Here is a 56440-nt window from a genome sequence, read left to right as displayed (position 1 = left end):
ACTGGTCCGCCCGGATGTGGCTGGACGGCCGCTGGATCTGACCCACCCCGTCCACCGTTGCGCGTCTGCCCCGGACCCGCCCGACCCGACCGGTCGAGGCGGGTCCGGCGCGTTCCGGGACGGTCGTCACCAGGCACCACAGTGGACGAGGGCAGACGGAAGGGTGCCGGCCGACACCGCAGGCACCACGGGTCGGGATCAGACACCTGGCGGGCCGGGGAGACGACGGGCCGGCAGCGGGGCGGAAGACCGGAGGCGGATCGCGTCGGCCGGGATCTCCGGGGGGAACCGTCGGCGGCACCGGGAGCGGTGGCGCGGGAGGGGTGTCCCACGAGTGTGCCGCAACGAAAGGGCGCGCCCCGATCGCCTGCCACGGGGGAAGCGGGCGATTGGGGCGCGCATGGAGAGCTTAACCACGTTATGCCACCGGCACAACGGGTCGACTTGGGTCAGATTTCCGACCGATGCGTCGCGCGGCAAATGCTTTACATCTAGCATCTAACGGACGGTCGACGGTCATCGATCTCACACCGGGCCGCCGACGCACCGTGCCGGGCCGACGATCCCGTGGTCGAGACTCGCCCGGGTGCACCCCAACGAATCTCCACAGTGGATCTCACTACACTTCGCCCGGTGATCAACACGAGACGACGATCAACGACCGTCCTGATCGGAGTGTTGGCGGCGACCGCGCTGACCGGCCCCGTGCCGGCCCTCGCCGACAACGAGGAGCCCGCCGAGCCACCCAAGGTCGAGCTGGTCCTCGACGTCAGCGGCTCGATGCGGGCCAACGACATCGACGGACGCAGCCGGATCTCGGTCGCCCAGCAGGCGTTCAACGAGGTGGTCGACGCGCTGCCCGAGGAGACCCAGCTCGGCATCCGGGTGCTCGGCGCGACCTACCGGGGCAAGGACAAGAAGCAGGGCTGCCTGGACACCCAGCAGATCGTGCCGGTCGGCCCGGTGGACCGGACCGCCGCCAAGGCCGCGGTGGCGACGCTGCGCCCGACGGGCTTCACCCCGGTCGGGCTGGCCCTGCGCTCCGCCGCCCGGGACCTCGGCACCGGCACGACCGCCCGCCGGATCGTGCTGATCACCGACGGCGAGGACACCTGCGCCCCGCCCGACCCGTGCGAGGTGGCCCGGGAGTTGGCCGCCCAGGGCACCAAACTGGTGGTCGACACGCTCGGCCTCGCCCCGGACGAGAAGGTCCGCAAGCAGCTGCTCTGCATCGCCACCGCCACCGGCGGCACCTACACGGCGGCCCAGAGCGCCGACGAGCTGACCGGTCGGATCAAGCAGCTCGTCGAGCGCGCGAAGGACACCTACACCGCCGCACCGACGGTGGTCACCGGCCGGGCCGGGTGCGCCGACGCCCCGTTGCTCGCCCCCGGCGTCTACGCCGACCGGGAGGCGTTCTCCGAGCACCGCTGGTACCGGGTGCCCGTCCGACCGGGGCAGGAGCTGCGCGCCTCGGTCAGCGTGGCGCTGGACCGGCCGGTGAACCCCGACCACGCGGTGCTGCTGCGGGCGACCACCGCCGACGGCCGGGAACTGGTCCGGGGCGTCGACGCGGGCAGCGGTCGTACCGACGTGGTGTCGGCGGGGTTGCGCTGGTCGGGGGCGGAGGACGGGGCGTCGCCGAGCCCGTCGGCCAGCGACGCGCCGGTCCCGGCCACCACGGTCTGCCTGGTGGTCAGCAACGCGTTCGCACCCCGCCCGGGCACCCGGGCCGAGCCGGGCATGCCGGTCGAGCTGACCATCGACGTGGTCGCCTCGTCACCCGCCCCGACCGCGCCGGACCTGGGGCGCGGCTGGGTGCTGCTGCTCCTGCTCACCCTGGCCGGCCTACTCACCGGCCTGGTCGTCGGGCTGCTCACCCGCTGGTGGGTGGCGACGTGGAGGACGAACTGACGATGCGTACCCCGATCATGCGGACCGGCGCGGCACTGGCCGCGGCCGGACTCACCCTGCTCGCCGCCCCGGCCCCCGCCTCGGCCGCGCCCACCCCCTCCCCCGGCGCCACCCCGGTCACCCGGGCCGGCACGTCCTTCCTGACCGCCACCGGCATCGCGGCCGGCCAACCGGTCCGGGTGGACGCCTCCACCGGCGACTTCCTGTACTGGTCGTTCCCGGCCTCGGCGGGACAGCGGCACGACATCACCGCCACGGTGTCCCTGCCCAAGGCCCGCACCGGCGCGTCCACCTGGACGGTGGAGGTGTTCGACGGGCTGCGCCGCCGGCAGGCGTGCACGGCCGGGGCGCAGACCCCGACGGTGGCCGCCTCCGCCGGCAGCGTGGCGCTCGGCTGCACGTTGCGTCAGGTGCGGTCCTGGGCGGAGCCGTGGTCGGCCGACCCGCTGCCCGGCACCTACTACGTCCGGCTGTCGGTCACCGACCTGCCCGAACCCGACCTGGGGCTCCCCGTCGACGTGGAGCTGCTGGTCTCCGCCGAGGGCGAGGGCTCGCGCGACGACGGCGAGTTGAAGGCGCCGCTGGTGCCGAACACCAAGGCCGGCGCGGTGCTGACCGGCGAACCGGCGGCGGCACCCGCCGACGCCGACGACGACTGGTTCGACGGCGACTGGCTGCCCGCGCTCGGCTCCCGCTGGGCGTGGAGCGCGGTCGGCGGCGTGCTCGCCGCCGTGGCCGGGGTGTTCGGCTTCGCGCTGACCCGCCGCCCCCGCCGCCGCTGACCCGTCGTGGTGGCCGACCCCGGGTGCCGGGGCCGGCCACCACGACGGGACCCTCCGGTGTCGCCCGGTTGCGGTACGTTCACCAACCATGGCCGATGGTCCGCACACCGGGCGGACCCGGCGGTGGTCGTACCGGAGAGGGGTGGGTTATGCGTGACCTGCTGCCGGCGGCGGTCTCGGTGGCGGTGGCCGAGGGCGCCGACTGGGTCGGTGAACTGCTCCCGGAGGAGCGGGCCGGGCTGGGCGAACGGGCCGTGGAGAGCCGGCGACGGGACTTCACCGCCGGTCGGGTCTGCGCCCGACGCGCGATGACCGCCCTCGGCCTGCCGGCCACGCCGGTCCCCGCCGCACCGAACCGCGCACCGGTCTGGCCGACCGGGCTGATCGGCACCATCACCCACACCCGGGGCTACTGCGCCGCCGCGGTCGCCCGCCGCGCCGACCTGCGTGCGGTCGGCATGGACGCCGAGCGGCACCGGGAACTCGACCCGGGGGTACGCCGGATGATCCTGCGCCCCGAGGAGGCCGACCGGCTGGCCCGGTTGCCGGCCGGGGTGAGCTGGCCGGTGGTGGTGTTCAGCGCCAAGGAGACCGTCTACAAGGTCTGGCACCCGGTGGTGGGCTCCTGGTTGGACTTCCTGGACGCCACCGTCGACCTGGACCCGGACACCGGCGTCTTCACCGCCCGGATCGACCCGGCGCGGGTGTCGGCGGCCACCGTGGCGGATCCACCCTCGGTGGTCACCGGCCGGTTCGTGATCGAGGGCGATCTGGTCCGCACGGCGGCGGTGCTGCCACTACGCTGACCCCTTCGTCAGCACCACCAGCTTTCCCGAGTGACGACCGTGTGCGAGGAGTACGGTGAGCCAGCCCCAACCCCCTTCCGGGCCGCAGGACCCCAACCAGCCGCCCCCGGTCGATCCGACCGCCCCGCCGCCCCCGGTCCCCGAACCGCCGCAATCGACCTACTCCACCGACCCGTACGCTCCGCCGTCGCCGTACGCGCCGCAGCCGCCGGTCTCCGCAGCACCACAGCCGACGTACCCGCCGCCGCCCACGTCGGGACAGCCGTACCCGTCGTACGAGCCGGGGACGGCACCGCCGGTGTCCGGCGCGGGCTACCCGCCGGTCTCTGGCGCGGGCTACCCGCCGGTCTCTGGCGCGGGCTACCCGCCGGTGTCCGGTGCGGGCTACCCGCCTCACGGGGCGGGCTATCCGCCGCCCGGTGGGGGTTACCCGCCGCCGGGTGGGGGCTATCCGCCGCCGCCCGGTGCTCCGGCTCCGCCCGGCTATCCGTTGGGTCCGCCGCCGGGAGGCTCGTCGGGCAAGAAGGTCTGGATCATCATCGGCATCGTGGTCGCCGTGCTGGTGCTGCTCTGCTGCGGTGGCATCGTGGTCGCCGCGGTCGTCGGGGGCAACCGGGCCAACGAGGCGGCCGATGACTGGGAACGCTCGTTGCCCACCCCCGGTGCCACCGCCGCGCCGACGCTGCCGGGCGGGAGGCCGTCGGCGGCACCGTCGTCCACCGACGACGAGACGTTCAACCTGAAGGCCGGCGAGACGCTGGTGATCAGCGACGACGACGGCACCATCGAGATCACCGTCCGCAGCTTCAGCACCTCGACCAAAGGGTGCCGCTCGTTCGCCCCGCCGCCGGACAAGGGCATGTACCTGATCGCCGACGTCACCGCCACGGTGACCAAGGGCACCGCGTCGATCAACCCGTTCTACTTCCAGTGGGTGGCCGACAACGGCACCACGGTCAACGGGCTGGCCGGCGCGCTCTCCGGCTGCGGTGGCGACATGCTCGACTCGGGCAGCAACATCCGGGCCGGCAGCAAGCGCTCCGGTGCGGTGGTGTTCGACGTCGCCGACAAGAAGGGCGTGGTCGAATACCAGCACCGGTTCGAGGCGGCGGGTTCCTGGAAGCCCTGATCTCCCGGGTCCCGTGCCGGGCCGGCTCCCTCGACGGGGGCCGGCCCGTTGCGTTGCCGAGCCCCGGCAGCACCGCGGGCGGGCCGGAATCGCTGCCGTCGCTTGAATCGGCCCCGGCATCGGCGGATGCTCAACGAATCGAACTCCACCGATCCAGAGGGAGGTGGGAGATGCGTCGTCTCTCGCTCGTCGCCCTGGCCCTGGCCGTCGTCGTGCTGCCGGCGACCCCGGCCAGCGCGTACGCAGGCGGCATCGACCCGGCCGCCGTCCACCCCGGTGCCGCCGGACCGGCCGCCGCATCTCCCGGGGCCGTCGGGCCGACCGTGCAGGACGTGCGGACCGTCGGCACCGCCTGGGGACCCGACCCGGTCACCGGTCGCCTGACGCTCACCGTCGACGACACCGTCGCACCCGAGCAGGTACGCGCGCTGCGCGCCACCGCCGCGCGGGCCGGCGCGGACCTGCGCCGGGAGCCCGGCCGGCTGCGCCTGCTCATCGCCGGGGGGCAGGCCGTCTACGGCGGGGGCGCCCGCTGCTCGCTCGGCGCGAACGTGCACAGCGGCAGCACCTACTACTTCCTCACCGCCGGGCACTGCACCGCCGCCGCGACGACCTGGTACGCCGACAGCGGCGGGACGACCGTGCTGGGCAGCCGGGTCGGCAGCAGCTTCCCCGGCAACGACTTCGGTCTGGTTCGCTACACCGGGAGGGTCAGCCACCCGAGCGCCGTCTACACCTATCCCGGCCTGCTCACCATCAACGGCGTCGGCACCCCGTACGTGGGTCAGGCGGTCTGCCGCAGCGGCACCACCACCGGCGTGCGGTGCGGCACGGTGACCGGCCTCAACCAGACGGTCAACTATGCCGAGGGCAGCGTGTCCGGGCTGATCCGCACCAACATCTGCGCCGAACCCGGCGACAGCGGCGGGCCCCTCTACGTCGCCGGGACCGGGCTGATCCTCGGCATCCTCTCCGGCGGCAGCGGCAACTGCACCAGCGGCGGCACCACCTTCTACCAGCCGATCGCCGAGGCGCTCGCCGTCTACGGCGTGACCATCCCCTGAGCGCCCCGGCCGGCGTCGACCGACCCCGGCCCACGACGATCAAGGGCGGGCCCCGAGTGGGGCCCGCCCTTGATCGAATGTTGCTGGTGGAGCTGTGGGGATTCGAACCCCAGACCCCCTCGATGCGAACGAGGTGCGCTACCAGACTGCGCCACAGCCCCTCCGCCGGATGGAACCGGCTTCGGTCCCACCCGGCTTTCACCGGGCGGGCCGGCAGCAAGACTAACAGCCCACCCGCCCCCCGGGCGAATCACCCCTCCCGCCGCGCGAACCGGCTGGTCCGCCGCACCGGTGAGCCGACGTCGGGGTATCCGAGCGCCCCGGTAGCGCCCACTTCGGCCCACGTGAGAGTCGATCAGGAGACCCGACCAGCCGAGCAGGGCGAGCAGGTGGGGCGGGCGGGGCGGGCACGTAGGGCGGGCGGGGCGAGCAAGCGGGGCGGCAGGGCCGGCCCTGGGGCCAGCGGGGATCAGCGGGGGTCGCGGCCGGACTGGTAGGGGCGGCCACGCAGGCCGCCGGAGCGGCGGTAGGACACCGAACCACCCCCGCTGGCCGCCGCCGGCAGGTCGGTCGGCCGGTCCAGGCCCATCGCCGTGCGGCGTACCGCCTCGCGTTGGGCGGCCAGGCGGCGCTGCGCCTCCCGGCGGGCCGCCGCCCGACGGGCCTGTTCGCGGCGCACCTCGGCCTGCCGGGCGGCGAGCCACGCCGCCTCCCGGGCCCGTAGCCGCCGCCGACGGCGTTCGGCCAGCGCCCGCCGCCGCAGGTGTACGACGTACACGACGAGCAGGCCGGCGGTGACCGAGAAACTGATCCAGAAGCCGGGGCTGACCACGATCACGCCGACCAGCTCGACGAGGTTGAGCAGCAGCAGCGCGGCGAGCACCCGACGCCGCCGGTACACGGCCGGGGTGTGCGGCCGGGGCGGACGCCGACGGGCCTGCCGGGGGGCGGGCGGCACGGCGCGCAGCCGGCCGGAGCGGCGGGCGGACGCCGACAGGGCGGCACGGCGGCCGGGGGCCGGGGGCGCGGAGACCGGGGCGGCCAGGTTCCCGGTGGTGGCGTCCTCGGCGAGGGTGACGACGAGCGCCCGGGGCTGGTTGACCGGTCGCCGACCGGGGACGGTACGACGCCGCCGGCGGCGCTGGAGCACCCGCGCCGTCGACTGCGCCCGCTCCGCCACCAGCCGCTCGGTGGCGTCGTACCGACGGACCAGCGCCGGCGCGAGGGCGAGCAGGCCGGCGGCGGCGAGGACGGCGAGGAGCACCGAGGTCGGCACCCTCACCCCTCCCGTCACCGAATTTCGGGGCAACCACCGAAATCAGCAAGATCTTCCCCGAAAGATCACTCTCGACGCAGATCCTGCGGTCGGGCGGTGCTTGCCGCAGCTTGCAGTTACTTGAGGTTACGGGCCGCCGACCGGGATGCCGACGCGCCGCGCCGGATCCCGTCCGTGGGACGACTCACCCGGCCTCGTGACGCATCCGGTGCCAGCGGGCCAGCAGACCACCCTCGGCGGCCACCTCCTCGCTGGTCAGCGCGTATCCGATGTGGTCCCGCCAGACCCCGTCGATGTGCATGTAGCGCACGTGGTACGCCTCCTCGCGGAAGCCCAGCTTCTCCACCACCCGCCGGGACGGCTTGTTCTCCGGCCGGATGTTCACCTCGACCCGGTGCAGTCCACCCGGGCCGAACGCGTGGTCGACGGCGAGCGCCATCGCCGTGGGGATCACCCCACGCCCGGCCACCCGGGAGTCCACCCAGTAGCCGACGTAGCCGGAGCAGAACGCCCGCCGGACGATGTTGCCCACGTTCAGGTGCCCGACCAGCCGTTCCTGCCCGTCCTCGCGCAGGCAGACCGCGAACGGCATCCCCTCACCGCTACGCGCCGAACGCCGCTGGTCGGCGTGCACGTAACGGAACGCGGCCGGCGAGTTCGTCTCGTCCCAACTGCCCGGCAGGTGCGACTCCCAGGGCGCCAACCAGGCCCGGTTCGCCCGACGAACCGCCGACCAGGCGGTGGCGTCGGACCGCCGGTACGGTCGCAGCACCACCGGACCGTCCATCAGCATCACCGGCCACCCCGGCACCCGCCCGAACCAGCTCACCGCGCCGACCTCCCGTCCACGCCCGGGGCGACGGCCGACCCGCGCCGGCTCACCGCCGTCGGTCCAGCAACAACACGTCCACCGTGGAGCCGGCCGCCGCAGTGGTCACCCGCTCACCGAGCACCATCAGGCCGTTCGCCTCGGCCAACCCGGAGAGGGTGTACGGCCCACCGCTGAGCGGCTGCACGGTGTAGCCCCCGCCGCGCCGCTCGGCCACGTGCGCCGGCCGGAACTCGCGCAGCCCACCGGGCGACGAGATGGTCTCCAACAGGTGCGCCCGTACGCTCGGCCGGAACACCGGCTCCGCACCGGCCAGCAGCTGGATCGCCGGCCGGGCCAGCACCTCGAAGCCGATCAACGCCGCACCGGGCTCACCGGGAAGACAGACCACCGGCACCTCCTCGGCCCCGACGGTACCGAACCCGAGGGCCGTGCCGGGGTACAGCGCCACATCGGTGAACGTCACCGGCCCGGCCCGGCCGCCCTCCCGTCGGGACAGGATCCGCCGGACCATGTCACCGGGGCCGGTGCCGGTGCCGCCGGTGGTGATGATCAGATCGGCCCGCAGGGTCTGGTCCTCCAGGAGGCCACGCAGCCCCTCCGGGTCGTCGTCGCAGATCCCCACCCGGTACGCCAACGCGCCCACCTCGGCGGCGGCGGCGGTCAACGCGTGCGAGTTGGCGTCCACCACCTGACCGGGCTGGCTGCCCCGGCCCACGTCGACGAGTTCGTCGCCGGTGGCCACGATCACCACCCGGGGGCTGGGCCGGACCACCACGTGTCCGATGCCGGTGGCGGCGAACACGGCCACCAACGCCGGGGCGACGTACGTGCCGGCGCGGGCGAGGACGGTACCGGCGGGCAACTCCTCACCGGCACGACGGACACCGTACCCCCGCTTGGGGGTACGGAAGATCTCCACCGCCGCCATGCCCTGGTCGGTCCACTCCACCGGCACCACCACGTCGGCGGCGATCGGCATCGGCGCACCGGCCGCCACCGAGAAACACGAGCCGGGGGTCAGCCGGACCGGCCGCCAACTCGCCGCGCCCAGGTCGCCGACCACGTTGAGCCGCACCGCCCGGCCCGGTCCCTGCGTGGGGATCGGGCCGTAACCGACGAGGTCCTCCCAGCGCGCGGCGTACCCGTCCACCGCCGCCTGGTCGAAGGCGGGGAACGAGTGCGGGGCGACGACGTCCGAGGCGAGGACGTTGCCGTACGCCTGGGTGAGGTCGAGGTCGAGCGGGGGCAGCGCGCGCAACCTGCGCAGCACGCTGCCCAGGTAGTCGGCGAGCGGCGTCAACTCGTTCGCGGCCGCCTCGGCGTCGGCCGTCGAGGTCATGTACCGGAGCCGCCCGCCGTGTCGCGTACCCCGTTGATGATCGCCGCGGTGACCGTCTCGTCGCCGTTGTTGACGAACCCGGTCAGCCAGGCGCGGAACTCGGCGCCGAGGTCCTCCCGCTCGACGGCGATCTGCACGACTGTCTGGAGGTAGCCCAGCGGCATGCCGGTGTCGTAGCGGGTGCCCCGGTAGACGATCGCGTGCACCGGCACCCCCTCGCTGCGCAGCAGTTCCATCGCGTCGGTCAGCTGGATCTCCCCGCCGCTGCCCGGTTCGGTACGCCGGATCGCGTCGAAGATCCGCCCCGGCAGGACGTACCGGCCGAGGACGGCCAGGTTGCTCGGGGCGTCCTCCGGCTGGGGCTTCTCCACCATGCCGGTGACCCGGACGACCTCGCCGATGTCGGTCAGCTCCGCCTCGGCCGGTTCGACCGAGGCGATGCCGTACCGCTTGGTCTCGGCCGGGTCGACCTCGAAGAACGCCAGCACCACCCCGCCGGTACGGGCCTGGAGCTCCAACATGGCCGGCAGCAGCGGCTCCGACGGCTTGACGAACTCGTCGCCGAGGAGCACCGCGAAGGGCTGGTCGCCGACGTGCGACTCGGCGTACCCGACGGCGTGGCCGAGGCCGAGCTGCTCCGGCTGCCGGCAGGTGTAGATCTCGGCCAGCTCGCTGGGGCGCTTGACCGCGGCGAGCCGCTCGGCGTCGCCCTTGGCCTCCAGCCGGGCCTCCAGGTCGGGGCGACGGTCGAAGTGGTCCACCATCGACGTCTTGCCGCGGCCGGTGATCAGCAGCACGTCACCGATGCCGGCCTGGGCGGCTTCCTCGACGATGTACTGGAGCACCGGTCGGTCGATCACCGGTAGCAGCTCCTTGGGCACCGCCTTCGTGGCCGGCAGGAACCGGGTGGCCAGGCCGGCGGCCGGGATCACGGCCTTGACCGCGCGGGCGCGACCGGTCGCGGCGGTCGTTGAGGGGTTCGCTGAGTGCTCCGACATGCCGCGAGACTATCGGCCACGGCTCTGCCGCGGCGGGTGAGGACCGGAAGACGCGCCGCCCGGCTGCGTCACACCGGGAGCACCGACGGCGTGCCGACCGGCCGGCCCACCGGTCGACCCGTCGGCAGGTAGGTCGATCGACCCGTCGGTCGGCAGGTCGTCGCCGGCTACCCGGTCGGTGGGCGGCCGGTGGGCGGGTGGCCGGGTGGCGCTGGTCGGCCCGACGGGTGGACCGGCCCGGGGCAGGCCGTCGTCCGGGCTGGTCGCCCCCGCCGGTACGGCGATCTCCTCGACCGCACCGTCGGCTGCCGGCGTCGGTCGGGGCCGCGCCGTCGCCACCCGGTAGCCGTCACGGCCGGCGCCCTTGGCCGCGTACAACGCCTCGTCGGCGGCGTCCAGCACCTCCGCGCCGGTGCAGGCGTGGTCGGGATAGACGGCGATGCCGATCGAGACCGACACCGCGATCGTGGTCGGGACACCCGCGTGGCCGGCGACCACGACCGGGGCCTCCCGCACCGCCGCACCCAACCGCTCGGCGACGGTCGCCGCGCCCCGGGCGTCGGTCTCCGGCAGCAGCACCACGAACTCCTCACCGCCCTGCCGGAAGGCCAGGTCCACCTCGCGGATCTCGCCCCGGACCCGGCGGGCGAACTCGGCGAGCACGGCGTCCCCGGCGGCGTGCCCGTAACTGTCGTTGACGGTCTTGAACCGGTCCAGGTCGAGGACGAGGATGCTGAGCATCCGGCCGAACCGGCTGGCCCGTTCCACCTCACGGCGCAGCGACTCACGCAGGTACCGGTAGTTCCACAGCCCGGTCAGCGGGTCGGTCAACGACAACCGCTGCGCCTCCTCGTGCACCCGGACGTTCTCCACCGCCACCGCCGCGTGCCCGGCGAAGGTCCGCAGGGTCGCCAGGTCGTCGTCGTCGAACTCGCCGACGCCCAACCGGTCGTAGAGGACCAGCACCCCGACCGCCGGGTCCCGGCCGGCGGCGTCCCCACCGGGTGCGGTGAACGGCACCGCCACGTACGTCTCGCACCACGGTTCGCCGGTCGGCGTCGGGCCCGGCGGGACCCGGCCCCGCTGCGGTTCACCCGTGGCGGCGACCGCACCGACCACCCCCGTGCCCACCGGCACCCGCAACTCCTCCGGCTCGGTGCCCGGCGGGCAACGCCCGGCCAGCCCTTCCGCGCACTGCCCGACGAGCACCCCGGCGTCGTCGACCAGCAGCACCGCCCCGGCCCGCGCCCCGGTCGCCGCGATCGCGCTGTGCAGGATCACCCGCAGGATGCGTTGCAGGTCGTGGGTGCTGGCCAGGGTGTCCCCGAGCACCCTCAGGTGCCCCCGCAACTGGTCCCGGCTGCTGGTCAGCGCAGCCACGTACCCGGCGGTCTCCCGGATCATCCGGTTGAACGCGGCAGCGAGCCCGCCGATCTCGTCCCGGCTGCGCACCGGCACCCGGGCGGTCAGGTCACCCCGGGCGACCCGGTCCACCGCACCGGCCAACTCCACCAACGGCCGGGTGGTGACCCGGGCCAGCCGCCACGCCGTCAGCACCGCCACCACCACGGCGAGCAGCACCGCCCCGACCAGTGCCGCCGGCAGGCCCGACGGTCGCTCCCCGGCCACGGAAAGGACCAGCGGCAACGGCTGCCCCGGGGCCGGCCCGAGCCGCCGCACGTACCGGCCGTCCCGGGTCGCGGTGACCCGGTCACCGTCGAGGGTGCCGGCGGCGGCGAGCACCGCGTCGCGTACCCGACGGGTCTCGGTGGTGTGGGTGATCCGGTCGGGGCCGGCGGTGTCGTCGAGGAGGGTGACCGCGACGCCGGTCGCGGCGGCCAGCCGGGCCACGAACGCCGGGTCGACCACCTCGGCGGCGGCCACCGCGCCGAGCGGCGTGCCCGCCGGGTCACGCAGGTCCACCCGGGCGCTCAGCGCCCGGACCGGTCCGCCGGTGCGGACGCCCGCGCAGTCCTGCCACGGGGTCGCCGGCCCACCCGGGGTGGCGTACGTGGTGCCGCCGGTCACGTCGGTGACCAGCACGGCGGTGGCCAACCCCCGGCTGACCACCTGACCGGCCGCGCCCGCCCGGGTCGCCGGGTCGGGGCGCAGGGCCACCGCGTCGGCGGCGGCCCGCAACTGCTGGCACAACGCGTCGATCGAGGTACGCACGGCGGACGCGGCCAGGCCGAGCCGTTCGGTGGACCGGGTGCGGTCCACCGTCGACAGGGTGGTGCCGACCAAGACCGCGCCGAGCAGCACCGGACCGAGCACCACCGTGAGGAAGGCCGCCGTCAACCGCCCGCGTAGCGTCAACGCTGTCCCCCCGGAAGTTCCAGGCCCGTTCCTGCGATGCTGACACAGAGCGACCACATTGACAGCGTTGCGTCAGGAGTGTTGCGTGCCCGATTTTTCTGATGAAGCGGAAGCCCTCCACGCGGCCAAACGCGAGACACGCGCCGCGCTGCTCGCCCGCCGCCGGGCGCTCACCGCAGCCCACCGGGCCGCCGCCGCGACGCGCGTCCAGGCCGAACTGACCGCGCTGGTACGCCGCCTGCGGCCGGCCACGATGACCGGGTACGTGCCGGTCGGCTCCGAGCCGGGCGGCCCCGACCTGCCCGAGGTGCTCCGGGCCGCGCTGCCGGCCGGGGCGGAGCTGCTGCTGCCGGTGCTGTGCGACGACCTCGACCTGGACTGGGGCCCGTACGCCGGACCGGGCACCCTGGTCGCCGCCGGCCGGGGGATGCGCGAGCCGGACGGACCCCGGCGGGGCCGGACGGCGATCGTCGGAGCATCCCTGGTGGTGGTGCCCGCCCTGGCGGTGGACCGGCACGGCATACGGCTGGGCCGGGGCGGCGGCTCCTACGACCGGGCGCTGGCCCGGGTACCGGCGGCCACCATGACCGTGGCGCTGCTGCACGACGGTGAACTGCTCCCGGCGCTGCCCGCCCAGCCGCACGACCGGCCGGTGCGGGCGGCCCTCACCCCGTCGGAAGGTCTGCGCCTGCTCACCCTGGACGGGATTCCGCTGACGGCGTCGGGCCCAGCTGATGCTGCGGTCGGCTGACGGCGTCGGGCCCCGCTTCGGCTGACGGCGTCGGGCTCTGCCGGCGGCTGACGACGTCGGACTCTGCCGGCGGCTGACGGCGTCGGGCTCTGCCGGCGGCTGACGGCGTCGGGCTCAGTGGTGGCGCGGTGCAGTGACGACGTCGGACTTCGCCGGTGGTGGGGTGCGGAACCGGCTCGCCGAGGTCCGGTTCGCGCCTGCTCCCCGCTGGTCCGGACCTCCCGGCGGGTGGGTGACGATCACGTCCGCTGGACGAACCCGGGTCCGATGACGCACCATTGGCACTCGAATACGTCGAGTGCCAATCGGCTGAACCAGATCCGGAGGAGAACGTGCCCACGTACCAGTACGCCTGCACCGCGTGCGGCCACCAGCTCGAGGCGGTGCAGTCGTTCTCCGACGAGCCGCTGACCGAGTGCCCCGCGTGCGAGGGGCGGCTGCGCAAGGTCTTCAACTCGGTCGGTGTCGTGTTCAAGGGCTCCGGCTTCTACCGCACCGACTCCCGGGCGGCGGGCACCGAGGGCAAGGGCGGCACGACGAAGCCGGCGAAGTCGGAGGGCACCTCTTCCGGTGGCGACTCCTCGGGCTCCGGCTCGTCGTCGACCTCGGGCGGTTCCTCGACCCCCAACTCGTCCTCCTCGTCCACCACCTCCGGCCCCTCGGGCTCGACCAGTTCCACCAAGCCCGCCCCCACCACCACGACCTCCTGACCCCCTCCCCCACCGCCCCTCCCCAACCGCTCCCCCTCCCCACTGCCCCCTCCCACCCCCGTGATCAAGAGGTTTGCGTCACGCCGCCCCCGTGATCAAGAGCTTTGCGTCAAGTTGATCGCGGTATTTGACGCAAACCTCTTGATCACGCCACTTGTGGGTGGGTGGGCGGGGACGGGGTGGGGGTGGGGGTGGGGACGGGGTAGGGGTGGGGGTTTTCCACAGGTGGGGTGTTGTCCACAGGGTGTGGGTGAGGGGGCGTGGGGTTTGGGTGGGTGGGACATAGCCTGCTGGGCCGGGGGGTGCCGCCAGGGCATCCGGTGAGCGGCAGAGGGTGTTGCATGGTGGCCGGTGGGGTCGATGGAGAAGGCTCGCTGCGAGCATTCCGCTGGCCGCGTCGCCCCGGTGGGGGGACCATGTTGCGGGCGGCCTTGGTGGCGGTCCTGCTGGGGCTGGCGGTGATCGTCATGGACACCCCGGCTGGCTGTTCCACCGGTGCCCCGCCACCTGCCGTCGCCCTCGGCCCGGCGGGACCTTCCATGGGGAGGCCCCGTGCCACAGATCCCGCCACCGGCAGGCCCAGCGCGGCCAGACCTCCCGCCGGCACATTCGACGCGGCGGGATGTCCGGACCCACCGACCGTGGCCGGTCCCGCCGTCGGCGGCCAGTCCGGCCAGCCGCACCATCGGACGGTACGACCGGGCGTCAGCGGAGCCGGCGTCACCGACGGGGTGGGCGACCCCCGGTCCGGTACGCAGGAGACCGGAAGGCCCGCCGAGGGAGGCACCCCGGCTGCCGTACCACTGCCGAGCGGCTTCGTGGGAGTGCCCGTCCGCCTGGCCGAACCGGCCGCCCTCGCGGTCCTGCGCCCCGGTGCACGGGTCGACCTGCTCGTGCTGCCGGCCGGACGCAGCGCTGGAGCACCTGTTCTGCTGGCGGCCGACGCCCTGGTCCTCGACGTGGTGGGTGCCGGGGCCGGGGACGGCTCGTCTGCGCTCTACCTGGCCGTACGCCCCGATCAGGCGCAACGGTCCGTCGGTCAGCCGGAAGGGAGCCGCTTCAGCGTCGTCATCCGAGGATGATCCACTCCTGCGGCGAGGTCTTCGGCAAGGTCGTCGTCGACCACACCGCCTGACCGCCAGACTGCGGGCCGAGACAGTGCTGTCGCGCCCATCCGGAACCGCATTGTCGCCACCCTGGAGTGGATGTTGCGGCCTACCGGCGGCCGACGATGGTCAACTCCAGTGTGGGGGGCGCTCGGCGAGCAACCAGTCGTCGTTGCCGCCCCGGCGCTCACCCCACCCGAAGTCGGTGTCGTCGGCGGTCTGCTCAGGCAGCACCACGAAGTCGTCGCTGAGGTCGACCGCGCGGTCGTCATCGCCGGGCACACCGCCGCCGGCCAGATCCTCGGTGCTCACGAGCGGCAAGGTTACTCCTCAGACCGCCCACTTCCCGCACACCACCACGGCGGCCAACTGCCGGGTCTCCCCGGCAAGGGTCCGCCGCGTCCGGCCCTCACGTTGGTAGCGTCGGATGGCGTGACGACCCCCAGCGGTGCCAGCCCCGACGACGAATACTGGCGACGCCCACCCGCACAGCCGCCCACCCCCGCACCCGCCGGGCCGACATCCCCCACACCCCCGGCACGCCCCGCCAGCCCGACGGACACCACCAGCCCAGCGGACACCACCGAGCCGACACCCTCGACCCGCCAGCCTCACCCGAGCACCATCCCCGGCGGAACGGGTGCCCCGCACCACCTTGACGGATCTCCCACCACCGGGGTTGACGCGGCCCCTGAGGCCGGGACCGAGACCAGAGCCGAGACCAGAACCAGTGCCGGAACCGAGCAAAGGGCCGAGACCGCACAATGGGGCGCGATCGAACAAGAGGCCGAGACCGAGCAAAGGACCGAGACCGAACACGGGGCCGGAACCGAACGCAGGGCCGGAACCGAACACGGGGCCGAGACCGGACAAAGGGGCGGGACCGAACAAGAGGCCGGGACGGGAGGAGGTGCCGGGACCGGAACTCGTGCCGGAGAGGAAGCCGGAGCAGAGAGCGGGGTCGCGACCGGCGCGGGTGCCGGGGGTGCCGCGGAAGCGGAAGGTGGGGCGACGCACCAGCCTTCGCCCTGGGCCAGCCCGGTCGACGCGCCGGCACCCGGCCTGCCGTCCGGTCGACCCGCCAGCCCACAGGCCGGCCCACCGTCCGGTGAGCCGGCCGCGCCGCCGAGGGTGGGTACGTCGATCCCGGGACCGGTCCCGACCACTCCCTGGACGGGCAGTACCGCACCGGGGACGAGTTCGGCCGGGCCGGGGCGGGGTGGTTACCACGGGCCGCCGCCCACCACGCCACCGCCGCCGGGCTGGCGTCCGCCGGTGCACCTGGAAGCGACTCCCGCCCGCACCCTGCCGGTGCAGGACATGGAGGCGATGGACGCGGCAGAGCAACGGGCGCAGCGGGTCACCTGGAGCGTCGGCGCGGTCATCGGCACCGTGTTGCTACTGCTGCTCTGTCTGCTCTGCTCCCGGGCACTGTTCTGAACACCCGCCGAACACTCCCGCACGCCATCCGGCGCACACGCCGAAGGCGCTGCCCGGCCCACGCGCCCCAAGGCGCTGCCCGACCCACGCGCCGACCGACCAGTTCGATCGACCAGGCCGACCGGTCAGCACGAACAAGACCACTCAGCACCCGGACAACCGGTCAGCACCCGGACAACCGACCGGGCCCGACCGGGCAGCCAGGCCGACCGGTCAGCACCCGGGCGACTGGTCAGAACGTGTTGCTCCACACCGAGGCGGCACCGCTGTCCCCGGTGAGATAGACGTAGACGAGCGCGAAAACCGACAGCACCACGACGATCGCGGTGAGGACCCAGGGCGCCCAGCCGGGCAGGTTCGGGGTACGCACCCGACTGCTGGTCACCGCCAGCAGCAGCAGCGCCGCCACGGCCAGCCCGATGGTGAACCACTGCAGCGTCTCGCCGTACTCGGAATGTTCGTGGATCTTGGCGAGTAGCTCGGGCGAGTAGCCCTTCGCCCGCAGCGCCTCCTCGAACGCCTCCCCCGATTCGGTCGCCACCCAGGCGAGGACCGGGGTGATCACGGCCAGGATGGCCACCGCCCAGTCAAGGCGGGGCCGCCAGCGCGGCATCAGCCCGTAGGCGCTGGCCAGCAGCGCGAGCAGTGGGACGAAGACGACCACGGCATGGACCACCAGGACGTGACCTGGCAGACCGTTGATCTCCTTGAACACCGACACCTCCGAGCGTGGAATGCGGGTTGCGGCAGACAGCGTACGTCGAGCCTGGTATCGCAGCGTCTCGCCGTACGCGTACACGTGGTGGCGGAGGTTCCGGTTCACCGCGTCCCGGCCTGTCCCCGGCCCGTCCCGCACCCGCTGGTTCCGGGCGAGGGTCACGATGACGGACGGCGGTACCTCGTCGAGCGTGGCACTGTTGACGGGTGGACACCGACGATCTCGGCCTCTTCGGTCCCGGTTCGGTCACCTGGAAGGTGCACGACGAACCGATCATGATCGTCGCCGGCCTGCGTTCCCTCTATCTTCAGACCCTGCACCCCCGGGCGATGGCCGGGGTGGCCCAGAACAGCAACTACCGGTCGGACGCCTGGGGGCGGCTGGTCCGCACCGGCACGTACATCGACACGGTGAACTACGGCACCACCGCCGAGGCCGAGACGGCCGGTCGGCGGTTGCGGGCCCTGCACGCCCGGCTGCGCGCCACCGACCCGTTCACCGGGGAGCGGTTCCGGATCGACGAGCCGGACCTGCTGCGCTGGGTGCACGTCACCGGGGCCGAGTCGTTCGTCGGCACCGCCCGCCGGGCCGGCCTGTCGCTGACCGACGCCGAGGTGGACGGATATTACGCCGAGCAGCGGCGGGCCGCCGCACTCGTCGGGCTCGACCCGGCCGGGGTGCCCGGCAGCGCCGCCGAGGTGGCCGACTACTACCGGACGGTCCGGCCCGAGCTGCGGATGACCAGGGAGGCGGCGGAGACCGCCCTGTTCCTGACCGCCCCGCCGATCCCGTGGAAGCTCAGCCGGCCGGCCCGGCTCGGGTTGAACCTGGGGCCACCGCGCTGGGCGTACTTCGGGGTGGCCGGCACGGCGCTCGGGCTGCTGCCACCGTGGGCGCTGCGACTCTACGGCGGGCTGGGGCTGCCCACCACCGCGCTGTCGGCCGACCTGAGCGTCCGCACGCTGCGACTGGCCCTGACGGCGTTGCCGCGCACCTGGCGGGAGAGCCCGATCCGGCAGACCGCGAAGGACCGTGCCGTCCGCCTCACCGCCGCCTGATCGACCACGTGGCGGCGGTCGTGCCGGACCGGACGCGTCGACCTCGACGGAGCCGGCCGGTCAGTCGGCCAGCGGGGCGGCGGGGCGGTCGGCCTGCGGAGCGGTGGGGCGGTCGATCGCCGACCACGGCTCCCGGCCGGGGGTCTGCGCGCCGACCGGGCAGGTACGCCGGTAGTCGCACCAGCCGCAGCGGGGCCCGGCGACGGCAGGGAACGCCTCGTCCGGGTCGGTTCCGTCGGCCACCGACCGCTCGGCGGCCATGATGTCCCGGGCGGTGTCCTCGGCGCGGCTGAGCTGCCGGGTCAGCGACTCGACGGTGTGATCGTGTCCGGCGACGGTGCCGGTCGGCAGATGGTGCAGCTCCACCCGGCGGCAGGGTCGGCGGAACGTCCGCTCGGCGGCGTACGCGTAGAGGGCCAGTGCCTGCGAGCCGCGCGCGTCGTCGGCGTCCAGCCCGGTGCGGCCGGTCTTGTAGTCGACGATGACCAGTTCGGGACCGTCCGGGCCGGGGCGGGAGTCGATCCGGTCGGCCCGCCCGTTGAAGGCCAGCACGGCGGTCTTGACGGCGACCACGCGTTCCACACCCAGCGGGTCGTCGCCGGGGTCGAGGGTGGCGACGTACCCCTCCAGCCAGCCCAGCGCCCGCTGGTAGGCCGCCCGCTCCTGCTCGTCGTCGCGGTAGCCCTCGCGGACCCAGGTGCCCTTGAGCAGGGCGGGCAGCGCCTCGGGACGACGCCGGTCGGTGGGCAGCGCATACCAGTTCTTCAGGGCGGTGTGCACGCTCGCGCCGAGCGAGTTGTGCGCCCACGGCGGCCCCTTGGGCGGGGCGGGCCGGTCCAGGTAGGCGTAGCGGTAGCGGCGGGGGCAGTCGGCGTACGCGCCGAGTTTGCTGGGTGTGCAGGTGAAGAGCCGTTCGGGCATGCCGGCGAAGCCGAGTTGCTCGGGTTGGCCGGAGCGGGGCCGGGGAGTACCGGCGGAGGAGGCTCGTCGCACCCCGGTGATCCTGCCAGCCCGGTGCGACAGCCCGGCGGCGGCACGGCGGGCGACTCAGCTCATGTTCACGTACTGGGTGACGAAGGCGGCCACCGCGTCGGCGATGAGCTGCACCGCGATGGCGGCCAGCAGCAGGCCGGCGATCCGGGTCAGCACCTCGATGCCGCCCGGCCGGAGGATCTTGACGATGCCGCCGGAGAACCGCAGCACGATCCAGACCGCCAGCATCACCGCGACGATCGCGGCGGCGATCGCCGAGACCTGTCCCACCCCGTCGGCCTGCTGCACGAACAGCATGGTCGCCACGATCGCGCCGGGGCCGGCCAGCAGCGGGGTGCCCAACGGCACCAGGGCGATGTTGGAGGTGGCCTGCTGGCTGGGGTCGTCGGCCTTGCCGGTGAGCAGTTCCAGCGCGACCAGGATCAGCAGCAGGCCACCGGCCGCCTGCAACGCCGGCAGGTCGACGTGCAGGTAGGCGAGGAGGGTCTGGCCGGCGACGGCGAAGACCACGATGACGCCGAGCGCCAACGCGACCGCCTGCCAGGCGGCCCGGTTACGGTCACGGGCCGGCAGCGGGCCGGTCAGGGCGAGGAAGATCGGCATCATGCCCGGCGGGTCGACGATGACCAGCAGGGTCACGAAGACCTCACCGAAGAGCTTGAGATCCACCGGACGAGGGTAGCGGTGCCGCTGGCAGGCGGAACGCGGATCAGCCGGAAGCGACGCCGGTCACTCCGGAGGACGCCGCGACGATCCGCTCGTACGCCTCCACCGCGGTGGTGTGCGCGCCCAGCCGGACGGTCTTGTGGCTGCCGTGGAAGTCCGACGAGCCGGTGACCAGCAGGCCCAGGTCGGTGGCGAGCCGCCGGACGTGCGCCGCCTCGGCGGGGGTGTGGTCCTCGTGGTCGGCCTCCAGGCCGGCGAGCCCCGCGTCGGCCAGCTCGGCGATCAGCAGGTCCGGGACGATCCGCCCCCGCCGGCTGGCCCGGGGATGGGCGAACACCGGCACGCCGCCGGCCGCCCGGACCAGGGCCACGGCCCGGAACACGTCGATGTCGTCCTTGGGTAGCCGGTACCGCTGCCCCAGCCACTGCGGGCCGAACGCCTCGGTGGTGGTGGTGACCAGGCCGGACCGGATCAGCGCGGCGGCGATGTGCGGGCGACCCACCGTGCCTCCGTCGGCGGCGGCCAGGATCTCCGGCCAGCTCACGTCGATCCCGTCGGCGCGCAGCAGCTCGACGATCCGTTCCCCGCGTACCTCCCGGGCCTGCCGTACCCGGGCCAGCTCGGCGACCAACTCCGGGTGCTCCGGATCGAACAGGTACGCCAGCAGGTGCAGCGGCAGCGCCGGTTCGGCACCGTGCCAGCGGCAGGACAGCTCCGCCCCCCGCACGAGGCTGAGCCCGGCCGGTAACGCGTCGACCGCCGCCGCCCACCCGGCGGTGGTGTCGTGGTCGGTGATCGCCACGACGTCCAACCCGGCGTCGGCGGCGGCCCGGACCAGCTCGGCCGGGCCGAGCGTGCCGTCGCTGGCGGTGGAGTGGGCGTGCAGGTCGATCAGCGGGCGTGCGGGCATGGTCCCGACGCTACCGGCGGGCGGGTCGGGGCAGGTCACCCGGTGCCGGCCACCACCACCGGTCGGGCGTCGGCCCCGGCCCCGGCCACCGGGGTGGGGGTGGCCGGCCTGCCCGCCAGCACCTCGTCGGGACGCACCCGGGCGAGGTTTCCGTCCCCGTCGACGTACGCCGCATGGTGGTCGTCGGTCCAGACCACCGCACCGCCGATCGCCGGGCCGGCGCCGCGTGGGGCCGGGGCGGTGCCGGCCAGGTCGACCAGGATGGCGTCGTCGGATCCGGCGAGTCGGCCGTTGACCAGCAACCACCGTCCGTCGGGAGAGACCGCGCCCCGGCCGTCGGCGGTCGGGGTCACGTCGCACCGGGTGCTCGCCGGGGCCAGGTCGGGGTCGAGCAGGGCCAGGCAGCTCCCGCTGCCGACCCGCACCCGGGCGACCAGCCGGCCGTCCGGCCTGGTCCCGTAGACCTCCTGGACGTCCGGCGCGACGATGCCGGGCGGCCCCGCCGGGCTCCACCGCCACCACAGGTGACCACCCTCGGCGGCGGCCCGCAGCAGGACCCGGTCGCCGACCACCCGGACCGGGACCGCGTCGACGGACGGCCCGGCGACGGAGGCGATGAGCTGCCCGGCCACGATCCCGGCGGCGAAGAGTCGGCCGCCGTCGCGCCAGGCCACCTGCCGGCTGTCGGGTGAGAGCACGATCTCGTCGGCACCGGCGAGCAACGCCTGCGGTTTCCCGCCCGAGGGCACCACCCAGAGGGTACGGCCGGCAGCGGTGACCGCCCCGGTCAGCAGCCAGCCGCCGCGGTCGGGCAGGCGTTGCGCGCGTTCGACCGGCCCGATCCCCAGCTCGTACCGCTGCCCGGCGGCGGTGACCAGCGCACCGGCCACGATCAGGTCGACCTCGCCGTCGGTCGGCCGGTCCGCCGGGTGGGGAGCGACCGGCTCGGGGGACAGGGTGGCCACCCCCTGCGGGTCGCCGAGCACGACGGTCGGGGCGGTGGGCTGGTCCGCCTGCCCACCGAGCTGGGTCATGCCGCCGGCCGCCAGGGCGGTCACGATGCTGGCCAGGGTGAGCCCGGCGACCGTGCGCCGCCGCCTGACCCGCCGGGCCCGGCCGAGCGCCAACCCGGCCGGGTCGACGGGGAGCCGGTGCGGCACCGCGACCCGCTGGGACAACGTCTCCCGCAGCGCCCGCTCCAGCTCGTCGTCGTGCGTCACGAGGAGTTGACGCCCCGACCCGTCGGTCTGGTTGCCGGGCCGCGACGGTGCGGGCTTCATCGGGTCTCCGCGGCGAGCGGCGCGGTCGGGATCGGCAGGACGCCCGCGCCCACCGGCCGGGGCGACGCCGGGCCGGCACCCGCCCGCTCCCCGGGTACGACGCGCGCCGCGCCGGCCCGCCCCGTCCCCGTCCGGGCCGGTGCACCGGGGCGGGCCGGCATCCCCCCGGTGTGGCCCGGCACAGGCTCGCCCGGGGTGCCCGGTGCGGATGTCCGGGTCTGCCCGGTGGTACGCCCGGGTGACGGCGGCCGGGAGGCCGTAACTGCCCCGGTGGGCGTGGTCCGGGTGGTCGTGGCTGTGGTCGGACGGGTGACCGGTTCGGGGGTCAGGTCGTGCAACGCCTCCGCCCCGAGCCGGCGGCGCAGGGTGGCCAGGGCCCGGGACGTCTGGCTCTTCACCGTGCCGGGGGAGATCTCCAGCAGGGCCGCCGTCTGGGCCTCCGACAGGTCCTCGTAGTAGCGCAACACCAGCACGGCACGTTGCCGGGCGGGTAACGCCCGCAGGTGCCGCCAGAGGACGTCGCGGTCGAGCTGCTGCTCGATCTCGTCCACTCCGGCCCGCTCGGGCAGCACCTCGGTGGGCCGCTCACCGTGCCACCGCCGCCGCCACCAACTGGTGGACGTGTTGACCAGCACCCGCCGGGCGTACGGTTCGACCGCCTCGATCCCACCCAGGCGCCGCCAGGCCAGGTACGTCTTGGTCAACGCGGTCTGGAGGAGGTCCTCGGCGGTGGCCCAGTCCCCGGCGAGCAGGTAGGCGGTCCGCAGCAGGGCACTGGAGCGCGCCGCGACGAAGTCACGGAACTCGTCCTCCAGCGGATCCCGGTCGGCCACCGCTCACCTCCGCACGCCGTCCCGCCTGGCAGACTGCCATGCCGGGGATCACCCGGTCGACGGCGGAAGGTGTGCAGTTCGTCCGACGGACGGACGACACGTGTCAGGCGCCGTCGTCGGCCTTGGCCTCGTCGGCCTCCTTGCCCAACCGGGCCTCGACCGCCTGCGGCTCGTACATCTCCTCGACCACTCGCAGGTAGAGCTCGTTCGGGTTGGGCAGGTTCTTGATCTCCCGTAGCGCCTGCTCCTGGCCGGCGGACTCCAGCACGAAGGTGCCGTAGTTGAGTGCCCGGCCGGTCGGGGTCTGCTCGTACTTCATGTCGGTGACCCGGGCCAGCGGCATCATGGCGACCTTGCGCGTGACGATGCCGTTGACCACCATGACCCGCTTGTTGGTCAGGATGAACCGGTCGTACCACCAGTCGGCGACCTTCCAGGCGACCCAGCCCATCACCGCGAACCAGAGCAGCACGGCGATGGTGGTGAGGGCGCCGACGTCCTGCCCGGCGAGGAAGCCGGAGAGGTAGCCGAGGATGAAGGTGGCCGCCACGCCGACGACGATCGGGGTGGCGAGGTGGATCCAGTGCCGCTTCCACTCGCCCCGGTAGCGCTCGGTCGGGAAGAGGTAGCGGGCGACGAGGGAGCTGGGCTCGTCCTCCAGGGGGAGCACCCGGCGGGGGGCCATGCCCTGGGAGTCGGACCGCAGACCGGACAGCTCCTCTTCGGAGATGACCGGCGGTTGGTAGCCCGCCTCCGGATCACGGACCCAGGTCCGCCCCTGACCCCCGAATCCCGGGACGTCGCCGTAGCCGGCGTCGTCCGAGAAGGACGGTCCACTGGCGGGTCCCGCCCCGGACCCGTAGGCCGGCCCGTCGTCGGGTCGGTACCTCGGGATGGGTTCGGTGTCCCGCTCCCGGCGGTCCCGGCCGGGATCGTCCGGGTCGAACGGGGGTCCGGAGGGGCTGCCCATCGGCGGCTAGGCGACGAGGCTCGTGAAGAAGTCACCGAAGCCCTGGGCGATGTCCACGATGCCACCGCCGAGCGACTTGAAGACGTCCGCTGCCGAGTTTGGCCGGTAGGCAACGAAGAAGATCAAGAATGCGATACCGGCCCAGGTGAGGACCTTCTTGACCATAGCGGGCCATCCTCTCGCGCGGCGCCGGGTCCGTTTACCGCAGCGGCACCCAGAGTATCAGCATGATGTCGTAGCGTGAATATCTGCGTCCCATCTCCGACTCACCCGGAGGGCCGTCAAGCCCCTCCGTGCAGGTACGGGGACGGTGCGCCGAACACGAGCTCGGGCGGAGTCCACTCGGTGAGGTCGTGCAGGACGACATCTTCCGCGAGGAGGTGACCCGCGCTCGCCGGCCAGGCTATCGCATGAAGCCACATTCCCCGAGCCTCACCGGCGTACGCGCTTCGATCCGTGGCGGAATTGACCAACCACAGTGGAGTCGGATGACCGCCCACCCGGATCCGCGCCGGCTCGACGTGCTCGGGATGACCAGGGCCGGGACCCGGCCCGGCCAGCACCTCCGTCAACTCTGGACCGGGGTCCGGACCGGCCAGCCCGGCGAATCGGGTGCCCAGTCCGACCCCGGGCTCCTCCGCCACCAGAACCAGTTCGGCCGGACCGCCACCGAGGGGCGCCGGACCGGCGCACGCGACGGCGGTGGCCCGGACGCCACCGGCCTCGTCCCCGGCCCAGGCCACCCCGGTGACCGTCCAGCCGGCCGGCAGCGGCCACGGGCACCACAGCGGCAGCGCGGGCCGCTCTGGGCCACCCTCGGCAGCCACCCGCTCCACCACGCTCGCCACGATCTCGGCGTCGATGTGCTCGGGCACGTGCAGCGGGGCGACCGGCCCACAACGGACGCAGCGCGACTCACCGTGCATCAGGTCCGGTGGGCGCACCTGCCCCGCACACCTCGGACAACTCACCATGACACTCACATCCCCACCGTGGCCCGACGATGCGGGTCCGTCAAGCCGACCCCGCCGACCCGCCGCCACCTTTCCCACTACGGTGTCCCGCCCAGCCGGCGAGGACCGGGGCAGCCGCCCGGGGCCGGGTCGGCCACGGTCCGACCGGCGGCGTGCCGGTCAGGACGGCGGGGCGGCGGCGTGGGCGCGGATCCAGGCGTGCATGGCGATGCCGCTGGCCACCCCGGCGTTGATCGACCGGGTCGAGCCGTACTGGGCGATCGAGAAGAGCTGGTCGCAGGCGGCCCGCGCGGCGTCGGACAGGCCGGGGCCCTCCTGGCCGAAGAGCAGCACGCAGCGCCGGGGCAGGGTGGTGGTCTCCAGCGGCCGGGAACCGGGCAGGTTGTCGATGCCGACCACCGGCAGGTCGTGCCCGCCGGCCCAGCCGACGAACTCCTCGATCGTCGGATGGTGCCGGACGTGCTGGTAGCGGTCGGTCACCATCGCGCCCCGACGGTTCCACCGCCGCAGCCCGACGATGTGCACCTCGGCGGCGAGGAACGCGTTGGCGTTCCGGACCACCGTGCCGATGTTGAAGTCGTGCTGCCAGTTCTCGATGGCGACGTGGAAGTCGTGTCGCCGCTCGTCCAGGTCGGCCACGACGGCCTCCCGCCGCCAGTAGCGGTAGCGGTCCACCACGTTGCGCCGGTCGCCCGCCGCGAGCAGCTCCGGGTCGTAGCGTGGGTCGTCCGGCAGGTCGCCGACCCACGGTCCGACACCCACGTCGAGCTGGTCCTCGGTCACGATTGCCAGAGGGTACGGCCCGCCGCCGCCACCGCCGCACGCCACCCCGGCCGACACCACGACGGGTCCGGCGGCACCACCGGTCGACGGTGCACCTGTCAGCGCAGGTCCAGGGCGTCGCCGAGGCGGTCCAGGAAGCGCCGGTGGCTCGGTTGCGGGGTGCCGGTCCGGCAGACCCGCACCGCCACCGACTCCACCCACTGCCGGTACGCGGCGGAGTCGGCCGGGTCGGCCCGGCGGCGCAGCACCCGCACGGCGGCCCGGCACACCTGTGGCAGCTCCGCCGGATCGGCGAGCCCGCCGGCCAGGGCCGCCGCACTGCCGGTCGGGACCGCCGCACTGTCGGTCGGGGCGGTCGCGCTGCCGGTCGGGGCGGTCGCACCGTCGTGCCGGGCGTAGATCGCGGCGGCCACGGCGCGTACCAGGTCACTGTCGGAGGCCCGACCGGCGGCGACGGCGTCCAGTCCGACGAGACCGGCGGCGACGTCCCGGGCCGGACGACCGGGACCGGGCGACGCGGCGGCCACCAGCACCCGGCCGGGCAGGGTGGTGAGCAGGTCCCACTCGACGGCGGAGTAGGCGGCGGTGGTCAGCGGTGCGGCACGCCGTCCGGCAGAGGGCGGCTCTCCGGCGAGGGAGTGGCTCATCAGGACCTCCGCCGTCAGCATATGCCCACCGCGACGGGCGACGGGCCGGTCCTGCCTCGATCCGCCCCACAGCCGGCCTCGAACCGCCCGGGGCGGGCCTCGAAACGCCGTGGCGCGCCGTGGCGGCCGGACCGGAAGACGCCCGACTGGCCCTCGTCGTGGTTGTTGCGGGTCTGCGTCCTGCCCGCCGACGGGTGACGACGCCCTGCCGGGCCCTGGCCGACGAGCCGACGGGGTCCGACCCGGCGCGTCTTACCGCAGCTTCCCGCCTTAGCGGTGGTTAAGGAGATGCCGGGGGCGTGGGGGCCGGGGAAATGTCACACCGGGCCCCACCCGGGGGGAGACGCAATGAGCGGCGGGGCCCTCCCCGGCACCCGCCGCCCACGCTCTGATGTCGAAGATTCTGCCCCATCGAAGCGATGAACGGACAGAGACGGAGGTCACATTTATCTTTTCGTAACAATACGGAGAGTCATTATTGATCAACGAGAGAGCGATCTCCGCAGGTGAAGTAGCACCTTGTCAGACCACAAATCGATGCGTGTTCGCTGGTCCGGGGGGCGATCTCCCTGGAAACGCTCCCATCACGGGCGGTCACGCAAATGCGTCATGCAAGTGCAGTCCGCATGCGCACATCGACCGACGCGGTTCGATGAGCATGATCGGGCCGTCCCGAGCGTGCCGGTTTCGGCGTCCCCCACCCGGGAATTTGCCGGGGTACCACCTGGTTCTACCGGACGGAAAACGCAATCTGCGCTGATCGGAGAGTCCAATGGCAACCGTTGAGCTGACCACGGCCAACTTCGACGAGGTGACCGAGAGCAGCGGCATCGTGCTGGTCGACTTCTGGGCCGAGTGGTGTGGCCCGTGCAAGCGGTTCGCCCCGGTCTATGAGCGTTCGTCGGAAAAGCACCCCGACATCACCTTCGGCAAGGTCGACACCGAGGCGCAGCAGGAGCTGGGGGCCAAGTTCGACATCCGCTCCATCCCGACGATCATGGCGATCCGGGACGGCGTGATCGTCTTCGCCCAGCCGGGCGCGCTGCCCGAGTCGGCCCTGGAGAACCTGATCGAGCAGGTCCAGGCCCTCGACATGGACGACGTGCGTAAGCAGCTGGCCAACCACCAGCACTGAGCACCGCACCCGCGGCCGGGCCACGTCAGGTCACTTGCGTTCCGGTCGCACACATGTTCGAATAATCGGCATGCGCTGGGATCACCTCTCCGCTCCCCCGGACGAGGAGCATCCCGACCGGGCAGCGCCAGCGACGCCACCCCTGCCGCTGGCGCTGCCCGGAGCGATCGTCCGCACCTTCGACACCCCTGACTTCGCCGGGATGACCTTCTACGAGGTGCAGGCAAAGTCGATCATCAATCGGGTGCCGGGCGAGTCACGGGTGCCGTTCAGCTGGACGATCAACCCCTACCGGGGCTGCACCCACGCCTGTGTCTACTGCTTCGCGCGCAGCTCCCACACCTATCTCGATCTCGACGCCGGGGCGGACTTCGACCGCAAGGTGATCGTCAAGGTCAACGCCGGGGAGCTGGTCCGCCGCGAGTTGGCCGCCCCGCGCTGGCGTGGCGCGGCCATCGCGATGGGCACCAACGTCGACTGCTACCAGCGGGCCGAGGGCCGTTACCGGCTGCTGCCGCCGATCATCGAGGCGCTGCGCGACTTCGCCAACCCGTTCTCGATCCTCACCAAGGGCACCCTGATCCTGCGCGACCTGCCGCTGCTGCGGCAGGCCGCCGAGGTCACCCGGGTCAGCCTGTCGTTCTCGGTCGGCTTCGTCGACGAGGCGCTGTGGCGGGCGGTGGAGCCCGGCACCCCGAGCCCGGCCCGCCGGCTCGACGCGGTGCGCCGGCTCACCGACGCCGGCTTCGAGGTGGGGGTGCTGATGGCACCGATCCTGCCCGGCCTCAGCGACGACGACGAGTCGATCGACGCCACCGTCGCGGCGATCGCCGCCGCAGGCGCCACCGGCGTCACCCCGCTGACCCTGCACCTGCGTCCCGGTGCCCGCCAGTGGTATGCGTACTGGCTCGGTCGGGAGTTCCCCCACCTGGTCCCCCGCTATCGCGAGCTGTACCGGTCCGGGGCCTACCCGCCGCAGGCGTACCAGCGGGAGGTGACCGCCCGGGTGCGGATCGCGGCTCGCCGGCACGGCCTGCCCCAGGGCGGACCCGGCGACACGCGCCGGCCCCCGGACCCGTCGCCCACGCCCACCGGCGAACAGCTCGCCCTGCTCTGACCGTCCGCGACGGTGACCATGCCCCCACCCGGCGCTGCGCTGCGCGCAGGACGGTTCCGACCCTCGGAGCTAGGCTCGGCGGATGCGGACCGCCCAGCAGCTCCTCGCCGACTCAGCCGTGATCGCCGTCGTGGGTGCGTCCCGCGACCCGGGCAAGGCCGCACACCGGGTGCCGGCGCAGATGCAGCGGTACGGCTGGCGGATCATCCCGGTCAACCCGACGGTGGACGAGTTGTTCGGTGAGCGGGCGTACGCCTCACTGGCCGACATCCCGCACCCGGTGGACCTGGTGAACGTCTTCCGACCGGCCCGGGACGCGGTGGAGGTGGTCCGTCAGGCGGTCGCGATCGGTGCTCCGGCGGTCTGGCTACAGCTCGGCATCGTCTCGGCCGAGGCGCGGCGGATCGCCGAGGAGGCCGGCATCGACTACGTCGAGGACCGTTGTCTGATCGTCGAACGGGCCGCCGCCGGTCTCAGCCGGCTCGGCTGAGACCGACGCCGATCCGGAGCCGGACCCGCCGGCGACCCGTCCCGCCAACCGCCGGGAAAAGGTGCACCGCTACCGGTAGCGTCCGCAGGGGAAAGGGCCACTGAACTGCGGCGGAAGGCGGACACCGTGAGTACGCCACCGGGGGGACCGGAGCAGCCCCCATCGCCGTACGAACCGCCCCGGCCCGACCCGTCGCCCTGGGCGCAGCCCACCGGACCGTCCCCGTCGGGCCACCCGGCCGAACCACCGCCGACCGGTGAGCCGGCCGAACCGCCGCAGTCCGCTCCGCCGACCCCACCATCATGGGGACAGCCACCGCCGGACGAGCCGCCGCCGTGGGGACAGCCACCGCCGGACGAGCCGCCGGACCGGACACCGCCGGCTCCCGCCGAACCACCCTGGGGGCAGCCGACGCCGGGCGAACAGCCCTGGGGACAGCAACAGTGGGGGCGACAGCCGTGGGAGCAGCCGGCGTACCCGCCGTCCGGGCAGTACGGGCGGCCCGGCGGTGCAACCAACGTGCTGGCGATCCTGTCCCTGGTCCTCGCCTTCGTCTTCGCCCCGGCCGGCATCGTCCTCGGCCACCTGGCCAAGCGGCAGATCCGCCGCACCGGCGAGGCGGGCGACCAGCTCGCCACCTGGGGGCTGGTCCTGGGCTACGCGTTCACCGTGATCGGGGTGCTCGTCTGCTGCGGCTGGCTGGCCCTCGTCGTGTGGGCCGGTGCCAGCGGCAGCAGCGACACCGGGTACTGATCAGCGGAACTGCGCCTCCCGGACGCTGTTGCCGCCGTCGACCACCAGCATCTGGCCGGTGATGTACGACGCCGCCGGCGAGCAGAGGAAACTGATCGCAGCGGCCACCTCGTCGGGGGTGCCGGGGCGGCCGACCGGGGTGCCCAACCCCTGCTTGATCTCCGCGATCGTGGACGCCGCCGTGTAGATCGTCCCCGGGGCCACCGCGTTCACCGTCACCCCGTCGGCGATCATCTCCATCGCCAGCGCCCGGGTCAGCCCGACCACCCCCGCCTTCGCCGCCGCGTACGCCGCCTCGGTGGGCAGCGCCTTGACCGGCCCGGCGGTCGCCGAGAGGTTGACGATCCGCCCCCAGCCCCGTTCGGCCATCCCGCCGATGAAGGCCCGGCTGCACAGGAACGCGGTGGTCAGGTTCCGGTCGATCTCGCCGCGCCACTCGTCATAGCTGAGCTGGGCCACCGGACGCAGCACCTCGGGGCTGGCCCGGCTGGCCAGGCCGGCGTTGTTGACCAGCACCTCGACGTCACCGAGCTGCTCGGCGACCGCGTCGGCCAGTGCACCGACCTCGGACTCGTCGGTCAGGTCGGCGACGAAGCCGGTCACGCCCAGTTCCCCGGCCCGGTCGTGGATGCGCCGGGTGGTGGAGACGATCGCCACCCGGGCACCCAGGTCGGCCAGTCGGCGGGCGGTCGCGTACCCGATGCCGTCCGCGCTGCCCGCACCGGTGACCAGCGCGACCCGGCCGTCCAGCCGCATGGTCACCGGGTCGGCCACCGGCACCGGCTCGTCCTGGCCGGCGTCGCTGCCGCCGCCGACGGCGCGGGTGCGCCGGGCCAGGCCGGGACGGCTCACGTCCCGCCTCGGTCGGCTGCCGGATCGGTCGGCCCCACGTGCGTCGATAGCCATGCCGCGATCCTGCCCGCTCGGTGCGACGTGGGCAACGAGCCACCACGGGCGGACCCCACCGCTGTTGCACCCTGGCTACCCTGACGGCGCACCTACATGCGACGGAGAAGATCAGATGACCTACCCCCCGCCCTCGGACGGCTGGCAGGACCCGGCATGGTCGGGCCACCAGCCCGATCCGACACTGCCGGCCAGCGGCCCACCGGTTTCCGCCCAACCGATCGGCAAGGACCCGTACGCCCCGGCTGACCCGTACGCGGGTGCGCCGCTGATCCCCGGCCAGGCCGGCCCGGTCGACCCGTACGCCGCCGCAGCCGCCTACCCGCAACCGTCCGGTTACCCGCAGCCGGCCGGGTTCCCCGGCTACGGCGGCTACCAGCCCCCGCCCCCGCAGAGCGGCCTCGCCATCGCCTCGATGATCGTCTCGATCATCGGCGCGATCGGCCTGTGCGGTTACGGGCTCGGCGGCTACATCGGCATCATCGGCGCGATCCTCGGCCACGTGGCCCGCAAGCAGATCAGGGAGCGGGGCGAGGGCGGCGCCGGCTTCGCCACCGCCGGCATCGTCGTCGGCTGGATCTCCACCGTCATCGCGGTGCTGGCCACCATCGCCCTGGTGGTCTTCTTCGTCTGGCTGGCCAACCAGGAGTCGACGACCGGCTACGGCACCAGCTACTGAGCAGCGGGGCCGCCCCGGGACCCGGGGCGGCCCACCGGGTCACTGCCGCGATGGGGTGACGTGCGGGGTGCGCGCCGCCCGGCCGGGACCGCCAGGGCGCGTCGGTGTTCGCGGACCCGCAGGAGCGGCGGCGTCGATGGCCGCACCCCGTTGGACATGACAGGGACCCGACGGTCCCCGGGGCTTGGTGACCTCACGGTAACCTCGTGCCGTGACCGGGGTGAACGGACCTGTGGAAGATCTCGCCGGGCGGCGGACCGTGGTGGTGACCGGGGCCAGCTCCGGCATCGGCCTGGCCGCGTCCGTGGCGCTGGCCCGGCGGGGCGACCGGGTGGTGCTGGTCGGCCGGGACCCGGCCCGCCTCCAGGCCGCCGGTGACCGGGTACGCGAGGCGTCCGGCGAGCGCCCCGAACTCTTCCGCGCCGACTTCGCCGTGCTGGACGACGTACGCGGGCTCGCCGAGCGGCTGCGGGCGGCGTACGACCGGATCGACGTGCTGGCCAACAACGCCGGGGCGATCGTGTTGGAGCCGCTCACCACGGTCGACGGGTTCGAGCTGTCGATCCAGGCCAACCACCTGGCCCCGTTCCTGTTGAGCAACCTGCTGATCGACCGGGTCGGCCGGCTGGTGGTGACCGCCTCCGGTGCGCACCGCAGCGGGACCCTCGACCCCGACGACCTCAACGCCGCGCTGCGCCGTTACCGGCCGATGCGCGCGTACGGCACCAGCAAGCAGGCCAACATCCTGTTCGCCGCCGAGGCGGCCCGACGCTGGCCGGACGTGCCGGCGTACTCGTTCCACCCGGGGGTGGTGCGGACCCGGTTCGGCGCGGACAGCAGGCTGGTCGCCCTCGGCATGCGGGTGATGCCGTTCCGCAGCCCGGAGAAGGGCGCGGAGACCCTGCTCTGGTTGGCCAACCAGCCCGCGTCCCGGCTGGTCGACGGGGGCTACTACGCCGACCGGCGGCTGCGCCGGCCCTGGCCGCGCGCCGCCGACCCGGCGCTGGCCGCGCGCCTCTGGACCGCCAGCGCCACCGCCGTCGGCCTCGCCGCCTGACCCGGCCGCGCCGTCCCAGGCTCCCCACCCGCTGCTGCGCCTCGGGATCGCGGTAACCATCACGGATGCTCAGAAATGCTCGCCAGCACCCGATCGGTTCACCGGGTCAGGCCGACGATGGCGGCCAGCCGGGTCACGCCGGCCGCCGCCGGGCCGCTGCGGGTGATTTCGGCGATCACGGTACGGGCGTACGGTCGGTAACGAACCTCGGCAGGGGCGATCCGGTCGGCATCGAGGAGGGCCTGTCCGGCGGCAGCGACGTTGCCGGTCTGGAGGTAGGCGCGGGCGACATCGACAAGGTGGGCGGCCCGGTGCTCGGCGGGCAGGGCCGGCCAGTCGGCACGCCGGGCGGCCCGCTCATGCCGATAGATCGCTTCCTCCGTGTCGCCGAGGGTGAGGGCGGCGAGGGCCAGTGCCAGCAGCACGGCGGTGGGGCCGAAGGCGGTGTGATGCGGGTCGTCGGTTGTCCGGCGGTCGGCCAGGTCGGCGGCGTGGTTGAGGAGGTCATCGGCGTTGCGGCGATCGCCACCACTGGCGGCGGCGAGACCACCTTGTACCAGCAGAGTTCCGCGTACCGCGTCGTCTGTGGTGGTTTCCGCCGCCCTGACGCAAGCGGTCAGGGCGAGTCGGTCGCGGCTGAGAGCACGCAGTGCCTGGGCGACGGCGATGGTGGCGGTGCCGGTGCGGGTGGGATCGGTTGCTGCGGCGGTCACTGCGCGATCGGCGGCGAGCCAGGCGAGATCGGCTTCACCGAGCTTGACCAGCACCGATGCGGTGATCCGGTACGCGGGCACCAGCAACGTGGGGGCACCGTGGGCGGCGTCGAGCAGTGCGGGCAGGGACCGCAGTAGTTGTGCATAGTGGGCATGCTGGTAGGTCAGCCAGGCGTGCGCGAGGTGTCGTTCCACTTGATCGCCCGGGACGGCCCGGATCACTGGCCGGTGGTAGCGAGCCAGCGCGTCGCGGAGCGCGTCGACCCCGTCCAGGCCGGCGGCCGTTGACGGCGGAGGCTGGCGGGGACCGAGCAGGACGGCCGGGTCGAGGTGGAGCACTTCGGCGATCTCCTGGATCACCGAATACCGGTCCAGCGCTCGGACACCGCGTTCGACCTTGTCCACCCAGCTCTTCGACTTGCCGAGCCGATCGGCGAAGACCTGTTGGGTCATCCGTCGGCGTACCCGCCAGCGTGCCACCTGCCGCCCGATTGGCAACTCGGCACGCTCCCGCTGCACCAGGCTCATCGGTGCCGCTCCGTCGGCCGGCGGACGGCCTCGGTGGACCCGCCGCAGCGCGGACACCACCGGGATTTGACCCGGAATGCAAACAGCCCGACCAGAAAACCAGGCACCAATCCACCGAACACCATCGACACCACTGCGGGAGCTGCAAACGCTCTCACCTTGACCTCCTCGGAAGGGCGTGCAAGCGACCTGAACGAGCTCGTTGGTGGGTTGATCAGGTCCGGTGCCTGCCGAACCCGACCCGGGGGACAACTGAGCAGGCACCGGACGTGTGCTCCTCCTGGTGCGACCCGAGGACGAACACGACAGCAGCTTAATCAACTATGTCTACCTGGTCTAGCTTGCTCGACATAGTTGATGCAGCTTTCTGAAAGTGATCTACTCGGGGTGCGACCCGAGGAGTACAGATGCCCGCCAAGTACGAGCGGGTGGCCGAGGCCATCCGCGAGCAGATCCGGACCGGTGAACTCGCCGTGGGGGACAAACTCCCGTCCACCGCGGAACTCAAAGCCGAATACGACGTGTCCTACGGATCGATCCGTGGAGCGATGCTCGTCCTCAAGACCGAGGGCCTGGTCGAGGGACGCCAGGGCGAAGGCGTCTACGTGAAGGCGGTGCCGGCAGACTGATCCCACCCGTCGAAACGAGCAGGCCCTGCGGAGACACCCTGTCCTGTGGAGATCTGTTGCTGCTGGAGCGACAACAAGTCTCCCCGATCCTGCTCTCCCTGGCGGGCCCGGCGACGCGGTGCTCGACGGTCCGCCGGGGACCCGTCCGCGCGGCGCGCTCGGCAGGTGGCGTCGGTCGCTACAGTCGGGTCATGGCGCGTCACGTGCGGGTTGCGTATCCAGTGGCACTGCTGATCCTGGTCGTTGTCGGATTGATCGCGGATCTGCCGGTCTGGCAGGCGGCGCTCGTGGGGGCGGCTGCGATGACGCCGATCCTCCTGGTCGACCTCATCCTGACGCACCCCGGCAGGAGCGCATGATCGGGCGTGGGCAGTAGGCGAGGACGCCGCCACCCGGCCGGCCAACGGTGGCGTGGGCGACCGCCCCGCGCCGCCGGGATGGTCCTCACTCGACGACGTGGACCGGGACGGTGGTGACCACCACGCCGGGCAGCGCCCGCAGGGCCCGGCGCAGCCGGTGACCGGTGCGGTTGTGCAGCAGGCGGTGCCACGGCCGGCGCAGCACCACCTCCGGCACCACCACGGTCAGCACCAGCTCCGGCGCGGCGACGTGCAACGCCGCCAGATAGTGCGCCAACGGCCCGACCACCGCCCGGTACGGCGAGACGATCGTCTCCAACCGCACGTGGTCCCCCCAGGCCCGCCACTGCTCCCGGAACCGGTCCGCCTCGGCGTCCTCCGGGGCTAGGTGCACCGCCAGCGTCGGCCGACCCAGCGACACCGCGTACGCCAGGGCGCGCATCGAGGCCCGGTTGAGGCGTACCACCGGGACCACCACCAGGTGCCGCAGCTCCTGCGGCAGCTCCTCGACCTCGACGGACCTGCCCGCCGGAGGCCGGGGCGGCCCGACCCGGTGCCCCGTCGCGGTAGGCGGCGGGCCCTCTCCCGCCACCGGCTGCGGCCCCGCCCCAGGCTCCGCAGCTGCCGGCGGGGCTCGCAGGGCCAGGGCGGTGTGCAGGTCGCGGTAGTGCCGGTGGATCCGGCGGAAGAGCAGCACCAGCAGCGGTACGGCGACGACCACCACCCAGGCGCCCTCGGTGAACTTCGCCACCGCCGCGGTCAGCAGCACCAGGCCGGACAGGACCGCGCCCACCCCGTTGACCAGCGCCCGACGCCGCCAGCCGGCGTCCCGGTGCCGCCGCCAGTGCACCACCATGCCGCTCTGCGACAGGGTGAAGGCGAGGAACACCCCCACCGCGTACAGCGGGATCAGTTTCTCGGTGTGCCCGCCGAACGCGACGAACACCACGACCGCCGTCCCGGACAACGCCACCAGGCCGTTGCCGAACGCCAGCCGGTCGCCCAGGTGCAGGAAGCGGCGCGGCGCGTGACCGGCGCGGGCCATGAAGAACAGCAGCCGGGGAAAGTCGTTGAACGCGGTGTTCGCCGCCAGCAGCAGGATCAGCGCGGTGGTCGCCTGCACGACGGCGTACCAGGGGCCGGTCGGGAAGGTGACCCGGGCGAGCTGGGACAGCAGCGTCTCACCGGGGCGGGGCACCAGACCGGCCAGGTGGATCAGCAGGGTCAGCCCGGCGAAGAGGACCACCAGCATCGCCACCATCCAGGCCAGCGTGGTCCGCGCGTTGCGCCACTCCGTCGGGCGGAACGCCGGGACCGCGTTGGAGACCGCCTCGATGCCGGTCATCGACACCGCCCCGGAAGCGAACGCCCGCAGCACCAGCAGCAGGCCCAGACCCTCTGCCGCCGGCACGACCGGCGGGGCCACCGGTGTGAACCCCCGGCCGGCCGCCCGCAGGTAGCCGACCACCAGCAACCCCAGCACGGCGGCCACGAAGGCGTACGTGGGCAGGACGAAGATGTTGCCGGCGGTGCGTACCCCGCGCAGGTTGCCGGCGAGCAGCAGCAGGATCACCAGCACCCCGAGCGGCACGGTGAACGGCGTCAGCCCCGGCAACGCCGAGGTGACCGCGTGCAGGCCGGCGGCGATCGACACCGACACGGTCAGCACGTAGTCCAGCATCAGCCCGGCGGCGGCGGTCAACCCCGCCCCGACCCCCAGGTTGTCCCCCGCCACCAGGTACGACCCGGCCCCGTGCGGGTACGCCGGGATGGTCTGCCGGTAGGAGATCCCGACGGCCACCATCAACAGCACCAGCCCGGCCGACAGCGGCAGCGCCAGGCCCAGCGCCCCACTGCCGGCCAGCACCAGCACGGTCAGCAGCGCCTCCGGCCCGTACGCCACCGAGCTGAGCAGGTCGGAGGAGAGCACCGGCAGGGCCACCAGTTTGCGCATCCGCTCGTGCAGCACGGCGGCGCTGGCCAACGGTGGGCCGAGCACCACCCGCCGGACCCGGCCCAGCCGTCGGCCGAGGCGGGAGTCGGGGCGGTTCGCCGGTTCGGCGGCGATCAACCCGTCCCGCCCGCCCCGGCCACCCGGCTCCGGCTCGAACAGCGCGATCGGGGCCAGTCGGCTGAACCGGCCCGGGGCGGGACGGTTCCGGTAGCGGTCCAGCGTCGGGTCGACCGGCAGGGCGGGCCGGCTCCCGGTCCGCCAGTGCGCGCCGACCCGGCGCAGGGTGTCCACCTCGGCGGGGTCGAGCGGCGGGAACTCGGCCGACGGGGTGACCACGGTGCCGCTGCGGTCGTCGTCCACGGTGCGCCCCGACATCACCCCACCTCCCCCCGCACTCTCACGCGTGCCGGGGTCCCCTGCCCGTGGTTTGGGCGGAATCGCTCAGGAGGGCGGGGCGGCGTCGGCGGGGACCGCCGGCGGGGCGGGGCGACGGCCGGCGCGGGCCCCGCCGAGCACCACCACGGCCACCCCGGCGAGCAGCAGCGCCAACCCGGGCAGGGCGAACGGGCGCGGCAGCTGCCCCAGCCAGGCCCAGGCGATCAGTGCCGCACCGGGCGCCTCCAGCAGGATCAACACGCTGATCGTGGTCGCCGACACCCGGCGCAGCGCGTGGTTGAACATCGAGTGGCCGAGCAGTTGGGCCCCCACCACCAGCCCGGCGATCGCCAGCCAGGTGCTGGTGCCGTAGCCGTGCAGCCGTACCCCGCCGACCAGGCAGACGACCAGCAGGATCACCGCGCACACCCCGTAGCAGATGGTGGTGTAGGTGGCGGTGCTGATGGTGGCGCGGGCCCGTTCGCCGAAGGCGGTGTAGACGGCGGCGAACATCCCGCCGACCACCGCGAGCAGGTCACCGGCGAAGGCCCGGCCGGAGACGCCGACGTCCGCGCCGGTCGCCAGCACCGCGCCGGTCACCGCCAGCCCGATACCGACCCAGACGGCGTACGGCAGCCGCCGACCCTGCCAGCGGGCGATCAGCCCCTGCCAGACCGGCTGGGTGGCGCCCAGGGCGGTGGCCGCCGCGACCGAGGTGAGCTGGGCGCTCGGCATCCAGGTGGCGAAGTGCGCGGCCAACGCCACCCCGGACAGCACGCAGTACCAGCCCTCCCGACGGCCCGCCCCCACGGTCAGGGTGCGCAGCTCGGCCCGCCGGCGGACCAGCGTGAACGGGACGAGCACGGCGGCCGAGAGCAGGTTCCGCCACGCTGCGACGGCCAGCGCGGGAGCCGCCGCGAAGGCGATCAGCGGGGCCGACGACGAGACCGAGGCGACGGCGATCGCGAGCACACCGACGGTCAGCGGATCGACAGGTGGGCGCGGGTGCGGGGCAGCGGAGGACACGGTGCGTCATCCTCACACGGGCGGCGTCGCGGATGTGGACGCCGGGCGGTGGGTCAGCGGCGGCGGACCCGGTGCAGGCGGAACGGCTTGCGGGTGGCCCGGACCACGGCCGCGCCGCGCGGCTCGGCGGCGAGGGAGGCATCCGGCAGGGCCGACCCGGCGTCCGGCGGGCCGTCCGGGGCGAGGCGGGTCAGCGCGCAGCCGTCGGCCGCCCAGCGGGCCACCAGGTCGGCGGTCGGGCCGGAGGCGTTCAGCCGCTTCGCCGCCACCAGCGGTGCCGACGTCTCCCACTCCGGGGTGCCCGGGGCCAGCCGGGTCACCCGGGCCGGCCAGGTCACGATGCGTCCGCCGTGGTCGCCGCGCAGGGTCACCCGGGCGGCGTCGGCGTCGGCCAGGCCCGGCGCGGTCTGCTCCCCCGGCCCGCTGACCACGAACAACGCCCCCTCCAGGGGTACGCACCACAGCGCGGTCGCCGGCCCGTCCGCGACGCCCACCCATGCCACGGCGGCCTTCTTCATCGCCTCGTCGACCAGTGGCGTCGACCGGGAGGCATCCACCTCGTCCGTCACACCCGCATCCTCTCGCAGCTCCCACCCGATCGCGGTCAGCCCACGAACGGTGGGACGACGATCTCACCCCGGGCCACCGGCATCACCTGGCCGGCCACTGTCGTCCCGACCGCCATCCCGCCCTCGGCGGTCACCGTGCAGGTCAACGCGGACGGGCGGCCGATCTCGGTGCCCTGCCGGACGGCGTACCCGCTGCACCCCTCCCCGGGGAGCAGACCGCTGGCGACCAGCCACACCCCCAACCCCAGGGCGGCCGAGCCGGTGGCCGGGTCCTCCGGGATGCCGAGGCCGGGCACGAAGACCCGGGCGTGTGCGGTCTGCGTGTCGGCGTCCCAGGAGAAGACGCTGACGTGTTCGACTCCGTACCGCTGGGCCGCCGCCGCGTTGACCCGGGCGCGGGCCACCGCGTCCGGACGCACCGGGAGGTAGGGGAACTCCAGCCCGCAGCCGGCCACCCGGGGGGCCGGGCCGGTGTGGTCGTCGGCGGTGAGCCCGGCCATCTCCAGCAGCGGCTCGGGGTCGAGTTCCGGCCCGAGGGTGGGGGTGCCGCCGGTCAGGGTGGCTCCCGTCGCGGTCACCTCAAGGGGGAGCACCCCGGCGTGGCACTCCTGACTGACCGACCCGACCCCGAACAGCCCCCGGCGAACGGCGGTGACCGCCGCGCCCACGCTGGGGTGCCCGGCGAACGGCAGCTCCTCGGTCGGGGTGAAGATCCGGGCCCGGTAGGTGGCGCCCACCTGGGTCGGCGGCAGCACGAACACCGTCTCCGACAGGTTGAACTCCATCGCCAGCGCCTGCATCTGCTCGGTGGCCAGCGCTTCGGCGCCGAACACCACGGCCAGGGGGTTGCCGGCGAACGGGCGGTCGGTGAAGACGTCCACGATCTCGTAGGCCAGGGTCGACATGGTGATAAACACTAGGCGCTTAGGCTGGTGGCCGTGAGCACGCCGAACCGGGTCTACATCGCTCGACTCGCCGGAGTCGCCGTCTTCGACCCGAACGGCGACCAGGTGGGGCGGGTCCGCGACGCGGTCGCCCGGATCCGGCCGACCCAGCGCCCGCCCGAGGTGGTGGGGCTGGTGGCCGAGATGCCGATGCGCCGCCGGATCTTCCTGTCCATCAACCGGATCACCTCCATCGACCCCGACGCGGTCGTCCTCGGCAGCGGCACCCTTAACCTGCGCCGCTTCTCCAAACGCCCCAACGAGCTGCTCGTCCTCCAGGAGCTGCTGGACCGGCGGGTGCAGCTCGACCCGGGCGGCCAGCCCGGCGCGGTGGTGGACGTGGCGATGGAGCGCAGCCGGGGTGGCGAATGGGCGCTGTCCCGGGTCGCCGTCCGCGAGCAGACCAGCCGGTTGACCCGCCGTGGCCACCTGCACCAGGTCGACTGGGACCGGGTACGCGGGCTGAGCGGCATCGCCGACAACCGGGGCACCGCCAACCTGCTGGCGGTGCTGGAGGACATGCGCCCCGCCGACCTGGCCAACGCGCTCCAGGACCTGCCCGACGCCCGGCGCAACGAGGTCGCGGCGGCCCTCGACGACGAACGCCTCGCCGACGTGCTCGGCGAGCTGCCCGAACGCGACCAGGTGGAGATCCTCGCCGCGCTGGATCGGGAGCGGGCCGCCGACGTGCTGGAGGAGATGGATCCGGACGACGCCGCCGACCTGCTCAACGAGCTGCCCCCGCCCGAACAGGACGTGCTGCTCGACCTGATGGAACCGGACGAGGCCGACCCGGTCCGCCAACTGCTCAAGTACACCTCCGGTACGGCGGGCAGCGTGATGACCTCGGAGCCGGTGATCCTGCCGCCGGACGCCACGGTCGCCGAGGCACTGGCCCGGATCAGGGAGGAGCAGCTCTCCCCGGCGATCGCCGCGCAGGTCTTCGTGACCCGCGCCCCGATGACCACCCCGACGGGCCGTTACCTGGGCATCGTGCACTTCCAGCGGTTGCTGCGCGAGCCCCCGGCCGACCTGCTCGGCGGGATCGTGATCAACGACATCGACCCGCTGCGCCCGACCACCCCGTTGCCGGAGATAACCCGCCGGATGGCCACCTACGACCTGGTGGCGATGCCGGTGGTCGACCGGAACAACCGGCTGGTCGGCGCGGTCACCGTCGACGACGTGCTGGACCACTCGCTGCCCCGGGACTGGCGGGACCGCGACGCCATACCCACCCCGTCCGGCGACGACGGGTCGGAGCCCTCCGCCGCTGCGGCCGGACCGGCAGGCGGTGGCTCCGATGGCTGACCAGCGACGGGCCGAACGGCTGGACCAGCCGCGCGAACCCCGGGGCGTCAAGCTGCCCCGGTTCGACGCGGAGGCGTTCGGACGCTGGTCGGAGGGGATCGCCCGGGGGATGGGCACCGCGAACTTCATCGTCTACATGACGGTGGTGATCGCCCTGTGGTTCGGCTGGAACACCCTGGCCCCGGCGGACCTGCGCTTCGACCCGTACACCTTCACGTTCCTGACCCTGGTGTTGTCGTTGCAGGCGTCCTACGCGGCCCCGTTGATCCTGCTCGCGCAGAACCGGCAGACGGACCGGGACCGGGTGGCGCTGGAGGAGGACCGCCGCCGGGCGACCATGCAGAAGGCGGACACCGAGTACCTGGCCCGGGAGGTCGCCGCGCTGCGGATCGCCCTGGGCGAGGTGGCCACCCGGGATTTCCTCCGTTCCGAGCTGGTCCGGTTGGCCGAGGAGCTGGACGCGGCGGCGCAGCGCCGGCAGAAGCGGGAGTTGCGGCAGCCGGACCGGCCTACCGGGCGCCCCGGAGGTGGTGAGGGACGCTCCGGGGGTGGTGAGCCGCCGCTCGACGAGCCCCGGGACGATCTCGACGGCGACTACGTGCGCGACGGCCACCGCCCGGAGAGCTGAGCCCGCGACGCCGGACCGGCACGGGTGGGCTGGCGGGCGGCCCCGACCGGGGGTCGACCCCGCGTCGGTGACCCGCTTGTCGCGGTCCGGGAGCGCCAGCCGGTCCCGTACCTGATCGTCCAGGTTTGTCCGCGGAGCGGGGCGGGCCCGACCGTCCGATCGATTCGCTCACACCCGGCCCCGCTGCCGGCGGGCGTCCCGCCCGGCCGACGTAGCATTGCCCGCATGTCAGCTCCCGTCAGCACCCTCTCCGACGCGATCCAGGCCGCGCTGGCCACCGTCAACGACCCGGAGATCCGCCGGCCCATCACCGACCTCGGCATGGTCCGCTCCGCCGAGATCGGCGAGGACGGCGTGGTCCGGGTCGGGCTGCTGCTCACCGTGGCCGGCTGTCCGCTGAAGGACAAGCTGCGCGGGGACATCACCGCCGCCGTCGGCGCGGTGCCCGGGGTGACCGGCGTCGAGATCGACTTCGGGGTGATGAGCCCGGAGCAGCGGCAGGAGTTGCAGGGCAAGCTGCGCGGCGGCAGCACCGACGAGGCGGTGATCCCGTTCGCCCAGCCCGGCTCCCGCACCCGGGTCTACGCGGTGGCCAGCGGCAAGGGCGGCGTCGGCAAGTCCAGCGTCACGGTCAACCTGGCCGCCGCGCTGGCCGCCCGGGGCCTGTCCGTCGGTGTGGTCGACGCCGACATCTACGGCCACTCGGTGCCCCGGATGCTCGGCGCGGACGGCAAGCCCACCCGGGTGGAAGACATGATCATGCCGCCGCAGGCGAACGGCGTGAAGGTCATCTCGATCGGCATGTTCACCCCGGGCAACGCGGCCGTGGTATGGCGCGGCCCGATGCTGCACCGGGCGTTGCAGCAGTTCCTCGGTGACGTCTACTGGGGTGAGCTGGACGTCCTGCTGCTCGACCTGCCCCCGGGCACCGGCGACATCGCCATCTCGGTCGCCCAGCTGCTGCCGAACGCCGAGATCCTGGTGGTGACCACCCCGCAGGCCGCAGCCGCCGAGGTCGCCGAGCGGGCCGGCGCGATCTCCCTGCAGACCCACCAGCGGATCGTCGGTGTCATCGAGAACATGTCCTGGCTGGAGCTGCCGGACGGTTCCCGGATGGAGGTCTTCGGCGCCGGTGGCGGCCAGGAGGTGGCCGAGTCGCTGACCCGGACGATCGGCGCGCAGGTGCCGCTGCTGGGGCAGATCCCAATGGACACCCGGGTCCGTGAGGGCGGCGACGCCGGCATCCCGATCGTGCTGTCCGCACCGGACGCGCCCGCCGCGAAGGCGCTGCGTCAGGTCGCCGACCGGCTGGCGGTACGTCGCGAGTCGCTGCTCGGCAAGCCGCTGGGTCTCACCCCCGCCGGCCGCTGACCACATCCGCCCCGGCGGGCAGGTCTGATCCACTCAGGTGAGCCGATGTTGTGGTGTCCCCGGCCGGGGACACCGCAACCGGCCCGCACCGAGTGGATCAGTCCGTCAGGTGGCGTCGTCGTAGCTGGGGCGGGGGGCCGGCGCGGGAGCAGGAACGGCGGCGGTGCTCGTCGCGCTGCTCCGCCGGACGGCGGCGCGCGGGTCGACCCGGTCGGCGATGTCCTTGAGTTCCTCGTGCACCCCGGTGACATCCGCCCGCAGGTTGTCGTAGACACCCTGGAGTGGCTTGCGGATCGCCTGCTCGTCCTCCTCGCTGAGGAGGTGCTTGCGGATGAACGCCTTCGGGTGCAGATCCTCCAGCTGGATGTCGGTGCCCAGCTCACGGCTCAGGTCACCGGTCGCGTTGCGGGCCATGTTGCGCAGGTTACGCACCATCCGCAGGCCGTCGCTGATCACGTTGGGCAACCGGTCCCCGAAGATCAGCAACGCCAGGAGCAGCAGTACGCCGATCTCCCACCAGTTCAGGTTGTCGAGCACCGCGGGGCCTCCTCGTCGCGTCGTACCAAGACTACGCACGTCAGGCCCCGCTTCGGGAGGGGGTGACCGGCCCTCACTTGGCATCCGCGGCAAGCGTCACCGAGGCGTTCTGCCGGGTCGAACCACGCCGGTACTCCACCGTCACCACCGACCCCGGGGCGAACTTGCGGACCAGGGCGATCAGGTCGGTCGGCTCGTTCATCGGCCGCCCGTTGAGCCGCAGGACGACATCGCCCGTCTGCAGGCCCGCCGCCGCCGCCGGGCCGGCCGGTTCCACGGCCGCCAGGCGCACGCCGGTGCCGGCCCGGGTGGCGGTCCCGGTGCCGGCGACCTGGGCCCCAATCACGGTACGCCGGGCCTTGCCGGTGCCGATGATGTCCTGGGTGATCCGCTTCGCCTGGTTGATCGGGATGGCGAAGGCGAGCCCGATGTTCCCCGCCTCCTGTCCCTCCGCGACCAGCGACCTGATCGTCGAGTTCACCCCGATCACCCGGCCGGCCGAGTCGACCAGCGGGCCACCCGAGTTGCCGTGGTTGACGGCCGCGTCGGTCTGGATCGCGGCGTAGTAGCGGACCGGCCCGCCGGGCTCCCCCGCCTGCATGGTGCGGTCCAGGGCGCTGATGATGCCGGCGGTCACCGTGTTCGCCAGCGACAGGGGCGAGCCGATGGCCAGCACCGGGTCCCCCACCGCGAGCGACTCGGAGTCACCGAACTCGATCGGCCGCAGACCCTTGCGGTTCACCTTGATCACCGCGATGTCCGACTCCGGGTCCTGACCCACCACCGTCGCCGGGGAGCTGCTGCCGTCGTTGAAGGTCACCGACGCCCGGCCGGTGCCGTCGGCGACCACGTGGTCGTTGGTGACCACGTAACCGTCGGCGCTGACGATGAACCCGGACCCCTCGCTGGTGCCGCCCAGGCTGGCCACCCGGATGGTCACCACGCTGGGCAGGACCCGACCGGCGACCCCGGCCAGCGAGTCCGGGCGACGCTGGGCCAGAGCCGGACCCTCGGCCGGAGCCCCCAGGGTGACCCCACCGCCGACCCCGCCGCGCACCGCGAAGGCATAACCGAGGGCACCGCCCAGGGTGCCGGCGAGCAACGCGACGATCAACGGGACGATCAGCAGTTGGCGCAGCTTCGGCCGGCCCGGCGCATCCGGGTCGGTGACCGGTTCCGGGGCCGCCCCGGGGGCCGGCACGCTCGGCAGCACGACCGCCGACGGGGCGTACGGGTCCCGCCACGGGTCGGCGAGCGCGTCGGACCACCACGGCGACGCCGACCCGCCGTGGCCGCCGGACGACGGCGGACCGCCGTACGGCGTCGTCGGGCCCGTCTGCGGCGGACCGGGGGGCGGCCCCGCCGACCCCGGAGTCCCGCCGGGCGCTCGCCAGTCCCAGCCGTCGGTCACGTCGGTGCCTCCCAGTCCGTCCCCCGGTGCCCCGGGCCACGACCGGGGGTGGCGGTCACGGCGCAGGGGGCACCGCATCCAGGATTGCACGGATGAGCCGGACTCAGTCAGCTGTTGCCCGGCCGCGACCGCCCGCCGCCGACCTTCCCCCGGGCCGCCGCTGGCCTTCCCCGGGCCGCCGCCGACCTTCCCCCGGGCAGCCACTTGACCTTCCGGCACCCAGCACGGGCAAGCCGGCGGCCACGGGCAGATCCCGCCCCGGGCGGAGCCGTCCACGGCGGCTTCCGCCCCGCCGGAACCGTCAGGGGTGGACTCGCGGCTGCGCGGAAAGTACCTCGCCTCTAGGCTCATACCGCCCACCCGCCCCTCGCACCATCGCCACCGCCCGGAGGTGTCCCATCGCCACGGTCGCCAGTTCCGGCAGCCCGACGGCGCAGTCGTTGCAGTTCGCCGAGTCGTACGTCGGCGAGGACATCGTGCTGGCCACCGCCCGTAGCCTCGCCCGGGAGGTCGGCCTCGACGCGGTCACCCCCGGGGCCGGGGCGGCGCTGCGCCTGCTCGCCGCCGCCGGCAACGCCCGCGCGGTGGTGGAGATCGGCACCGGCACCGGGGTCAGCGGGGTGTGGCTGCTGCGCGGGATGCGCGCCGACGGGGTGCTCACCACCATCGACGTCGAGATCGAGCACCAGCGGATCGCCCGGCGGATCCTCGTCGAGGCGGGTTTCCCGTCCGGCCGCACCCGGATCATCACCGGGCGGGCGTTGGACGTGCTGCCCCGGCTCGCCGACGGCGCGTACGACCTGGTCTTCGTGGACGGTGAGGCGACCGGCTCCGCCGCGTACGTCGACGCCGCCCTGCGGCTGCTGCGCCCCGGTGGGGTGCTCGCCCTCAACGGCGGCTTCGCCAGCGGCCGGATCGGCGACCCGGCCGCCCGGGACGCCGAGACGGTGACCATGCGGGAGACGGTCAAGGCGATCCGGGAGGCCGAGCAGTGGATCCCGGCCCTGCTCCCGGTCGGCCACGGCCTGCTGGCCGCGGTCAAGTGCTGACCACGACCGGGCGCTGACCGGCGGCCGGATGCTGGCCGGCGGCCGGGCGCCGACGCGTCGGGACGCGGGGCGGGCACCCGGCCCGGCAGCCGCTCAGTCCAGCGTCGCCAGCCAGCGCAGCAGGCCCCGGACACCCCAGCCGGTCGCGCCCCGGGTCAGCTCCGCGTCGTCGCCGTCGGCCCACGACGGCGCGGACATGTCGACGTGTAGCCAACGGTCCCGCAGCTCACCGGTGAACTCGCGCAGGTAGAGCGCAGCCATCACCGAGCCGGCACCCCGGTCCGGGGAGCTGTGCCGGTCGGCCAGGTCACTGCCCAGGTGTTCGAGGTAGTCGGCGGGCAACGGCATCCGCCAGGCCGCCTCACCGGCGTCGGCCACGGCGGCCAGCACGGCGGCGGCCAGCTCGTCGTTGTCGCTGTAGAGCGCGCCGGTCCGCTTGCCCAACGCCACCGCGTTGGCCCCGGTCAGGGTGGCCAGGTCGATCAGCAGGTCGGGGCGGAGTTCCCGGGCCGCGTAGCCGAGCGCGTCGGCGAGCACCAGCCGGCCCTCCGCGTCGGAGTTGGTGCTCTCGCTGGTCGTGCCGTCGTAGTGCCGGATGATGTCGCCGGGGCGGAACGCGGCCCCGCTGACCATGTTCTCGGCCAACGGGGTCAGGGCGGTGACCCGCACGGGCAGCCGCAGCGCCGCCGCGCCGAGGGTGGCCGCGACGACCGCCGCCGCACCGGCCATGTCCTTGCGCATCAGCTTCATCGCCGGCACCGGCTTGATCGAGATGCCGCCGGTGTCGAAGGTGATCCCCTTGCCGACCAGCACGACGTGCAGCCGGGCGTCGGCCGGCCGCCAGTCCAGCTCGACCAGGCGGGGGCCGCTGGCCGAGCCGGCACCGACGGCGACGATGCCGCCGAAGCCCTCGTCCGCCAGCTCCTGCGGCCCGCGTACCCGCAGGTGCAGGTCGGGTTGGTCGGCGGCGGCGTCGGCCACCCGGGCGGCGAACCACTCCGGGTTCTTCACCGCGGAGGGGGTGTTGGTGAGATCCCGGGCGAGCCGGGTCATCGCGGCGGTGGTCCGGGCCGTCTCGACCGCCCCGGTGTACGCGTCCGGCGCGGCGGTCAGCAGGGTCACCCCGGCCAGTGCGGGCGTCGGCCCCGCCTCGGTCAGCCGGAACCGGTACGAGGCGAGCAGCAGCCCTTCGACGAGGGCCCGGACCACCCCGGCCGGCACGTCGACAGGCAGCGCCAACGTGACATGTGTCTCATCTACGGCGGCCCGGGCCAGGGCGGCGCCCGCCGTCCGCCAGGCCCGTTCCCCGCCGTCACCCACGCCGAGCAGCATCAGCCGGACCGGGGTACGGCCGGGACGCAGCTGGGTCAGGGTCTCGCCGGCCCGGCCGGTCAACCGGGTCACCGGCAGCAGCGCCTCCGCCTCGCCCCGCACCTCGTCGGCGGGTGGTGGTGCGGTGGCGACCAGCGACGGCGCGGCGTCGTCCGGTGCGGTGGCGGCGCGGACGGGCAGGACGAGGACGTCCGGCCCGTCGGTGGTGACGGCGAGACTGATGGCGAGCACGCTGGACCGTACCTCCGGGAAAATTCGTGGTGCGGGACCTCGACGACCCGCGTGGGACAGACGAAGTCCCTGAGTCACCGGCAGTGCCGGTGACTCAGGGACCAGGACCTTCCGCGCGGCACCGCACGGAGTGTCGGCCGATCAGCCGGCAGCCGCCTTCAGCGCGTCACCGAGTGCGTTGGCCTCGTCGGGAGTCATCTCGACGACGAGCCGGCCACCGCCCTCCAGCGGGACCCGCATGACGATGCCCCGACCCTCCTTGGTGACTTCCAGCGGACCGTCGCCCGTCCGCGGCTTCATCGCCGCCATGTTGTCTCCCCTCAGACCTGAACATCAGGGTCGGTGTACTGCCCCACAGCCACTTCGTGCTGACCACCCGCAAGGTACGCGGGGGCGTCGACCACGATTTTCCCTGATGAACACCGCCGGACCCAAACCGGAGCGGCATTGATGTAACAGCACCTAGCTTATCTTGAGAAGGCCTGTCACAATGTGCGGTCATGCAGGCACGGTCGGCACTCTTCGACCTCTACGGCGACCATCTCCGCACGAGAGGTGGGCGCGCACCGGTCGCCGCCCTGGTGAAGTTGCTGGCCCCGCTCGGCGTCGCTCCCCCGGCCGTGCGGACCGCCGTATCCCGGATGGTCCGCCAGGGCTGGCTGGAGCCCCTGCGGCTCGCCTCCGGCCCGGGGTACTCGATCACACCGAAGGCGGTCCGTCGGCTCGACGAGGCCGCCGCCCGAATCTACCGGACCGGCCGGATCACCTGGGACGGGCGGTTCGACCTGCTCGTCCTGGCGACCCCGACCGCCCGCCGGGACCGGCAGCGGCTCGCCGCCAACCTCAGCTTCCTCGGCTACGGCACCCTCGACGAGCACACCTGGGTGGCGACCCGGGCCAGCGAGGACGTCGACGTGCTGCTGGATGAGGCCGGGGTGCGCTACGAACGGTTCACCGCCGCCCACGCCGCCGGCACCCCCGGCGCGATGGGAGTGGTCCGCCGCGCCTGGGACCTCCGCGAGATCGGGCACGCCTACGAACGGTTCGTCGCCGAACAGCGCGCCCAACTGGCCGGGGTGACCGTGCGCAGCGGCGACGAGGAGGCGTACGCGGCCCGGTTCCGGCTGGTGCACGCGTGGCGTACCTTCCTGTTCCAGGACCCTCAACTCCCTCCGGCACTGCTCCCCGAACGCTGGCCCGGCACCGCCGCCGCCAGCTTCTTCGACCGGCACGCCGCCCGGCTCCGGCCGGCCGCCGACCGGTACGTCGAGCAGTGCCTCGACGCCGGCAACCGGGTCCCCCGACAGAAGGGCCGTTAGAGACGTGACCGAGCCGCTGCTCGTCGACCGCACCGATGGCGTGGTCACCCTGACCATGAACCGCCCCACCGCGATGAACGCGCTCGACGTGGCGCTCAAGGAGGCCCTGCGGGACGCCCTGGCCGCGTTGGAGACCGACCGGTCCTGCCGGGCGGTGGTGCTGGCCGGGGCGGGCGGTTCGTTCAGCGCCGGGCAGGACCTGCGCGAGCACGTCCAGGTCCTGGAGTCGCCGGGCCGGGACCCGCTGGACACCGTCCGGGCGCACTACAACCCGATCGCCGCCCGGCTGGCCAACCTGCCCAAACCGGTGGTCGCCGCCGTCCGGGGGATGGCCGCCGGGGCGGGCGCCTCGCTGGCGTTCCTGGCCGACTTCCGCATCGGCGGGCCGAAGACGAAGTTCCTGATGGCGTTCGCCGGGGTGGGCCTCGCCGCCGACACCGGGGCGTCCTGGACGCTGCCCCGGCTGGTCGGCCACGCCAAGGCCGTCGAGCTGCTGATGCTCGCCGAGCCGGTGGACGCCGCCGAGGCGACCCGGTTGGGTCTGCTCACCCGGCTGGTCGACGACGACGAGCAGGTGCTGCCCACCGCACACGAGCTGGCCGCCCGGCTCGCCGCCGGCCCGACCGTCGCGTACGGGGCGATCAAGCGGCAGCTGTCCATCGCCGACGCCGGCACCCTCGCCGACGCCCTCTCCGCCGAGGCGCAGGCCCAGTCGATCTGCGGGGCCACCGCCGACCACCGGGCCGCCACCACCGCCTTCGTCAACAAGCAGAAGCCCGTCTTCCAGGGCAACTGAGCGTCGGACCGGCACGGTGTCCCGGGCCGGGTGGACCGACCCGGGACACCGTGCCGGCCACGCCGTGGCGGTGACGCGGATCCCGGACGACATCCGGCCGGCCGTCACCGGGCCACGTAACCGCCGTCGATGGGGACGGTGTGGCCGGTGATCCAGGTGGCGTCGTCGGAGCAGAGGAAGAGCACCACACCGGCCACGTCGTCCGGGGTGGGAATGCCCGGCTTCGGGTTGAACGACTCCATCCGGGCCCGCATCTGCGCCGGGTCGGGGGCGCTGTCGATGAAGTGCTGCACCAGCGGGGTCATCACCACCGTGGGAGCGACCGCGTTGACCCGGATGTTGCGGGCCGCGTACTCCACCGCCGCCGACCGGGTCAGCCCCACGATGCCGGCCTTGGTGAAGGTGTACGGGGAGATGTTCTCCTGCGCCGCCAGGCCGGTCGTGGACGAGGTGTTGACGATCGCACCCCCACCACCCCGCAGCATCGCCTCGATGCCGTACTTGAGCACGTGGAACACGCCGTCACCGTTGATCCGCCGGACCTTCTGCCAGTTGTCCACGTCCATCTCGTGCAGGGGCTGCTGCCGGCCGTCGATGCCGGCGTTGTTGAAGATGACGTCGAGCCGGCCGTAACGCCGCACCGTGTCGGCGATACCCTGCTCCACCGCGTCGGCGTCACCGGTGTCGACGGTCACCGCGAGCGCGTCGGGCAGCTCGGCGGCCACCCGCTGGGCACCCTCGGCGTTGATGTCGGCGATCACCAGCCGGGCCCCCTCGGCGGCGAACCGACGGGCGGTGGCCTCGCCGAGCCCCGAGGCACCACCGGTGACGAACGCGACCTTGTCCTGGAACCGCATCGGCTCTCCCTCACCCCGCCGACCGGCTGCCGGCACCCGAGCGCCCATACCCGGTCGGCGGGTGGCTAGTCGTCCTCCTCCGGGTCCTGGTTGGCCTCGACGCCCAGCACGAACGCCTGCATGGCCAACTCGTCGCCGCTGGGCGAGACGAACGCGGGCAGCTCCGCCGGACCCAGCTCCCGCACGTACGACCAGAAGAGCCGGACCGCCTCGGCCGGCGACTCGGCCTCGATCGGCAGGTCGAGGCTGACCAGCCAGGTCCGGCGGGGCGGCGGCGGGCCGAGCCGGTCGGCCAGCTCACGGTAGGTGCCCGGGGCGAGCGGGGTGACCGGCCCGGCGACGCTCACCTGCCCGGTCGGCACCGGCGCGTCGAACGACCGCCGGGTGTAGGTCACCAGCAGCGTCCCCCCGTCGAGGCGGGCCACCCGGCCCAGCGCCACCAGCCGGGACGGCTCGTCGGCCAGCACCGCCACCGGGTCGCCGGGGCGGGGGGCGGGCACACCGGGCGGGACGGTCAGCTCCAGGGTGTCGTGGTGGACGAGGCGTTCGGCGTCGTACCGCCCGGCCGGGAGCAGCACCGCCCAGGCGTCGCCGCCCGACCCGCCGTCGACGTCGGTCGGGCCGGTGCTGCGGTGGTCGGTCACGGTCATGGAGCCATCCCATCACGGGAGGAGACGGTGCCGGCGTGGCAGCCCGCGAGATGGTCGTCGACCATGCCGGTGGCCTGCATCAGCGCGTACGCCGTGGTGGGGCCGACGAAGCGGAAGCCCCGCTTCTTGAGCGCCTTGGCCAGCGCGACGGACTCCGGGGTGGTCGCCGGCACCTCGGCGAACGACCCGGGCCGGGCCGGCCGGGGCGGCGGCGCGTGCGACCAGAGCAGCGCGGAGAGCCCCTCGGGCAGGGCCAGTGCGGCGCGGGCGTTGACGATCGCCGCTTCGATCTTGGCACGGTTGCGGACGATGCCCGCGTCGCCGAGCAGCCGGGTCACGTCCGCGTCGCCGTAGGTGGCGACCCGCTCGATCCGGAAGTCGGCGAAGGCGAGCCGGAACGCGGGGCGTTTGCGCAGGATCGTCAGCCAGGACAGCCCGGACTGGAACGCCTCCAGGGTGAGTCGCTCGTAGAGGGCGTCGTCGCCCCGCACCGGACGACCCCACTCGGTGTCGTGGTAGAACGCGTAGTCCGGGGTGCTCGCCCCCCAGGCGCAGCGGGGCAGGCCGTCGGGGCCGGTCACCAGGTCAGTCACCCGGTACACGCTAGGCCAGGGGGCCGACACCCGTCGCCGGGTGGCCGGTGTCCGAGGGCCCGGCCGGTTCGTGGGGACGACTCGGCCCGGGCCGCCGCCGGGACGGCCCCGCGCGGACCGGGCGGCTCGGCACGGACCGGGCGGCCCAGCGGGAAACGGGCGGCTCAGCGGCCGGTGGGTGGGCGGGGCAGACGGCCGGCCTCGACCAGGCGGGCGAAACGCTTCAGCGCCAGCGTCAGGCTGGCCTTGGAACCGGGCCAGAGCAGCGGCCAGGCGACCCGCCCGGCCGACCCGCCGGGTAGGTGGAACCACTCGTGCCAGACCACCTGCGTACGGTCGTCGGCCAGCGGGGTGCAGCGCAGCACGCCGGGGCCACGCAGCAGCCTGCCGCAGTGCACCACACCCACCTCGTACGGGGCGTCGACCCGGACCACCCGCATCTCGTCGCGTAGCACGGCCGGGCCGAGCGCGGTGACCGCCTCGATGAGGCTGCCCTCCCCGCCGTCGCCCTCGACCACCCGCACCCGGGTCAACGGGATCCAGTCGGACTGCCCCTCCCAGTCGGTCAGCGCGGCGAAGACCCGCGCGGCGGGAGCCTTGACGATCACCGTGGCGGTGAACTCGCCCGCGCCGGGCTGGGCGGCCTCGTCGGCCACCCCACCACCGGCCGGGCCGGGTCCGGTCACACCGGCTCCGACCGGACCACCGCACCGCCGGGGCGGTCCGCGGCGATCCCCTCGGCCCGGTCGGTCCCGGGCTTGTCGGTATTGGCCTGGTCGGTGTCGGTGCGGTCATCCGCGTGGTCGGTGTCGGTGCGGTCGCCGGTCGCCCCGGCCCCGGAGGTCGTCGGCGCGGGGACCGGGTCCGCAGGCCCGACCTCGACGGTCGGGCCGTCCTCCGCGCCCGGTGCCTCGGCGGCGGGCGTCGCCGGGGGGCCGTCGGGCGGGGTGCCCACGGCCTCCTCCCGGGTACGGCGCAGCACGTCGGCGTCGTCGGTACGGCCCTCCCGCAGCGCGGTGATCTCGGCCTCCAACACCCCGATCAGCTCGGTCTTGTAACCGATGTCGTAGCCGGCCCGGCGCATCGCCTGGTCGACCTGGTCCATCCGGTAGCCGCGCAGGGCGGTGTCGAAGCGCAGCGCGCCGACGTCCGACTCCCGCAGGGGCCGGCCGCCGGGCAGCGGGACGGCTCTGCCGTCGGGTTCGGCGGGGGCGAGCCCGTCCCGACCCGAGATCAGCACCGTCACGCCGAACACGACCGCCGCCACGGTCAACGCGACGACCAGAATGAGCAGAGTCTGACCCATGAGGAGATCGTGGCACGGCGACACCCTCCGGAGCGACCCCAACCACCATCATCGTCACCGATCTTCTGGCGGTACCCGGCCCGCAGCGGTGCGGGTACCGGGTGCCGAACCGGCCCGAGGGCGGGGGCGGGCGACCGGCTAGCGTCGGCACCGGCCGGGTCGTCCGGCCGGTGACCTGCGGGAGGCTGAATTGTCCGGGGCGCTGCGGCTCGGGGGGCGGACCTTCGCCCCGGGTGAGCCGGTGGTGATGGCGATCGTCAATCGAACGCCGGATTCCTTCTTCGACCGGGGTGCCACCTTCGCGCAGGACAGCGCCCTGCGCGCGGTGCAGCGGGCGGTCACCGAGGGCGCGGAGATCATCGACATCGGCGGGGTGAAGGCCGGGCCGGGCGACGAGGTCGACGTGGCCGAGGAGATCCGCCGGACGGTGGACACCATCGCCGCCGTGCGGGCCGCGTTCCCCGAGGTGGTCATCTCGATCGACACCTGGCGGGCCGAGGTGGCGGTCGAGGCGGTGGCGGCCGGCGCGGACCTGCTCAACGACACCTGGTCCGGGGCCGATCCGGCGCTCGCCCGGGTGGCCGCCGAGACCGGTGTCGGCCTGGTCTGCTCGCACGCCGGCGGGTTGGCCCCGCGGACCCGGCCGCACCGGGCCGCCTTCACCGACGTGGTCGCCGACGTGGTCACGACGGTGACCGGGCTCGCCGAACGCGCGGTGTCCCTGGGGGTACGCCCCGACGGCATCCTGATCGACCCGGCGCACGACTTCGGCAAGAACACCAGGCACTCGTTGGAGATCACCCGGCGGTTGGGCGAGCTGTCCGACACCGGCTGGCCGCTGCTGGTGGCGTTGTCGAACAAGGACTTCATCGGCGAGACCCTCGACCTGCCGGTGGCGCAGCGGTTGGAGGGCACCCTGGCGGCGACGGCGGTGTCGGCCTGGCTCGGCGCCCGGGTGTTCCGCGCCCATCAGGTGCTGCCCACCCGGCGGGTGCTCGACATGGTCGCCTCGATCCGGGGCGACCGGCCGCCCGCCGTCACCCGCCGTGGCCTGGCCTGAGCGCCCGTGACGTCGCCGTGGCCGGGCCGGCCTCCGGTCGCCGCCCCGCCCCCGCTGACCCCCGTCCCCGCTGACCCCCGCCTCCGCCGGCCGGGCGGCGAGGGGCGGTCAGGTCCAGTGCAGGATGCGCTTGCGCCAGGCATAGAGGATGCCGAGCGCCACCACGGCGACGAAGACACCCATCTCGGCGACCGTCACCGCACCGAAGCCGGGCCGGTCGAAGACCATCGCCCAGGGGAAGAGGAAGACCGCCTCGACGGCGAAGAGCACGTAAAGGTACGCGTACACGTAGTAGCGGATCTGCATCTGCGCCCAGTCGCCACCGACCGGGTCGAGGCCGCACTCGTAGCCGGCCCGCTTACCGGCCGGGTCGGCCGGGCGGGCGGGACGTAACACCCGGTTGGCGGAGAACGCCGTAACGAAGAAGAGGACGGCAGCGAGCAGCAGCAGCCCGAGCGTCGCGTACGAGCCCAGGTAACCGGTCACGGTGACTGAGCCTACCGGGCGTCGGGCCGGCCGGGACGACGCGAGCGGCTCCGGGACCCGTCACCGATTATTTTCCGCCGGTACTAGTGCCCCGCCGCAACTGTTACCGAATAATGAACTCTCACCCAGGGTCACGGAGGTCAGATTGTCCCGCGTGGACGCGCGTACCGTTCGGCGGTCCCTCGCCCGGCGTACCCCCGCTCTGGTCGGAGCGGTGTTGGCGGCGGGGCTGGCGGTCGCCCTCGGGGTGACGCCGGGCCTGGCGGCGACCCCCACCGTGACGCGGGTGGCCGTCGACCCGACCGACGACTGGCTCCCCGGCGGTGACCCGACGGACGACCCGACGCCCCCGGTCGAGCCGTCGGCGACCGGACCGGCCACGACCGACGCGCCGCCGACGCTGCCGCCGGGCCCGACTCCGACCGGCGCACCCGAGCCGACCGGCACGACGTCGGCGCCGGTGCCGACGGCCGCCGGCACGCCGAGCACCACGCCCACCCCGAGGCCGCCGCTGCCCACCCGGTCCGCGCGACCCTCCGGGCCGAACCCCGCCCAGCCGGGTGGCGGTCGGATCGGGGTCCAGGTCACCACCGGGGACATCACCCTCGACGACCGGTACTGGAGTGCCCGGAGCACGGTCGCCACCCTGCAGGTGACGGTCACCAACACCGGCGTCGTGCCGGAGCGGCTGCGGCTGGCCTACACGCTGCCGGCCGGGCTCACCGACGCCGGGACGCCGGGTTGCGCGGCGGCCGGTGACGGCGGCTGGCAGTGCGGCGAGTGGACCACCGCGCCCGGCGACCGGTTCAGCAGCCTGATCCAGGTCCGGGTCAGCGGCAACGCCTGGCGGCAGATGCCCCTCAGCGGCACGGTACGGGTCACCGCGACCGGGCCGGACGCCGGTGACACCACGCAGGACCACGAGGGCTTCGCGGTCCTCTTCCCGCCCGGCCCGCCGATGCCCGGGATACTGCTGGACGCCGAGGAGGTGGTCTTCGACATCGGCGGCGGCCCCACCGCGCTGGCGGCCCACCTGGGCAACACCGGCAGGGTGGACGCCGCCGGACGGGTCGACGTGCTGTTGCCGGCCGGGGTCAGCGTGCTGAGCCCGCCGGCCGGCTGTGCGTCGATGTCGCCGACGCGGACCCGCTGCGACCTGGACGTCGTGCCGGCGGGGCAGACCCGGACGCTCCGGTTCACGGTCGCCGCCACCCCGGACGCCCAGCGCGACGCCCCCCTGGCCGGGGCGGTGATCGGCTGGCTGGACCCGGAGCAGGGACCGACCCGGCAGGTCCAGATGAGCTTCCGGATCACCGCCGCCGCCGCGCTGGCCACCTCGCCGGTGGGTGCTCCCGCGCCGACCGGTTCGCAGGGGTTGATCGCGGCGCAGGGCGGGTCGGTGGACGTCAGCGCGATGTCCTCCGCCCAGCGGACCGCGCTCGGGTTGATCGTGGCCTCCGTCCTGCTGGTTGCGCTGGCGCTCGGGCTGGCCACCGGCTCGCTACGACGGTGGACGGCCGGGCGGGCGACGGAGCCGTCGGCGACGGAGCGCTCCGGCTGACCGGCGGGTCGCCACGAGTGGGGCGGTGATCTCAATTACGGCGGCCATCGCAAATCACCGCATAGTCTCCCAGATGTCCTCGACCAGTTTCCCAGGTGTCGGACCTCCACCAAGGAGACCCTAAGCCCGGGACGTAGGCTCGGAGCGAGAGACGACAGCGGGCCGGGGCCCGCCCACGGGCGGACCGCGCAGCGGCGCATCAGGGAGGTCGCGTGGCCGGGCAAGGCGGGGTCACCATCATGTGCAGCCGCGCGCGCGGCGGGGCCGAGCGAAGCGAGGTGCAGGCGTGACCAAGCAGATCCGTCAGTTGGACCGGGTGGTGATCCGGTTTGCGGGTGACTCGGGTGATGGGATGCAGTTGACGGGGGACAGGTTCACCTCGGAGACGGCGCAGTTGGGGAATGATATTTCGA

General features: G+C 73.8%; 60 protein-coding genes and 1 tRNA gene (1 of these 61 cut by a window edge). 27 read left to right on the top strand and 34 right to left on the bottom strand.

The window, feature by feature from the left end:
- The 6 genes from JQN83_RS29405 to JQN83_RS29380 form a co-directional block, all read left to right on the top strand.
- Positions 1 to 41, top strand: partial view of a phospholipid carrier-dependent glycosyltransferase gene (locus JQN83_RS29405; protein WP_307799876.1) — the end only. 1852 nt of this gene lie to the left of the window's left edge; 41 of the gene's 1893 nt are visible here — the last part of the coding sequence; its start codon lies beyond the left edge, outside the window; the stop codon is at positions 39 to 41.
- A gap of 592 nt (positions 42 to 633) precedes the next feature.
- Positions 634 to 1914, top strand: a complete 1281-nt coding sequence (locus JQN83_RS29400) for a VWA domain-containing protein (protein WP_208570396.1) — start codon at positions 634 to 636, stop codon at positions 1912 to 1914.
- A 2-nt stretch (positions 1915 to 1916) separates the two neighbouring features.
- Positions 1917 to 2696, top strand: a complete 780-nt coding sequence (locus JQN83_RS29395) for a peptidase (protein ID WP_208570422.1) — start codon at positions 1917 to 1919, stop codon at positions 2694 to 2696.
- A 149-nt stretch (positions 2697 to 2845) separates the two neighbouring features.
- Complete coding sequence (locus JQN83_RS29390) at positions 2846 to 3502, top strand: 4'-phosphopantetheinyl transferase family protein (RefSeq protein ID WP_208570395.1); 657 nt, start codon at positions 2846 to 2848, stop codon at positions 3500 to 3502.
- A gap of 55 nt (positions 3503 to 3557) precedes the next feature.
- On the top strand, positions 3558 to 4631 hold the full coding sequence (locus JQN83_RS34270; RefSeq protein ID WP_208570394.1) for a DUF4352 domain-containing protein: 1074 nt from the start codon (positions 3558 to 3560) through the stop codon (positions 4629 to 4631).
- Positions 4632 to 4801: 170 nt separating this feature from the next.
- Positions 4802 to 5695 (top strand): S1 family peptidase, encoded by an 894-nt coding sequence (locus JQN83_RS29380; protein ID WP_208570393.1) that lies wholly within the window; start codon positions 4802 to 4804, stop codon positions 5693 to 5695.
- Positions 5696 to 5779: 84 nt separating this feature from the next.
- On the opposite strand, the gene JQN83_RS29375 is transcribed toward JQN83_RS29380, so the two are convergent.
- From JQN83_RS29375 to JQN83_RS29350, 6 genes are all read right to left on the bottom strand, one after another.
- Positions 5780 to 5856, bottom strand: a tRNA-Ala gene (locus JQN83_RS29375).
- Between the two features lie 308 nt (positions 5857 to 6164).
- On the bottom strand, positions 6165 to 6977 hold the full coding sequence (gene sepX / locus JQN83_RS29370) for a divisome protein SepX/GlpR (RefSeq protein ID WP_208570392.1): 813 nt from the start codon (positions 6975 to 6977) through the stop codon (positions 6165 to 6167).
- A gap of 178 nt (positions 6978 to 7155) precedes the next feature.
- Positions 7156 to 7764, bottom strand: coding sequence for a GNAT family N-acetyltransferase (locus tag JQN83_RS29365; protein ID WP_208570421.1), 609 nt, complete (start codon positions 7762 to 7764; stop codon positions 7156 to 7158).
- A gap of 85 nt (positions 7765 to 7849) precedes the next feature.
- Positions 7850 to 9142, bottom strand: coding sequence for a molybdopterin molybdotransferase MoeA (locus tag JQN83_RS29360; RefSeq protein ID WP_208570391.1), 1293 nt, complete (start codon positions 9140 to 9142; stop codon positions 7850 to 7852).
- Positions 9139 to 10140 carry a UTP--glucose-1-phosphate uridylyltransferase gene (locus tag JQN83_RS29355; RefSeq protein WP_208570390.1) on the bottom strand — a complete coding sequence of 334 codons (1002 nt, stop codon included), beginning with the start codon at positions 10138 to 10140 and terminating at the stop codon, positions 9139 to 9141. Before JQN83_RS29355 ends, JQN83_RS29360 begins: the two co-directional genes overlap by 4 nt.
- Before the next feature lie 9 nt (positions 10141 to 10149).
- Positions 10150 to 12456: a GGDEF domain-containing protein gene (locus JQN83_RS29350; RefSeq protein WP_208570389.1), complete on the bottom strand. Its 2307-nt coding sequence runs from the start codon at positions 12454 to 12456 to the stop codon at positions 10150 to 10152.
- Positions 12457 to 12541: 85 nt separating this feature from the next.
- On the opposite strand from JQN83_RS29350, the gene JQN83_RS29345 reads away from it, so the two are divergent.
- From JQN83_RS29345 to JQN83_RS29335, 3 genes are all read left to right on the top strand, one after another.
- On the top strand, positions 12542 to 13207 hold the full coding sequence (locus JQN83_RS29345; protein ID WP_208570388.1) for a 5-formyltetrahydrofolate cyclo-ligase: 666 nt from the start codon (positions 12542 to 12544) through the stop codon (positions 13205 to 13207).
- Positions 13208 to 13539: 332 nt separating this feature from the next.
- Positions 13540 to 13917, top strand: a complete 378-nt coding sequence (locus tag JQN83_RS29340) for an FmdB family zinc ribbon protein (RefSeq protein ID WP_208570387.1) — start codon at positions 13540 to 13542, stop codon at positions 13915 to 13917.
- A 641-nt stretch (positions 13918 to 14558) separates the two neighbouring features.
- A complete protein-coding gene (locus JQN83_RS29335; RefSeq protein WP_244253448.1) occupies positions 14559 to 14999 on the top strand; it encodes a hypothetical protein in 441 nt (146 codons plus the stop codon).
- Between the two features lie 153 nt (positions 15000 to 15152).
- Here the strand turns inward: JQN83_RS29335 and JQN83_RS29330 are convergent, their stop codons facing one another.
- A complete protein-coding gene (locus JQN83_RS29330) occupies positions 15153 to 15344 on the bottom strand; it encodes a hypothetical protein (protein WP_208570386.1) in 192 nt (63 codons plus the stop codon).
- Positions 15345 to 16298: 954 nt separating this feature from the next.
- Between JQN83_RS29330 and JQN83_RS29325 the strand changes: the two genes are divergently transcribed.
- On the top strand, positions 16299 to 16463 hold the full coding sequence (locus tag JQN83_RS29325; RefSeq protein WP_307799874.1) for a hypothetical protein: 165 nt from the start codon (positions 16299 to 16301) through the stop codon (positions 16461 to 16463).
- A 232-nt stretch (positions 16464 to 16695) separates the two neighbouring features.
- On the opposite strand, the gene JQN83_RS29320 is transcribed toward JQN83_RS29325, so the two are convergent.
- Entirely contained in the window at positions 16696 to 17178 is a 483-nt protein-coding gene (locus JQN83_RS29320) for a DUF2231 domain-containing protein (RefSeq protein WP_208570420.1), read from the bottom strand.
- Between the two features lie 209 nt (positions 17179 to 17387).
- Between JQN83_RS29320 and JQN83_RS29315 the strand changes: the two genes are divergently transcribed.
- Positions 17388 to 18239, top strand: a complete 852-nt coding sequence (locus JQN83_RS29315; protein ID WP_208570385.1) for an oxygenase MpaB family protein — start codon at positions 17388 to 17390, stop codon at positions 18237 to 18239.
- A 60-nt stretch (positions 18240 to 18299) separates the two neighbouring features.
- Here JQN83_RS29315 and JQN83_RS29310 read toward each other — a convergent pair whose 3' ends face one another.
- From JQN83_RS29310 to JQN83_RS29265, 10 genes are all read right to left on the bottom strand, one after another.
- On the bottom strand, positions 18300 to 19160 hold the full coding sequence (locus tag JQN83_RS29310; RefSeq protein WP_208570419.1) for a RecB family exonuclease: 861 nt from the start codon (positions 19158 to 19160) through the stop codon (positions 18300 to 18302).
- A 126-nt stretch (positions 19161 to 19286) separates the two neighbouring features.
- The gene (locus JQN83_RS29305; RefSeq protein WP_208570384.1) at positions 19287 to 19901 is read right to left on the bottom strand and encodes a MarC family protein; all 615 of its coding nucleotides are present in this window, start codon (positions 19899 to 19901) and stop codon (positions 19287 to 19289) included.
- 40 nt (positions 19902 to 19941) lie between these two features.
- On the bottom strand, positions 19942 to 20808 hold the full coding sequence (locus JQN83_RS29300) for a PHP domain-containing protein (protein WP_208570383.1): 867 nt from the start codon (positions 20806 to 20808) through the stop codon (positions 19942 to 19944).
- 35 nt (positions 20809 to 20843) lie between these two features.
- On the bottom strand, positions 20844 to 22088 hold the full coding sequence (locus JQN83_RS29295; RefSeq protein WP_208570382.1) for a serine/threonine-protein kinase: 1245 nt from the start codon (positions 22086 to 22088) through the stop codon (positions 20844 to 20846).
- Positions 22085 to 22921, bottom strand: a complete 837-nt coding sequence (locus tag JQN83_RS33515) for a SigE family RNA polymerase sigma factor (protein ID WP_307799872.1) — start codon at positions 22919 to 22921, stop codon at positions 22085 to 22087. Before JQN83_RS33515 ends, JQN83_RS29295 begins: the two co-directional genes overlap by 4 nt.
- A 103-nt stretch (positions 22922 to 23024) precedes the next feature.
- Positions 23025 to 23891, bottom strand: coding sequence for a PH domain-containing protein (locus JQN83_RS29285; protein WP_208570381.1), 867 nt, complete (start codon positions 23889 to 23891; stop codon positions 23025 to 23027).
- A 6-nt stretch (positions 23892 to 23897) separates the two neighbouring features.
- Positions 23898 to 24056 carry a hypothetical protein gene (locus tag JQN83_RS29280; RefSeq protein ID WP_165942702.1) on the bottom strand — a complete coding sequence of 53 codons (159 nt, stop codon included), beginning with the start codon at positions 24054 to 24056 and terminating at the stop codon, positions 23898 to 23900.
- A 116-nt stretch (positions 24057 to 24172) separates the two neighbouring features.
- Positions 24173 to 24865 (bottom strand): DUF6758 family protein, encoded by a 693-nt coding sequence (locus tag JQN83_RS29275; protein WP_307799879.1) that lies wholly within the window; start codon positions 24863 to 24865, stop codon positions 24173 to 24175.
- Positions 24866 to 25024: 159 nt separating this feature from the next.
- Positions 25025 to 25648, bottom strand: a complete 624-nt coding sequence (locus JQN83_RS29270) for a TrmH family RNA methyltransferase (protein WP_208570380.1) — start codon at positions 25646 to 25648, stop codon at positions 25025 to 25027.
- A gap of 98 nt (positions 25649 to 25746) precedes the next feature.
- Complete coding sequence (locus tag JQN83_RS29265; RefSeq protein ID WP_208570379.1) at positions 25747 to 26316, bottom strand: hypothetical protein; 570 nt, start codon at positions 26314 to 26316, stop codon at positions 25747 to 25749.
- A gap of 751 nt (positions 26317 to 27067) precedes the next feature.
- Here JQN83_RS29265 and trxA point away from each other — a divergent pair.
- The 4 genes from trxA to JQN83_RS29245 all read left to right on the top strand — a co-directional run bounded on the left by trxA (position 27068) and on the right by JQN83_RS29245 (position 29790).
- A complete protein-coding gene (gene trxA, locus JQN83_RS29260; RefSeq protein WP_088647038.1) occupies positions 27068 to 27430 on the top strand; it encodes a thioredoxin in 363 nt (120 codons plus the stop codon).
- A gap of 70 nt (positions 27431 to 27500) precedes the next feature.
- Positions 27501 to 28547, top strand: coding sequence for an Rv2578c family radical SAM protein (locus JQN83_RS29255; RefSeq protein WP_208570378.1), 1047 nt, complete (start codon positions 27501 to 27503; stop codon positions 28545 to 28547).
- Between the two features lie 82 nt (positions 28548 to 28629).
- Positions 28630 to 29037, top strand: coding sequence for a CoA-binding protein (locus JQN83_RS29250; RefSeq protein WP_208570377.1), 408 nt, complete (start codon positions 28630 to 28632; stop codon positions 29035 to 29037).
- 126 nt (positions 29038 to 29163) lie between these two features.
- Complete coding sequence (locus tag JQN83_RS29245; RefSeq protein ID WP_208570376.1) at positions 29164 to 29790, top strand: DUF4190 domain-containing protein; 627 nt, start codon at positions 29164 to 29166, stop codon at positions 29788 to 29790.
- On the opposite strand, the gene JQN83_RS29240 is transcribed toward JQN83_RS29245, so the two are convergent.
- Entirely contained in the window at positions 29791 to 30627 is an 837-nt protein-coding gene (locus tag JQN83_RS29240; RefSeq protein WP_208570417.1) for an SDR family NAD(P)-dependent oxidoreductase, read from the bottom strand.
- Positions 30628 to 30811: 184 nt separating this feature from the next.
- On the opposite strand from JQN83_RS29240, the gene JQN83_RS29235 reads away from it, so the two are divergent.
- On the top strand, positions 30812 to 31375 hold the full coding sequence (locus JQN83_RS29235; protein ID WP_208570375.1) for a DUF4190 domain-containing protein: 564 nt from the start codon (positions 30812 to 30814) through the stop codon (positions 31373 to 31375).
- A 232-nt stretch (positions 31376 to 31607) separates the two neighbouring features.
- A complete protein-coding gene (locus JQN83_RS29230; RefSeq protein ID WP_208570416.1) occupies positions 31608 to 32432 on the top strand; it encodes an SDR family NAD(P)-dependent oxidoreductase in 825 nt (274 codons plus the stop codon).
- Positions 32433 to 32530: 98 nt separating this feature from the next.
- On the opposite strand, the gene JQN83_RS29225 is transcribed toward JQN83_RS29230, so the two are convergent.
- Positions 32531 to 33673, bottom strand: coding sequence for a helix-turn-helix domain-containing protein (locus JQN83_RS29225; protein ID WP_208570374.1), 1143 nt, complete (start codon positions 33671 to 33673; stop codon positions 32531 to 32533).
- A gap of 407 nt (positions 33674 to 34080) precedes the next feature.
- On the opposite strand from JQN83_RS29225, the gene JQN83_RS29220 reads away from it, so the two are divergent.
- Together JQN83_RS29220 and JQN83_RS29215 are read left to right on the top strand one after the other, a co-directional pair.
- On the top strand, positions 34081 to 34302 hold the full coding sequence (locus JQN83_RS29220) for a winged helix-turn-helix domain-containing protein (RefSeq protein ID WP_208570373.1): 222 nt from the start codon (positions 34081 to 34083) through the stop codon (positions 34300 to 34302).
- Positions 34303 to 34493: 191 nt separating this feature from the next.
- Entirely contained in the window at positions 34494 to 34661 is a 168-nt protein-coding gene (locus JQN83_RS29215; protein WP_208570372.1) for a hypothetical protein, read from the top strand.
- Positions 34662 to 34746: 85 nt separating this feature from the next.
- Here the strand turns inward: JQN83_RS29215 and JQN83_RS29210 are convergent, their stop codons facing one another.
- The 4 genes from JQN83_RS29210 to JQN83_RS29195 form a co-directional block, all read right to left on the bottom strand.
- A complete protein-coding gene (locus JQN83_RS29210; RefSeq protein WP_208570371.1) occupies positions 34747 to 36990 on the bottom strand; it encodes an APC family permease in 2244 nt (747 codons plus the stop codon).
- A 66-nt stretch (positions 36991 to 37056) separates the two neighbouring features.
- A complete protein-coding gene (locus JQN83_RS29205; RefSeq protein WP_208570370.1) occupies positions 37057 to 38016 on the bottom strand; it encodes a DMT family transporter in 960 nt (319 codons plus the stop codon).
- 53 nt (positions 38017 to 38069) lie between these two features.
- A complete protein-coding gene (locus JQN83_RS29200; RefSeq protein ID WP_244253460.1) occupies positions 38070 to 38534 on the bottom strand; it encodes a hypothetical protein in 465 nt (154 codons plus the stop codon).
- Between the two features lie 86 nt (positions 38535 to 38620).
- Positions 38621 to 39490 carry a PhzF family phenazine biosynthesis protein gene (locus JQN83_RS29195; protein ID WP_208570368.1) on the bottom strand — a complete coding sequence of 290 codons (870 nt, stop codon included), beginning with the start codon at positions 39488 to 39490 and terminating at the stop codon, positions 38621 to 38623.
- Between the two features lie 33 nt (positions 39491 to 39523).
- Here JQN83_RS29195 and JQN83_RS29190 point away from each other — a divergent pair, with 33 nt between their 5' ends.
- The 3 genes from JQN83_RS29190 to JQN83_RS29180 all read left to right on the top strand — a co-directional run bounded on the left by JQN83_RS29190 (position 39524) and on the right by JQN83_RS29180 (position 42839).
- On the top strand, positions 39524 to 40840 hold the full coding sequence (locus tag JQN83_RS29190; RefSeq protein ID WP_208570367.1) for a magnesium transporter MgtE N-terminal domain-containing protein: 1317 nt from the start codon (positions 39524 to 39526) through the stop codon (positions 40838 to 40840).
- Entirely contained in the window at positions 40833 to 41468 is a 636-nt protein-coding gene (locus JQN83_RS29185) for a DUF1003 domain-containing protein (RefSeq protein WP_208570366.1), read from the top strand. The genes JQN83_RS29190 and JQN83_RS29185 overlap by 8 nt, the downstream gene beginning before the upstream one ends.
- A gap of 225 nt (positions 41469 to 41693) precedes the next feature.
- A complete protein-coding gene (locus tag JQN83_RS29180; RefSeq protein ID WP_208570365.1) occupies positions 41694 to 42839 on the top strand; it encodes an Mrp/NBP35 family ATP-binding protein in 1146 nt (381 codons plus the stop codon).
- Between the two features lie 105 nt (positions 42840 to 42944).
- On the opposite strand, the gene JQN83_RS29175 is transcribed toward JQN83_RS29180, so the two are convergent.
- The gene (locus tag JQN83_RS29175) at positions 42945 to 43376 is read right to left on the bottom strand and encodes a twin-arginine translocase TatA/TatE family subunit (protein WP_208570364.1); all 432 of its coding nucleotides are present in this window, start codon (positions 43374 to 43376) and stop codon (positions 42945 to 42947) included.
- 73 nt (positions 43377 to 43449) lie between these two features.
- On the bottom strand, positions 43450 to 44802 hold the full coding sequence (locus tag JQN83_RS29170; RefSeq protein WP_208570415.1) for a S1C family serine protease: 1353 nt from the start codon (positions 44800 to 44802) through the stop codon (positions 43450 to 43452).
- Between the two features lie 425 nt (positions 44803 to 45227).
- Between JQN83_RS29170 and JQN83_RS29165 the strand changes: the two genes are divergently transcribed.
- Entirely contained in the window at positions 45228 to 45836 is a 609-nt protein-coding gene (locus JQN83_RS29165; protein WP_244253447.1) for an O-methyltransferase, read from the top strand.
- Between the two features lie 93 nt (positions 45837 to 45929).
- Here JQN83_RS29165 and JQN83_RS29160 read toward each other — a convergent pair whose 3' ends face one another.
- Positions 45930 to 47399 (bottom strand): leucyl aminopeptidase family protein, encoded by a 1470-nt coding sequence (locus JQN83_RS29160; protein ID WP_372444170.1) that lies wholly within the window; start codon positions 47397 to 47399, stop codon positions 45930 to 45932.
- 141 nt (positions 47400 to 47540) lie between these two features.
- Positions 47541 to 47708, bottom strand: coding sequence for a DUF3117 domain-containing protein (locus tag JQN83_RS29155; RefSeq protein ID WP_007455245.1), 168 nt, complete (start codon positions 47706 to 47708; stop codon positions 47541 to 47543).
- Between the two features lie 191 nt (positions 47709 to 47899).
- Here JQN83_RS29155 and JQN83_RS29150 point away from each other — a divergent pair, with 191 nt between their 5' ends.
- Both JQN83_RS29150 and JQN83_RS29145 read left to right on the top strand, forming a co-directional pair.
- The gene (locus JQN83_RS29150) at positions 47900 to 48718 is read left to right on the top strand and encodes a PaaX family transcriptional regulator (protein ID WP_208570363.1); all 819 of its coding nucleotides are present in this window, start codon (positions 47900 to 47902) and stop codon (positions 48716 to 48718) included.
- 4 nt (positions 48719 to 48722) lie between these two features.
- Entirely contained in the window at positions 48723 to 49514 is a 792-nt protein-coding gene (locus tag JQN83_RS29145) for an enoyl-CoA hydratase/isomerase family protein (protein ID WP_208570362.1), read from the top strand.
- 104 nt (positions 49515 to 49618) lie between these two features.
- On the opposite strand, the gene JQN83_RS29140 is transcribed toward JQN83_RS29145, so the two are convergent.
- The 5 genes from JQN83_RS29140 to JQN83_RS29120 form a co-directional block, all read right to left on the bottom strand.
- The gene (locus JQN83_RS29140) at positions 49619 to 50371 is read right to left on the bottom strand and encodes an SDR family NAD(P)-dependent oxidoreductase (protein WP_208570361.1); all 753 of its coding nucleotides are present in this window, start codon (positions 50369 to 50371) and stop codon (positions 49619 to 49621) included.
- Positions 50372 to 50436: 65 nt separating this feature from the next.
- Positions 50437 to 51021: a hypothetical protein gene (locus tag JQN83_RS29135; RefSeq protein WP_208570360.1), complete on the bottom strand. Its 585-nt coding sequence runs from the start codon at positions 51019 to 51021 to the stop codon at positions 50437 to 50439.
- A complete protein-coding gene (locus JQN83_RS29130) occupies positions 51018 to 51614 on the bottom strand; it encodes a DNA-3-methyladenine glycosylase I (RefSeq protein ID WP_208570359.1) in 597 nt (198 codons plus the stop codon). The genes JQN83_RS29135 and JQN83_RS29130 overlap by 4 nt, the downstream gene beginning before the upstream one ends.
- A gap of 164 nt (positions 51615 to 51778) precedes the next feature.
- The gene (locus JQN83_RS29125; protein ID WP_208570358.1) at positions 51779 to 52300 is read right to left on the bottom strand and encodes an SRPBCC family protein; all 522 of its coding nucleotides are present in this window, start codon (positions 52298 to 52300) and stop codon (positions 51779 to 51781) included.
- Positions 52297 to 52920 (bottom strand): DivIVA domain-containing protein, encoded by a 624-nt coding sequence (locus JQN83_RS29120; protein ID WP_208570357.1) that lies wholly within the window; start codon positions 52918 to 52920, stop codon positions 52297 to 52299. The genes JQN83_RS29125 and JQN83_RS29120 overlap by 4 nt, the downstream gene beginning before the upstream one ends.
- A gap of 190 nt (positions 52921 to 53110) precedes the next feature.
- On the opposite strand from JQN83_RS29120, the gene folP reads away from it, so the two are divergent.
- Positions 53111 to 53980, top strand: a complete 870-nt coding sequence (gene folP / locus JQN83_RS29115; RefSeq protein WP_208570356.1) for a dihydropteroate synthase — start codon at positions 53111 to 53113, stop codon at positions 53978 to 53980.
- 108 nt (positions 53981 to 54088) lie between these two features.
- On the opposite strand, the gene ndhC is transcribed toward folP, so the two are convergent.
- Complete coding sequence (ndhC, locus tag JQN83_RS29110; RefSeq protein WP_091254266.1) at positions 54089 to 54466, bottom strand: NADH-quinone oxidoreductase subunit A; 378 nt, start codon at positions 54464 to 54466, stop codon at positions 54089 to 54091.
- Positions 54467 to 54620: 154 nt separating this feature from the next.
- Between ndhC and JQN83_RS29105 the strand changes: the two genes are divergently transcribed.
- Positions 54621 to 56027 (top strand): hypothetical protein, encoded by a 1407-nt coding sequence (locus tag JQN83_RS29105; protein WP_307799866.1) that lies wholly within the window; start codon positions 54621 to 54623, stop codon positions 56025 to 56027.
- Positions 56028 to 56440 lie beyond the last annotated feature (413 nt).

The organism is Micromonospora antibiotica (assembly GCF_017599305.1).
GTDB classification, from domain to species: domain Bacteria; phylum Actinomycetota; class Actinomycetes; order Mycobacteriales; family Micromonosporaceae; genus Micromonospora; species Micromonospora antibiotica.
The sequence above is the reverse complement of the archived record's forward strand: the minus strand, read 5'-3'. Positions and strand labels throughout refer to the sequence as shown.

Bases quoted from the DNA above. Each gene is read 5' to 3' on its own strand.
- JQN83_RS29395 (WP_208570422.1), top strand. From the start codon at position 1,917: ATGCGTACCCCGATCATGCGGACCGGCGCGGCACTGGCCGCGGCCGGA.
- JQN83_RS29390 (WP_208570395.1), top strand. From the start codon at position 2,846: ATGCGTGACCTGCTGCCGGCGGCGGTCTCGGTGGCGGTGGCCGAGGGC.
- JQN83_RS29380 (WP_208570393.1), top strand. From the start codon at position 4,802: ATGCGTCGTCTCTCGCTCGTCGCCCTGGCCCTGGCCGTCGTCGTGCTG.
- JQN83_RS29365 (WP_208570421.1), bottom strand. From the start codon at position 7,764: ATGCTGATGGACGGTCCGGTGGTGCTGCGACCGTACCGGCGGTCCGAC.
- JQN83_RS29360 (WP_208570391.1), bottom strand. From the start codon at position 9,142: ATGACCTCGACGGCCGACGCCGAGGCGGCCGCGAACGAGTTGACGCCG.
- JQN83_RS29355 (WP_208570390.1), bottom strand. From the start codon at position 10,140: ATGTCGGAGCACTCAGCGAACCCCTCAACGACCGCCGCGACCGGTCGC.
- JQN83_RS29310 (WP_208570419.1), bottom strand. From the start codon at position 19,160: ATGCCCGAACGGCTCTTCACCTGCACACCCAGCAAACTCGGCGCGTAC.
- JQN83_RS29300 (WP_208570383.1), bottom strand. From the start codon at position 20,808: ATGCCCGCACGCCCGCTGATCGACCTGCACGCCCACTCCACCGCCAGC.
- JQN83_RS29295 (WP_208570382.1), bottom strand. From the start codon at position 22,088: ATGAAGCCCGCACCGTCGCGGCCCGGCAACCAGACCGACGGGTCGGGG.
- JQN83_RS29285 (WP_208570381.1), bottom strand. From the start codon at position 23,891: ATGGGCAGCCCCTCCGGACCCCCGTTCGACCCGGACGATCCCGGCCGG.
- JQN83_RS29280 (WP_165942702.1), bottom strand. From the start codon at position 24,056: ATGGTCAAGAAGGTCCTCACCTGGGCCGGTATCGCATTCTTGATCTTC.
- JQN83_RS29275 (WP_307799879.1), bottom strand. From the start codon at position 24,865: ATGGTGAGTTGTCCGAGGTGTGCGGGGCAGGTGCGCCCACCGGACCTG.
- JQN83_RS29265 (WP_208570379.1), bottom strand. From the start codon at position 26,316: ATGCTGACGGCGGAGGTCCTGATGAGCCACTCCCTCGCCGGAGAGCCG.
- trxA (WP_088647038.1), top strand. From the start codon at position 27,068: ATGGCAACCGTTGAGCTGACCACGGCCAACTTCGACGAGGTGACCGAG.
- JQN83_RS29255 (WP_208570378.1), top strand. From the start codon at position 27,501: ATGCGCTGGGATCACCTCTCCGCTCCCCCGGACGAGGAGCATCCCGAC.
- JQN83_RS29250 (WP_208570377.1), top strand. From the start codon at position 28,630: ATGCGGACCGCCCAGCAGCTCCTCGCCGACTCAGCCGTGATCGCCGTC.
- JQN83_RS29235 (WP_208570375.1), top strand. From the start codon at position 30,812: ATGACCTACCCCCCGCCCTCGGACGGCTGGCAGGACCCGGCATGGTCG.
- JQN83_RS29225 (WP_208570374.1), bottom strand. From the start codon at position 33,673: ATGAGCCTGGTGCAGCGGGAGCGTGCCGAGTTGCCAATCGGGCGGCAG.
- JQN83_RS29220 (WP_208570373.1), top strand. From the start codon at position 34,081: ATGCCCGCCAAGTACGAGCGGGTGGCCGAGGCCATCCGCGAGCAGATC.
- JQN83_RS29215 (WP_208570372.1), top strand. From the start codon at position 34,494: ATGGCGCGTCACGTGCGGGTTGCGTATCCAGTGGCACTGCTGATCCTG.
- JQN83_RS29210 (WP_208570371.1), bottom strand. From the start codon at position 36,990: ATGTCGGGGCGCACCGTGGACGACGACCGCAGCGGCACCGTGGTCACC.
- JQN83_RS29200 (WP_244253460.1), bottom strand. From the start codon at position 38,534: ATGAAGAAGGCCGCCGTGGCATGGGTGGGCGTCGCGGACGGGCCGGCG.
- JQN83_RS29195 (WP_208570368.1), bottom strand. From the start codon at position 39,490: ATGTCGACCCTGGCCTACGAGATCGTGGACGTCTTCACCGACCGCCCG.
- JQN83_RS29185 (WP_208570366.1), top strand. From the start codon at position 40,833: ATGGCTGACCAGCGACGGGCCGAACGGCTGGACCAGCCGCGCGAACCC.
- JQN83_RS29180 (WP_208570365.1), top strand. From the start codon at position 41,694: ATGTCAGCTCCCGTCAGCACCCTCTCCGACGCGATCCAGGCCGCGCTG.
- JQN83_RS29155 (WP_007455245.1), bottom strand. From the start codon at position 47,708: ATGGCGGCGATGAAGCCGCGGACGGGCGACGGTCCGCTGGAAGTCACC.
- JQN83_RS29150 (WP_208570363.1), top strand. From the start codon at position 47,900: ATGCAGGCACGGTCGGCACTCTTCGACCTCTACGGCGACCATCTCCGC.
- JQN83_RS29140 (WP_208570361.1), bottom strand. From the start codon at position 50,371: ATGCGGTTCCAGGACAAGGTCGCGTTCGTCACCGGTGGTGCCTCGGGG.
- JQN83_RS29135 (WP_208570360.1), bottom strand. From the start codon at position 51,021: ATGACCGTGACCGACCACCGCAGCACCGGCCCGACCGACGTCGACGGC.
- JQN83_RS29120 (WP_208570357.1), bottom strand. From the start codon at position 52,920: ATGGGTCAGACTCTGCTCATTCTGGTCGTCGCGTTGACCGTGGCGGCG.